The sequence below is a fragment of the Actinokineospora diospyrosa genome (genome assembly GCF_024171925.1).
GTDB lineage: Bacteria > Actinomycetota > Actinomycetes > Mycobacteriales > Pseudonocardiaceae > Actinokineospora > Actinokineospora diospyrosa.
The window spans coordinates 2,539-60,209 of the sequence record NZ_JAMTCO010000023.1; the positions used below are offsets into that span (position 1 = coordinate 2,539).

At 71.6% G+C, this 57,671-nt stretch carries 45 protein-coding genes and 1 pseudogene (1 of these 46 running past the window's edge); 13 read left to right on the forward strand and 33 right to left on the reverse strand.

The features are described from left to right. Positions 1–126: 126 nt before the first annotated feature. Positions 127–2,151: a phenylacetic acid degradation bifunctional protein PaaZ gene (gene paaZ, locus LV75_RS33820; protein ID WP_253891618.1), complete on the reverse strand. Its 2,025-nt coding sequence runs from the start codon at positions 2,149–2,151 to the stop codon at positions 127–129. A 453-nt stretch (positions 2,152–2,604) separates the two neighbouring features. Here paaZ and LV75_RS33825 point away from each other — a divergent pair, with 453 nt between their 5' ends. Continuing rightward, positions 2,605–3,330 carry a S1 family peptidase gene (locus tag LV75_RS33825; protein WP_253891619.1) on the forward strand — a complete coding sequence of 242 codons (726 nt, stop codon included), beginning with the start codon at positions 2,605–2,607 and terminating at the stop codon, positions 3,328–3,330. A gap of 67 nt (positions 3,331–3,397) precedes the next feature. Here the strand turns inward: LV75_RS33825 and LV75_RS33830 are convergent, their stop codons facing one another. The 9 genes from LV75_RS33830 to LV75_RS33870 all read right to left on the reverse strand — a co-directional run bounded on the left by LV75_RS33830 (position 3,398) and on the right by LV75_RS33870 (position 13,386). Beyond that, positions 3,398–4,057 (reverse strand): HNH endonuclease family protein, encoded by a 660-nt coding sequence (locus LV75_RS33830; RefSeq protein WP_253891620.1) that lies wholly within the window; start codon positions 4,055–4,057, stop codon positions 3,398–3,400. Positions 4,058–4,220: 163 nt separating this feature from the next. Next, positions 4,221–5,846, reverse strand: coding sequence for a monocarboxylic acid transporter (locus tag LV75_RS33835; RefSeq protein WP_253891621.1), 1,626 nt, complete (start codon positions 5,844–5,846; stop codon positions 4,221–4,223). Beyond that, positions 5,843–6,196 (reverse strand): DUF485 domain-containing protein, encoded by a 354-nt coding sequence (locus tag LV75_RS33840; RefSeq protein ID WP_253891622.1) that lies wholly within the window; start codon positions 6,194–6,196, stop codon positions 5,843–5,845. Before LV75_RS33840 ends, LV75_RS33835 begins: the two co-directional genes overlap by 4 nt. 63 nt (positions 6,197–6,259) lie before the next feature. Continuing rightward, the gene (locus LV75_RS33845; RefSeq protein WP_253891623.1) at positions 6,260–8,023 is read right to left on the reverse strand and encodes a sodium/solute symporter; all 1,764 of its coding nucleotides are present in this window, start codon (positions 8,021–8,023) and stop codon (positions 6,260–6,262) included. Continuing rightward, complete coding sequence (locus LV75_RS33850; protein ID WP_253891624.1) at positions 8,020–8,370, reverse strand: hypothetical protein; 351 nt, start codon at positions 8,368–8,370, stop codon at positions 8,020–8,022. Before LV75_RS33850 ends, LV75_RS33845 begins: the two co-directional genes overlap by 4 nt. Positions 8,371–8,389: 19 nt before the next feature. Next, a complete protein-coding gene (locus LV75_RS33855; RefSeq protein ID WP_253891625.1) occupies positions 8,390–9,169 on the reverse strand; it encodes a LytR/AlgR family response regulator transcription factor in 780 nt (259 codons plus the stop codon). Continuing rightward, entirely contained in the window at positions 9,166–10,230 is a 1,065-nt protein-coding gene (locus LV75_RS33860) for a sensor histidine kinase (RefSeq protein ID WP_253891626.1), read from the reverse strand. Before LV75_RS33860 ends, LV75_RS33855 begins: the two co-directional genes overlap by 4 nt. Before the next feature lie 67 nt (positions 10,231–10,297). After that, a complete protein-coding gene (locus LV75_RS33865) occupies positions 10,298–10,537 on the reverse strand; it encodes a hypothetical protein (protein ID WP_253891627.1) in 240 nt (79 codons plus the stop codon). 983 nt (positions 10,538–11,520) lie between these two features. After that, entirely contained in the window at positions 11,521–13,386 is a 1,866-nt protein-coding gene (locus LV75_RS33870; protein ID WP_372504301.1) for an ABC transporter ATP-binding protein, read from the reverse strand. 89 nt (positions 13,387–13,475) lie between these two features. Between LV75_RS33870 and LV75_RS33875 the strand changes: the two genes are divergently transcribed. Continuing rightward, positions 13,476–14,231, forward strand: a complete 756-nt coding sequence (locus tag LV75_RS33875) for an EI24 domain-containing protein (RefSeq protein WP_253891628.1) — start codon at positions 13,476–13,478, stop codon at positions 14,229–14,231. A 36-nt stretch (positions 14,232–14,267) separates the two neighbouring features. Here LV75_RS33875 and LV75_RS33880 read toward each other — a convergent pair whose 3' ends face one another. From LV75_RS33880 to LV75_RS33895, 4 genes are all read right to left on the reverse strand, one after another. Then, the gene (locus LV75_RS33880; protein ID WP_253891629.1) at positions 14,268–15,110 is read right to left on the reverse strand and encodes an SAM-dependent methyltransferase; all 843 of its coding nucleotides are present in this window, start codon (positions 15,108–15,110) and stop codon (positions 14,268–14,270) included. A 188-nt stretch (positions 15,111–15,298) separates the two neighbouring features. Further along, positions 15,299–16,303 (reverse strand): carbohydrate kinase family protein, encoded by a 1,005-nt coding sequence (locus LV75_RS33885; RefSeq protein WP_253891630.1) that lies wholly within the window; start codon positions 16,301–16,303, stop codon positions 15,299–15,301. Continuing rightward, entirely contained in the window at positions 16,300–16,623 is a 324-nt protein-coding gene (locus tag LV75_RS33890) for a hypothetical protein (protein WP_253891631.1), read from the reverse strand. The genes LV75_RS33885 and LV75_RS33890 overlap by 4 nt, the downstream gene beginning before the upstream one ends. A 97-nt stretch (positions 16,624–16,720) precedes the next feature. Continuing rightward, entirely contained in the window at positions 16,721–17,626 is a 906-nt protein-coding gene (locus tag LV75_RS33895; RefSeq protein ID WP_253891632.1) for an XRE family transcriptional regulator, read from the reverse strand. A gap of 552 nt (positions 17,627–18,178) precedes the next feature. Between LV75_RS33895 and LV75_RS33900 the strand changes: the two genes are divergently transcribed. From LV75_RS33900 to LV75_RS35980, 3 genes and pseudogenes are all read left to right on the forward strand, one after another. Then, positions 18,179–19,840: a M14 family metallopeptidase gene (locus LV75_RS33900; RefSeq protein ID WP_253891633.1), complete on the forward strand. Its 1,662-nt coding sequence runs from the start codon at positions 18,179–18,181 to the stop codon at positions 19,838–19,840. A gap of 68 nt (positions 19,841–19,908) precedes the next feature. Then, positions 19,909–20,709, forward strand: a pseudogene (locus LV75_RS33905) (S1 family peptidase); the annotation flags it as partial. Between the two features lie 129 nt (positions 20,710–20,838). After that, the gene (locus tag LV75_RS35980) at positions 20,839–21,114 is read left to right on the forward strand and encodes a proprotein convertase P-domain-containing protein (protein WP_372504302.1); all 276 of its coding nucleotides are present in this window, start codon (positions 20,839–20,841) and stop codon (positions 21,112–21,114) included. Positions 21,115–21,172: 58 nt separating this feature from the next. Here the strand turns inward: LV75_RS35980 and LV75_RS33910 are convergent, their stop codons facing one another. After that, positions 21,173–22,438, reverse strand: coding sequence for a PucR family transcriptional regulator (locus LV75_RS33910; RefSeq protein ID WP_253891635.1), 1,266 nt, complete (start codon positions 22,436–22,438; stop codon positions 21,173–21,175). A 92-nt stretch (positions 22,439–22,530) separates the two neighbouring features. Further along, positions 22,531–23,187, reverse strand: a complete 657-nt coding sequence (locus LV75_RS33915) for a class I SAM-dependent DNA methyltransferase (protein WP_253891636.1) — start codon at positions 23,185–23,187, stop codon at positions 22,531–22,533. Positions 23,188–23,311: 124 nt separating this feature from the next. Here LV75_RS33915 and LV75_RS33920 point away from each other — a divergent pair, with 124 nt between their 5' ends. Beyond that, entirely contained in the window at positions 23,312–24,448 is a 1,137-nt protein-coding gene (locus tag LV75_RS33920; RefSeq protein WP_253891637.1) for a hypothetical protein, read from the forward strand. Here the strand turns inward: LV75_RS33920 and LV75_RS33925 are convergent. Beyond that, a complete protein-coding gene (locus tag LV75_RS33925; protein WP_253891638.1) occupies positions 24,378–25,661 on the reverse strand; it encodes a PucR family transcriptional regulator in 1,284 nt (427 codons plus the stop codon). The two genes, LV75_RS33920 and LV75_RS33925, sit on opposite strands and share 71 nt — an antisense overlap. A gap of 82 nt (positions 25,662–25,743) precedes the next feature. After that, a complete protein-coding gene (locus tag LV75_RS33930) occupies positions 25,744–27,090 on the reverse strand; it encodes a helix-turn-helix domain-containing protein (RefSeq protein ID WP_253891639.1) in 1,347 nt (448 codons plus the stop codon). A gap of 444 nt (positions 27,091–27,534) precedes the next feature. Here LV75_RS33930 and LV75_RS33935 point away from each other — a divergent pair, with 444 nt between their 5' ends. Beyond that, positions 27,535–27,972: a hypothetical protein gene (locus LV75_RS33935; protein ID WP_253891640.1), complete on the forward strand. Its 438-nt coding sequence runs from the start codon at positions 27,535–27,537 to the stop codon at positions 27,970–27,972. 822 nt (positions 27,973–28,794) lie between these two features. Here LV75_RS33935 and LV75_RS33940 read toward each other — a convergent pair. The 10 genes from LV75_RS33940 to LV75_RS33985 form a co-directional block, all read right to left on the reverse strand. Further along, positions 28,795–29,982 carry an MCE family protein gene (locus LV75_RS33940; RefSeq protein WP_253891641.1) on the reverse strand — a complete coding sequence of 396 codons (1,188 nt, stop codon included), beginning with the start codon at positions 29,980–29,982 and terminating at the stop codon, positions 28,795–28,797. Then, positions 29,982–30,947 (reverse strand): MCE family protein, encoded by a 966-nt coding sequence (locus tag LV75_RS33945; RefSeq protein ID WP_253891642.1) that lies wholly within the window; start codon positions 30,945–30,947, stop codon positions 29,982–29,984. Before LV75_RS33945 ends, LV75_RS33940 begins: the two co-directional genes overlap by 1 nt. Next, the gene (locus LV75_RS33950) at positions 30,947–31,918 is read right to left on the reverse strand and encodes an MCE family protein (RefSeq protein ID WP_253891643.1); all 972 of its coding nucleotides are present in this window, start codon (positions 31,916–31,918) and stop codon (positions 30,947–30,949) included. The genes LV75_RS33945 and LV75_RS33950 overlap by 1 nt, the downstream gene beginning before the upstream one ends. Then, positions 31,918–32,910 (reverse strand): MCE family protein, encoded by a 993-nt coding sequence (locus LV75_RS33955; protein WP_253891644.1) that lies wholly within the window; start codon positions 32,908–32,910, stop codon positions 31,918–31,920. The genes LV75_RS33950 and LV75_RS33955 overlap by 1 nt, the downstream gene beginning before the upstream one ends. Beyond that, on the reverse strand, positions 32,907–33,929 hold the full coding sequence (locus LV75_RS33960) for an MCE family protein (protein ID WP_253891645.1): 1,023 nt from the start codon (positions 33,927–33,929) through the stop codon (positions 32,907–32,909). The genes LV75_RS33955 and LV75_RS33960 overlap by 4 nt, the downstream gene beginning before the upstream one ends. Beyond that, positions 33,926–35,128 carry an MCE family protein gene (locus tag LV75_RS33965; RefSeq protein WP_253891646.1) on the reverse strand — a complete coding sequence of 401 codons (1,203 nt, stop codon included), beginning with the start codon at positions 35,126–35,128 and terminating at the stop codon, positions 33,926–33,928. Before LV75_RS33965 ends, LV75_RS33960 begins: the two co-directional genes overlap by 4 nt. Next, entirely contained in the window at positions 35,125–35,934 is an 810-nt protein-coding gene (locus tag LV75_RS33970; protein WP_253891647.1) for an MlaE family ABC transporter permease, read from the reverse strand. The genes LV75_RS33965 and LV75_RS33970 overlap by 4 nt, the downstream gene beginning before the upstream one ends. After that, positions 35,934–36,656, reverse strand: coding sequence for an MlaE family ABC transporter permease (locus tag LV75_RS33975; RefSeq protein WP_253891671.1), 723 nt, complete (start codon positions 36,654–36,656; stop codon positions 35,934–35,936). Before LV75_RS33975 ends, LV75_RS33970 begins: the two co-directional genes overlap by 1 nt. Positions 36,657–36,801: 145 nt before the next feature. Continuing rightward, positions 36,802–37,914 carry an ABC transporter ATP-binding protein gene (locus LV75_RS33980; protein WP_301320302.1) on the reverse strand — a complete coding sequence of 371 codons (1,113 nt, stop codon included), beginning with the start codon at positions 37,912–37,914 and terminating at the stop codon, positions 36,802–36,804. A 15-nt stretch (positions 37,915–37,929) separates the two neighbouring features. Then, positions 37,930–38,748 (reverse strand): hypothetical protein, encoded by an 819-nt coding sequence (locus tag LV75_RS33985; protein ID WP_253891648.1) that lies wholly within the window; start codon positions 38,746–38,748, stop codon positions 37,930–37,932. 233 nt (positions 38,749–38,981) lie between these two features. Between LV75_RS33985 and LV75_RS33990 the strand changes: the two genes are divergently transcribed. The 3 genes from LV75_RS33990 to LV75_RS34000 all read left to right on the forward strand — a co-directional run bounded on the left by LV75_RS33990 (position 38,982) and on the right by LV75_RS34000 (position 42,554). Beyond that, positions 38,982–40,112 (forward strand): PucR family transcriptional regulator, encoded by a 1,131-nt coding sequence (locus LV75_RS33990; protein ID WP_253891649.1) that lies wholly within the window; start codon positions 38,982–38,984, stop codon positions 40,110–40,112. Between the two features lie 226 nt (positions 40,113–40,338). Next, positions 40,339–41,307: a helix-turn-helix transcriptional regulator gene (locus LV75_RS33995; RefSeq protein ID WP_253891650.1), complete on the forward strand. Its 969-nt coding sequence runs from the start codon at positions 40,339–40,341 to the stop codon at positions 41,305–41,307. Positions 41,308–42,155: 848 nt separating this feature from the next. Continuing rightward, positions 42,156–42,554 (forward strand): STAS domain-containing protein, encoded by a 399-nt coding sequence (locus LV75_RS34000; protein WP_253891651.1) that lies wholly within the window; start codon positions 42,156–42,158, stop codon positions 42,552–42,554. A 3-nt stretch (positions 42,555–42,557) separates the two neighbouring features. On the opposite strand, the gene surE is transcribed toward LV75_RS34000, so the two are convergent. Then, positions 42,558–43,319, reverse strand: a complete 762-nt coding sequence (surE, locus tag LV75_RS34005; RefSeq protein ID WP_253891652.1) for a 5'/3'-nucleotidase SurE — start codon at positions 43,317–43,319, stop codon at positions 42,558–42,560. 424 nt (positions 43,320–43,743) lie between these two features. Here surE and LV75_RS34010 point away from each other — a divergent pair, with 424 nt between their 5' ends. Both LV75_RS34010 and LV75_RS34015 read left to right on the forward strand, forming a co-directional pair. Then, positions 43,744–44,733: a GDP-L-fucose synthase family protein gene (locus LV75_RS34010; protein WP_253891653.1), complete on the forward strand. Its 990-nt coding sequence runs from the start codon at positions 43,744–43,746 to the stop codon at positions 44,731–44,733. Positions 44,734–44,871: 138 nt separating this feature from the next. Beyond that, a complete protein-coding gene (locus LV75_RS34015; protein ID WP_372504299.1) occupies positions 44,872–45,675 on the forward strand; it encodes a GntR family transcriptional regulator in 804 nt (267 codons plus the stop codon). Positions 45,676–46,010: 335 nt separating this feature from the next. Here the strand turns inward: LV75_RS34015 and LV75_RS34020 are convergent, their stop codons facing one another. Continuing rightward, positions 46,011–46,682 (reverse strand): dioxygenase family protein, encoded by a 672-nt coding sequence (locus LV75_RS34020; protein WP_253891655.1) that lies wholly within the window; start codon positions 46,680–46,682, stop codon positions 46,011–46,013. A 222-nt stretch (positions 46,683–46,904) separates the two neighbouring features. On the opposite strand from LV75_RS34020, the gene LV75_RS35750 reads away from it, so the two are divergent. Next, positions 46,905–49,649, forward strand: a complete 2,745-nt coding sequence (locus tag LV75_RS35750; protein ID WP_308211087.1) for a LuxR C-terminal-related transcriptional regulator — start codon at positions 46,905–46,907, stop codon at positions 49,647–49,649. 148 nt (positions 49,650–49,797) lie between these two features. On the opposite strand, the gene LV75_RS34030 is transcribed toward LV75_RS35750, so the two are convergent. From LV75_RS34030 to LV75_RS34040, 3 genes are all read right to left on the reverse strand, one after another. Beyond that, positions 49,798–50,934: a S1 family peptidase gene (locus LV75_RS34030; RefSeq protein WP_253891656.1), complete on the reverse strand. Its 1,137-nt coding sequence runs from the start codon at positions 50,932–50,934 to the stop codon at positions 49,798–49,800. Positions 50,935–51,516: 582 nt separating this feature from the next. Further along, entirely contained in the window at positions 51,517–54,279 is a 2,763-nt protein-coding gene (locus LV75_RS35755; protein ID WP_253891657.1) for a helix-turn-helix transcriptional regulator, read from the reverse strand. A 435-nt stretch (positions 54,280–54,714) separates the two neighbouring features. Beyond that, positions 54,715–57,671: the 3' portion of a DNA topoisomerase (ATP-hydrolyzing) gene (locus tag LV75_RS34040; protein ID WP_253891658.1), read on the reverse strand. 448 nt of this gene lie beyond the right edge of the window; the window shows 2,957 of its 3,405 coding nt (coding positions 449–3,405); the start codon falls outside the window, past its right edge; it ends in the stop codon at positions 54,715–54,717.

The window sequence follows — 57,671 nt, forward strand, 5'->3', positions numbered from 1 at the left end:
GGTCAGGTAGCAGTCCAGGGTCAGGTAGCAGTCCAGGGTCAGGTAGCAGTCCAGGGTCAGGTAGCAGTCCAGGGTCAGGTAGCAGTGGCGGTGGGGGCGGCCGAGGGGGCCGCCCCCACTTGCGCGTCAGACCTTGGACACCAGGGTGAGCACGTCGTAGCGGGCCGCCGAGGTGCCGTCCTGCTTGGTCACGTCGGCGTCCCAGCGGACCTCGCCGTACTCGGCGTTCTCGCGCGGGGTGATCTGCTTGGCGGTGAGGGTCACGGTGAGCTCGTCGCCCGGGAAGACCGGTGTGGTGAACCGCAGGTTCTCCAGACCGTAGTTGGCCAGCACCGGGCCGGGCTCCGGCGAGACGAACAGGCCCGCGGCGAACGAGACGACCAGGTAGCCGTGCGCCACGATCCCGCCGAAGAACTCGTTGGCCGCGGCGGCCTCCGGGTTGGTGTGGGCGTAGAAGGTGTCGCCGGTGAACTCGGAGAAGTGGTCGATGTCGGCCTGGGTGACCGTGCGCGGGCCCGCCGTGACGCTGTCGCCCACCCGCAGGTCGGCCAGCGACTTGCGGAACGGGTGCACCTCCTCGACCCGGCGCGGGGCACCGGGCACCCACTCGCCGGTGATCGCGGCCAGGACCCGGGGGCTGGCCTGGATCGCGGTGCGCTGCAGGTGGTGCAGGACGCCGCGGATGCCGCCCATCTCCTCGCCGCCGCCCGCGCGGCCGGGGCCACCGTGCACGAGGGCGGGCAGCGGTGAGCCGTGGCCGGTGGACTCCTTGGCGTTCTCGGTGTCGAGGACCAGGAGCCTGCCGTGCCAGGGGGCCACGCCCAGGGCCAGTTCAGTCGCGAAGTCGGCGTCGCCGGTGACCACGGAGCCGACGAGGCTGCCGAGGCCGCGGGCGGCCAACTCGATCGCGTGGTCGACGCCGTCGTAGGGCAGCAGGGTGCTGACCGGGCCGAACGCCTCGACCTCGTGCGGCTGGGCGCGGTCGGGGTCGTCGGCGCGCAGCAGGACCGGGGAGAGGAAGGCGCCGCGCTCGGGGTCGGCGTCGAGGGTGTCGACGTGGTCGAGGTCGCCGTAGACGACGCGGCCCACCTCGGCGATCGAGCGCACCGAGCGGCGGACCTCCTCGCGCTGGTCGAGGCTGGCGAGGGCGCCCATCCGCACGTCCGGGTTGGCCGGGTTGCCGACGGTGATCTTGGCGAGGCGGGCGCTGACGGCGTCGGCGACCGCGTCGAGCTGTCCGGAGGGGACGAACGCGCGGCGGATGGCGGTGCACTTCTGGCCCGCCTTGACCGTCATCTCCGCGACCAGCTGCTTGACGAACAGGTCGAACTCGGGTGTGCCGACGGTGGCGTCGGGGCCCAGGATCGAGCAGTTGAGCGAGTCGGCCTCGGCGGTGAAGCGGACCGAGTTCGCGACCACGGCCGGGTGGGTGCGCAGCGTGCGGGCGGTGGCGGCCGAGCCGGTGAAGCCGACGAGGTCCTGCGGGGTGAGGTGGTCGAGCAGGTCGCCCGCGCTCCCGCTGACCAGCTGCAGGCTGCCCTCGGGCAGCGTCCCCGAGTCGAGCATCAACTCGACCAGCCGGGCGGTGACGTAGGCGGTCTGGCTGGCGGGCTTGATGAGCGTGGGCACCCCGGCCAGGAACGCGGGGGCGAACTTCTCCAGCGGGCCCCACACCGGGAAGTTGAACGCGTTGATCTGCACGGCGACCCCGCGCAGCGGCACGGCGATGTGCCTGCCGACGAAGGTGCCCTCGCGGCTGAGCCGCTCGACCGGGCCCTCGGCGAGGACCTTGGCGTTGGGCAGTTCGCGGCGGCCCTTGCCGCTGTAGGTGAACAGCACGCCGATGCCGCCGTCGACGTCGAACACGGAGTCGCGCTGGGTGGCGCCGGTGCGCGCGGACAGGGCGTAGAGCTCGGCCTTGTGCTCGGTGAGGTGGGTGGCGAGCACCTTCAGCAGCGCGGCGCGCTGGTGGAAGGTCAGCTCGCGCAGCGCGGACCCGCCGACGCGGCGGCCGTGCTCGAGCGCGGCGCCCATGTCGACCCCGGCGGAGGAGATCCGGGCGACCTCCTCGCCGGTGACCGCGTCGAGCAGCGGGGCCCCGTCGTCCGGGGTGTGCCAGCGGCCGGATACGTAGCTGCGCAGCAGCGCCATCTGGTCGACCTCCTGAGTCGATCGCGGGCCCGGCCTCGTCGCCGCGCCCACCGCGCCCGATGCTAGTGCCGCGCCCCGGGACGTCGCCCTCGTCGCGACCCGCCCACGCCCTGGGTCGAGCCACCGGCGGCGCGCTCGCCCGTGGCCCCGCGCGCACGAGCACGGACCGTGAAAACAATTCATTGCAATCCGTGGTGCGTCGTTACCAATTACCATTCCGAAACATGGGAACGCGATGGGAACATCCCACCCTTGCCGTTCGCCTATTTTGGGTGAAAAGGTGGCTTCTTGACAGCGTGACCGCCTGGTCGCGGTCGGTTTCCAGGACTAGCTGACCTGGGCTGAAGCCGCCCGATCCAGGCCGCAGCGCTTGTCGTCTCCGCACGGGGCCGACTGTGCGGAACATTCCCGATTCACCCCTGCCGCGGCTGAGTCCGCAGAATCGAGAAAAGCATGAAGAAGACCAAGCTCGCCGTGGCGCTCGCGGGCGCCGCGCTCGCCGTGCTGGCGGCGGCACCCACCTCGAACGCCGCCCCGAGCGCCCCCGCGGGCGACCCGGTGCTGACCCCGGCGATCATCGGTGGCGGCACCGCCAGCAACGCCCCGTGGGCGGCGCGGCTGTTCTCCAACGGCCAGCAGTCCTGCTCGGCGACCATCATCGCCCCGCAGTACATCCTGACCGCCAAGCACTGCGTGGCCAGCGGCACGATCAGCTTCCGGATCGGCAGCCTCGACCAGACCACCGGCGGCACCACCGCGAACGCCTCGCAGATCTACCGGCACTCCGCCTCGGACCTGGCCATCGCGCGCCTGGACCGCAGCGTGTCGGCCAGCTACGCGCCGCTGGGCACCACGGCCGACGCCCGCGTCGGCCAGCAGGTCCAGGTCTACGGCTGGGGCGCCACCTGCACCGGCCAGCCCGAGATCAACTGCCAGTCGCGCTACCTCAAGGTCGCGACCGTGCAGGTGACCTCGACCAACGCGCGCGACGCCTACAACGGTGTCGCCGTGCAGGCCCGCCGGGTCAACGGCATCACCGCCGGTGGCGACTCCGGTGGCCCGATGTTCGGCAACGGCCGCCAGATCGGCGTCGCCTCCACCAGCGACCGGCAGAGCATCACCAACTACACCTCGGTGGGCTCCTACCGCAGCTGGATCCAGAGCATCGCGGGCGTCTGATCCAGACCCCGCAGGGAGGGCCGCGACCACTGGTCGCGGCCCTTTCCGCTTTCTCGGGGACCCCGCGTCAGGGGCAGGTGTTGAGCATCCGGGTCAGCTCGGCGAGCTCCACGTCGTCGACGGTGAGCTGGTACTTGGTCTTCACCGCGACGTAGCCGGTGGCGTAGTCGCACCAGTACTCGCGCATCGGGCGCCACTTGCCCGGGTCGCCGTCGCTCTTCTGCTGGTTGGAGCGGGCGGACACGGCGACGAGGTTGACCGGGTCGTTGTAGTAGGCCTTGCGCTGCTCGGCGGTCCAGTTCCTGGCGCCGGAGCGGGCGGCCTCGGCCAGCGGCACGATGTGGTCGATCTGCAGGTCGGCCGGGTCCTTGGTGGTGACCCCGTCGTAGCGGCTGGTCCAGCAGGTGGCCTTCGGGCAGGACGGCTTGCACTGCCCGTCCACGGTCTCGCCGTCGCCGTCGCGCACCAGCACCTGCTCGCGGGTGCTGCACTTGCTGGCCCGGTCGTTGGCCCACTCCCCCCACTCGTCGCGGTCGTAGTGGGCGCCGGTGTCCTCGGGCCGGGGTTGGCCCAGCGCGGCGAGTTGGGCCTGGTGGTTGGCCGCCGCGCCAGGGGCGGGCGCGGGCAGCGAGGTGCCGCCGGTGCCGAGCGCGTCGGGGTCGCAGGCGGTGAGCAGGGAGAGCCCGAGGGCCGCCAGGACGGTCAGGACGGGGACTACGGAACGCATGATCACTCCCGAGATGCAGGATTGAGTGCATACATTCCATTGATCATCACCCGATCCGGGGAGGCGCGCCGAACGGTCGCGCATGTTCGGGCCCGCACGCGCGAAGGCCCGCCGGCCGCAGGGGAGCCGACGGACCTTCGCGTCCTTGCCGCGGAGTGGCTACCTAGTGCGGGGTCGCCTTCTCCGCGCCCGCGCCGGTGAGGGCTCGGACCTCCATCTCGGCGTACTTGTCGGCGCGGCGCTCCTTGGACAGCACCGTGCCGAGCCAGCCGAGGAAGAACGCCAGCGGGATGGAGACGATCCCGGGGTTCTCCAGCGGGAACCAGTGGAAGTCGACGCCCTGGATCATCGACGGCGTCGACGCGGTGGCCGGTTTGCCCGACACCGCCGGGGAGAACACGATCAGCACGATGCTCGCCACCAGGCCGCCGTAGGTGCTCCACAGCGCGCCGGAGGTGTTGAACCGCTTCCAGAACAGCGAGTACAGGATGGTCGGCAGGTTCGCCGAGGCGGCCACCGCGAACGCCAGCGCCACCAGGAAGGCCACGTTCTGCCCGTTGGCGACGATCCCGCCGACGATGGCGACGATCCCGATGACCACCGCGGTGATCCGGGCGACGCGCACCTCGGCGTTCTTGTCGGCGAGCTTGTCCTTCTTGATGATGTTGGCGTAGATGTCGTGGGCGAACGAGGCGGACGCGGTGATGGTCAACCCGGCGACCACGGCCAGGATGGTGGCGAAGGCGACCGCGGCGATCAGTCCCAAGAGGACAGGTCCGCCCAGTGCCTGGGCCAGCAGCGGCGCGGCGGAGTTCGCCTTGCCCGGTGCCGCCCGGATGGCCTCGGGGCCGACGATGGCACCGGCGCCGTAGCCCAGCACGAGGGTGAACAGGTAGAAGATGCCGATCAGCCAGATCGCCCAGACCACCGAGCGGCGCGCCTCCTTGGCGGTGGGCACGGTGTAGAAGCGCATCAGGATGTGCGGCAGGCCCGCGGTGCCCAGCACCAGCGCCAACCCCAGGGACAGGAAGTCGAGCTTGCTGGTGCCGGTGGCGCCGTACTGCTTGCCCGGGCTCAGCAGCGCCTCACCGGTCTTGCCGCCCGCGTCGACGGCGCCGCCGAGCAGGCTGGAGAGGTTGAAGCCGAACTTGGCCAGCACCCAGATGGTCATCGCCAGCGCGCCGGTGATCAGCAGCGCGGCCTTGATGATCTGCACCCAGGTGGTGCCCTTCATGCCGCCGACCAGCACGTAGACGATCATGATGAGGCCGACGGCGGCGATCACCACGGCCTGGCCGGTCTTGTTGGTGATGCCCAGCAGCAGCGCGACGAGGCCACCGGCACCGGCCATCTGGGCCAGCAGGTAGAAGAAGGACACCACCAGGGTCGAGGTCGCCGCGGCGGCGCGGACCGGGCGCTGGCGCATCCGGAACGCCAGCACGTCGCCCATCGTGTACTTGCCGGTGTTGCGCAGCAGTTCGGCCACCAGCAGCAGCGCGACCAGCCAGGCGACCAGGAAGCCGATGGAGTAGAGGAAACCGTCGTAGCCGTTGAGCGCGATGGCGCCCGCGATACCCAGGAAGGAGGCGGCGGAGAGGTAGTCGCCGGAGATCGCGATGCCGTTCTGCGGCCCGGTGAAGGCGCGGCCCGCGGCGTAGTAGTCGGCGGCGGTCTTGGTGTTGCGGCTGGCCCGGAACACGACCACCAGGGTGATCGCGACGAACACGGCGAAGATGCCGATGTTGAGGGCGGGGTTGTTGCCGGTGACCCCGGCGGCGATGGCGCTCACTTGGCCGCACCCCCCTCGACGCGCTCGCGGATGCTGGTGGCCAGCGGGTCGAGTTTGCGGTCGGCGTAGCGCACGTAGAGGCTGGTGATCACGAAGGTGGAGACGAACTGCAGCAGGCCGAGCACGAGACCGACGTTGATGTCACCGACCAGCTTGGTGGCCATGAAGCCGTGCGCGTAATCGGCGAGCAGCACGTAGACGAGGTACCAGACGAGGAACACGGCGGTCATCGGGAACACGAAGCGGCGTAAGCGCCTGCGCAGTTCGACGAACTCGGCGCTGCCGTGCACCTCCGCCCAGTCCGGCTCGTCGGGATCCGGTCGGGTGCCTGGGTCGTGGGACGTACTCATCGGGCGCCTCCCTCGATGGTGTTCCGCGTCACGGTAGGGACGGCGCGCGGCGCGCAGCAGAGGTCAGCGGCCCAATCGACGGAGGATGCGACGAGCGGCTGACGAACGGCGGGCCGAGAAGGACGAGTGGCCGGGATCGGCGCCGCGGCCCGCTCCGAGGTCGTGCCGTTCGCGCAGGTGCAGCCGCAACATGGCGGCCTGCGACCAGGCGGGCGGGCGGCCGAACAGCGACACCACGACCATCGTGGCGAAGGCCAGCGGCACCGACCAGGGCGCGGGCTGGGCGATGAGGATCGCGGGCCACCCGGACACGGGCGGGCCGAGCAGGGTCGCCACGATGGCGCCCGCGGTCGCGGCCAGGCCGGCGGCCACCCCGGCGATGGCGCCCGCGGCGGTCAGCCGCGGCCACCAGATGCCCAGCACCAGCAGCGGGCAGAAGGTCGACGCCGCGACGGTGAACCCCCAGGTGACCAGCACGCCCGCGTCGAGGCGGGCCGAGGGCAGGGCGAGCAGCACCACCACGGCGGCCGCGGCGACGACGGTGAAGCGCAGCCGGGCGAGGCCGCCGGGGACCAGGTCGTGCGAGATGGCGCCCGCGACGACGAGCAGCAGGCCGAGCGAGGTGGCCAGGAACGCGGCGAAGGCGCCCGCGGTGAGCAGCGCGGTGAAGACCGTCCCGGTCGGCCCGGCGTCCACTTGGGACGGTAGGGCGACCACCGCGGTGTCGGTGGCGCCGGACAGGTACAGCTGCGGCACCAGGACTTTCGCGAGCGTGCCGTAGATCCCGGGGAACAGGTAGAACACGCTGAGCAGGCCGACGGTGATCGCCGCGGTGCGGCGGGCGGCGCGGCCGTCGGGGCTGGTGTGGAAGCGCATGAGCACGTGCGGCAGACCCATGGTGCCGAGCATGGTCGCGATCAGCACGGCCCAGGTGCCGAGCAGGGGGTGGCCCGCGTGCGACGGGTCGAGCAGGGGGCGCTGCCAGTCGGGGCCGCCCGGCGCCGCGCCGCCGCGGATGCCGGGCACGGGGGCGCCCGCAGGGAAGACCACGGTGGACCCCTCGGCGACCCGGTACTCCCCCGCCGGGATGTCCAGCGGCGCGCCGTCGCCGGTGCGCGCGGTCAGCGGCTCGTCGAGCAGGAGGGTGACCTCGAGGCCGAAGTCGACCGGGGTCTCGCGGGTGAAGTGGGTGAACTCGACCGGGTGCACCGCCTCGTGCCGGACCTGCGGGCCGACCTGCAGCAGCAGCCAGATCGCGGGCACGATGAACAGCACCAGCTTGAAGCAGAACTGGAACGCCTGCACGTAGGTCGCCGCGCGCATCCCGCCCACGGCGAGGGTCACGCTGACCACGACGGCGGCGATCACCACGCCCACCCAGTACGGGCCGTCGCTGACCACGCTGAGCACCAGCCCGGCGGTGCGGAACTGGGGCACGAGGTAGAGCCCGGCGATCACCAGGACGGTGACGGCGGCGAGCTTGCGCAGCGGGGTCGAGGCCAGCCGCGCCTCGGCGAAGTCCGGGACGGTCACCGCGCCGGAGCGGCGCATCGGGGCCGCGACGAGCACGAGCATCGCGACGTAGCCCGCGGTGAAGCCGACCGGGTACCACAGCGCGCCCATGCCGTCCTTGACCACCAGGCCCGCGACCCCGAGGAACGAGGCGGCGGAGAGGTACTCCCCCGACACCGCGGCCGAGTTGAGCAGCGGGGAGACCCGGCGGGAGGCGACCAGGAAGTCGGAGGTGGTGCGGATCGCCGCGACCCCGCGCAGCCCCACCAGCAGGGTCAGCAGGACGACGGGGGCGACGGCGAAGACCGCGATCACTCGGTGTCCTCGGCGCGCTCGGCGCGGCGCAACTGCCAGTGCGAGAGGACGACCATGGCCGGGAACGGGATGGCGACGATGGCGATCCAGGACAGCGGGATGCCCAGCACCCGCACCTCGTCCCAGCCGGGGGTCAGCCAGAGCAGGACCGGGAGGCCGAGCAGCAGCCCGAACAGGGTGCCCAAAGCGGCGACCGCCCTGGCGCGCTGGGCCCGGTAGACGCGCAGGGCCTGGCGGACCTCGGCGGGGTCCATCGTGGGCGGGCGCCACGCGGTGCGGTGGCGGCGGCGGGCGTGCGCCAGCCGCGTCTGGGGACTGGTGACGGCCACCCTGCGGTGCGGGCTCACCGGTGGTCCTGCCGGGGTCTCACCGCTTGCCCAGCTCCCCTCGTTGGGCCGCCCGCAGCAGGCGCTCGCGCAGTTCGCGGGCGTGGCGGCGGCTCACCGGGACGTCGCCCAGGTCGGTGTGCGCCAGCATGCCGCCCACCGAGTCGCTGCGCAGCTCGCGGACCGCGTCGAGGGCGACCAGGAAACCGCGGTGCACCCGGGCGAAGCCGGAGCCCTCCCAGTACTCCTGCAGCCGGGAGATGGGCATCCGGACCAGGTGCACGCCCGTGGAGGTGTGCAGCCGGACGTAGTCGCCGTGCGCCTCGGCGAACTTCACCTCGGCGCGGCGCACGTAGCGGGTCCGGCCGTCGGTCTCCACCGGCAGCGCGGGCATGGCGTCCGGGCGCGGCGCGGTCTCGGCGACGGTGGCGCGGCGGGCGGCGGTGGCCCGCACGACCCGGGTCAGCGCGTCGGCCAGCCGCTCGGCGCGCACCGGTTTGAGCAGGTAGTCGACCGCGCCGATGCCGTAGGCGGACACGGCGTGCCCGTCGTAGGCGGTGACGAACACGATCACCGGCGGGTCGCTGAGCTTGGCCAGCAGCGAGGCCAGCTCCAGGCCGTTGAGCCCGGGCATGGAGATGTCGAGGAACACCGCGTCGAACGGCTCGGCCTGGATGACCTTCAACGCGCTGACCGCGTCCGGCGCGGCGCGGACCTGGGCCACGTCCGGGGAGGCGCGCAGCAACCGGCACAGCTCGTCGAGCGCGGCCCGCACGTCGTCGACGGCCAGCACCCGGACACCGGTGCTCCCGGCGGTCACGGCACGACTCCGGGGGCGAACATCGGCATCCGCACGACCACCCTGGTGCCCGCCTCCCGCTCGGTCTCCACCACCAGCCCGTACCAGGGGCCGTAGACGTTGCGCAGCCTGCGGTCGACGTTGGCCAGCCCGACGCTGTCGGCCGGACCGCGCCCGGCCAGGATCGCCTCGGCGTGCGCAGGCGCCATCCCGACCCCGTCGTCGTCGACGGTGATGACGCAGTCGCTGCCCTCGGCCTCACCGCGCACCTGCACGACCCCGCCGGTCGGCCGGGGCTCGACGCCGTGGCGCACCGCGTTCTCCACCAGCGGCTGCAGCACCAGGTACGGGATCGCCACGGCCAGCACCTCGGGCGCGACCCGCACCTGCACGCGCAGCCGCTCGCCCAGCACCGCCCGCTGCAGCGCCAGGTACGTCTCGATGGCGTGGAACTCCTCGGCCACGGTGGTGTACTCGCCGTGGCGGGCCAGGCTGTAGCGGTTGTAGTCGGCGAAGTCGAGCATCAGCTCGTGCGAGCGCTCGGGGTCGGAGTGCACGAGCGAGGCGATGACGGTCAGCGCGTTGTAGACGAAGTGCGGGGAGATCTCCGCGCGCAGGGCCCGCAGCTCGGCCTGGGCGGCCTGCTCGGCGGAGGCCTCCAACCTGGCCCGCTCCAGCGCGGCGACCACCAGCTCGGTGGCCTCCCTGGTCGCCCGCGGCGACACCTGCCCCGCGACGACGAGGACCCCGGCCAGCTCGTCGTGCACGTGCAGGGGGAAGGCGACCAGCGGGGGCCGCCCCGCGCGCGTCTCGCTGTGCAGCACCTCGTCGACCTGGGCCAACCACCGCGTGCCCTCGGGCACCCGGCCCGCCCAGGTGGGCCGCCCGGAGAGGTCGGCGACCCCCACCGCCTCGGCCCCGACGAGCCCCCGGATCCCCCGCGCCGCCGAAGCGACCCCACCGCCGGTGAGCCCGTCGGCGAGGTCCTCCCCGATCCGCCGGGCCAGCGCGAGCACCGCCCCGGGATCGGCCGGGTGCCGCCGGGCGAACGACAGCCACGAGCGCTGTTCGTCCTGCGGCATCGGCGTTCCCCTCCGGCGGTTTCGTAGATGTTAAGCGCCCGCTACACGAAGGGGTGAGTCACGCAGGTCAGTCCGACCGGATCGGGGTGAAGACGCCCGCCATCGCCGCCACCCGGGCCCGCGCCCGCCGGTTCAACAACCGCCGGAACTCCCACGGCTCCCGAGCCCGCCCCACCAACTCCCCCGCCGCCTGCACCACGACGACCGGCACCACGCCCTTGAGCCCCGGGTACGCCTCGACGAGCTCGGCACAAATCTCATCGGCGATCGCACGCAGATCGGCAGCGGTGTCGGCGGGAGTAGGCATTGGTCCAGCATGGCCTGCCTGTGAAGTCCCCCGGTTGCCGTAATGTTACCAACCACAAGCCGTTGAGCTGCAACGCTTCGACCGACCAGGCACTGTCCTATCGAGACAGGTTCCCGCAGGTGGGACAGACTTCACCCGTTCGTAGGAACGGGGTTGCGCAGCCCCGCACCCCTTCGGCAGCCACTGGAGTCGGGTGTCGCCAGCAGCCAGGACAGAAGCGGAAGCCGCCGGTGCCAATCCAGCCCGCCCTCGTCGACTCTGCCAACTCAGCGCCTGGACAGTCGGACCCGGCGGTGCCAGCTTGCCCCCCGTCAGGTCCGCCCCAACCCACCTGCTCAGCGCCTGGACAGTCGGAGTCGCTGGTGCCAGGCCGGCTCGATGGGGCGGACTTGTTTTGCGTGGGGGGACAACACCCGTAGCGTTTCCACGCGGCAGGGCCTGCTTTTGGGCCCCTGCTTTGCGGTCCTGCCACGGGTGTTGTAGGGGCCCCGCGCAAAACAAGTTCGCCCCATCGAGCTCGTCGCATTGTCGCGTTTCCCGCCGATGTTGCCGCCAGGCGACGAGGCGTCCACCGGAGCCGAAGGCGGAGGCCCGAATCCCTTGCCCCGCACCCCCAGCAACGGCTGACGTCAAGATCAACCTGATCGAAAGCCCCCAAATACAGCCTACCGCGCAGCACCGACAAACCGGGAGCAGCAAGCAAGGCCCTGTGGACAACCGCAGGCGTTGTGGACAACCAACCACCACAACCACCCCCACAAGATCAACTGAATCAAGAGCCCCCGATATACAGCCTACCGAGCAACACCGACAGAAGAGGAGCACCAAGCACCACCCTGTGGACAACCACAACCGTTGTGGACAACCAAAGCCACGCCCAGCGAACGCCCCAAGGCCACAGCCAGCCACCCCAAGCAACCAGTGCTACACCCCCGCGAACCACCAGCCCCGAACCACCAGCAGCCCGCACTCACCCACCAGCCTCAAGCAACAACAGCCTCCGCAGCAAACTGCGTCCTATAGAGCTCCGCATACCTCCCCCCACCCGCCAACAACACAGCATGTGTGCCCCTCTCCACAATCCTCCCACCCTCAACCACCAGAATCTCATCCGCCGCCCGCACCGTAGACAACCGGTGCGCAATCACAATTGCCGTCCGACCCACTAGCGCCTCCCCCAACGCAGCCTGCACAGCCGCCTCCGAAGTAGCATCCAAATGCGCCGTCGCCTCATCCAGGATGACCACTCGCGGGCGTGCGAGAAGAAGCCGCGCAATTGTCAGGCGTTGGCGCTCACCACCAGAAAGGTGGTAGCCGCGTTCGCCGACGAGGGTGTCTAGGCCGTCGGGGAGGGCGGTGATCAGGTCAGCCAGGCGGGCTCGGTGGAGGGCGTCCCAGAGGTCTGGGTCGGTGGCGGTGGGGTTGGCCAGCAGGAGGTTGGCGCGGATGGACTCGTGGAAGAGGTGTCCGTCCTGGGTTACAAGGCCGATGGTGGCGCGCAGGGAGTCGGCGGTCAGGTCGCGGATGTCGGTGCCGGAGAGGCGGATGGTTCCCGCGTCGGCGTCGTAGAGGCGGGTGGCGAGTTGGGCGATGGTCGACTTCCCGGCGCCGGAGGAGCCGACGATGGCGATGAGGTGGCCGGGGTGGGCTTGGAAGGACACGTCGTGCAGGACTTGGGTGCCGCCGCGGGTGTCGAGGGTGGCGACCTCCTCCAGTGAGGCCAGCGAGACCTTGTCCGCAGCCGGATAGGCGAAGTCCACGTGGTCGAACTCGAGGGAGGCGGGGCCGTCGGGGACCGGGCGGGCCGCGGGGGCCTCGACGATCAGGGGCTTTAGGTCGAGGACCTCGAAGACGCGTTCGAAGCTGACCAGGGCGCTCATCACCTCCACACGGGCGCCTGCCAGGGCGGTCAGGGGCGCGTAGAGCCGGGTCAGCAGCAGCGCCAGGGCGACGACCGCGCCGGGCTCCAGCGCGCCGGTGAGGGCCAGGTAGCCGCCGAGGCCGTAGACGAGGGCCAGGGCCAGCGCGGAGACCAGGGTGAGCGCGGTGACGAACACCCACTGGACCATCGCCGAGCGGATGCCGATGTCGCGGACCCGGGCCGCGCGGGCGGCGAACTCGGCCGACTCGCGGGCGGGGCTGCCGAACAGCTTCACCAGGGTCGCGCCGGGCGCGGAGAACCGCTCGGTCATCCGGGTGCTCATGGCCGCGTTGTGCTCGGCGGCCTCGCGGCGCAGGCCCGCGACCCGGCGGCCCATGCGGCGCGCGGGGATCACGAAGACCGGCAGCAGCACCAGCGCGAGCACGGTCACCTGCCAGGAGATGCCGATCATCACGACCAGCGTCAGGGTGAGCGTGACGAGGTTGCCGAGCACCCCGGACAGGGTGTCGCTGAAAGCGCGCTGGGCGCCGATGACGTCGTTGTTGAGCCTGCTGACCAGGGCGCCGGTGCGGGTCCTGGTGAAGAACGCGACCGGCATCCGCTGCACGTGGTCGAACACCCGGGTGCGCAGGTCCAGGATCAGCCCCTCGCCGATGCCCGCCGACAGGTTCCGGCCCACCACCCCGATCCCGGCCTCCACCACCGCGGCGAGCGCGATCACCGCGGCCAGCCACAGCACGACCCGCGGCTCGGCGTGGTTGACGATCGCGTCGACCACCCGCCCGGCCAGCACCGGGGTCGCCACCGCCAGCGCCGAGAGCAGCACGCTGACCAGCAGGAACCAGCCGATCCGGCGGCGGTGCGGGCGGGCGAACCCGGCCACCCTGCGCAACGTCGCCCAGCCGCTCGGGCGCCCGTCGCGGGCGTTCATGGCCCGGTAGAGCGAGTCCCACGCCATCATCTGCATGTCCACTGCCAATCCCCTCGTCGCCTGTCCCGACCGACGGTAAAATCTCCAGTAATGTCGAGGTCAAGGGACGCCGTAGGATGCCGCCCGTGATCACCGCACTGCGCGACCTCGGCTCCGGAGCCCGCCTCCTCGGCCGCGGTCTCACCCTCGTCCTGGGCAACCGTTCGCTGCTGCTGCGCGGCGCGCTGCCGGTCCTGTTGACCAGCGTGCTGCTGTTCGCCGGGCTGATCACCCTCGCGGTCAACGCCGACGACCTGGTTGCTTGGGTGACCCCGTTCGCCGACGACTGGGCGGCGACCTGGCGCACGGCGCTGCGGATCGGGGTGGGCATCTCGCTGGTGGTCGGGCTGGGCGCGGTGTCGCTACTGCTGTTCACCGCGCTGACGCTGATCATCGGCGGGCCGTTCTACGAGAGCATCGCCGAGGAGGTCGAGGACCGGGAGCTGGGCGGGGTCCCCGGGGCGCAGGAGATCGGCTGGGCGCGGGCCGCGTGGATCGGGCTGCGCGACGCGCTGCTGCTGGTGCTGCGCGGGCTGGTGTGGGCGATCGCGCTGTTCGCGCTCGGCTTCATCCCGGTGCTCGGGCAGACCGTGGTACCGGTGCTGGCGGTGTGCGTCGGGGCGTGGCTGCTGTCGATCGAGCTGACCGCGATCCCGTTCGTGCGGCGCGGGGTCAGCCTGCGCGAGCGCCGCCGGGCGCTGCGCGGGCGGCGGGCGCTGACCCTGGGCTTCGGCATCCCGGTGTACCTGCTGTGCCTGATCCCGTTCGCCGCGCTGCTGGTGTTCCCGGCGGCGATGGCGGGCGGCACGCTGCTGGCGCACCGGGTGGGCACCGGCCGCTGAGACCCGGGCGCGGTGGGGTCACCGCGCCCGGAGCGCTCACACCTTGCGGCCCATACCGCCGAGCATCATGAAGTTCATGTCGGTCAGCGGGCTCATCCGCGGCCCGTCCGGCCACCACTCGTGCAGGAACGTCAGGCCGGGCTCGATGAGCTCCAGGCCCTTGAACCAGCACTCGATCTCGGTGCGGTCGCGGAACGCGGTGGCGATCCTGGTGTTGCGGAACCCGTCGCGCAGCGCGGCGGCGAGGGTGGCGTAGTGGCTGCCGTCGGCGTGGTCGAACTGCTGGCTGAGCACGACGTAGGAGCCCGGGGCGAGCGCGTCGACCCAGCCGTGCACGGTGGTGCGGGCCACGACGTCGTCGAGCAGGTGACCGGTGACCGCGCACAGCATGAGGCCGATGGGGCGGTCGAAGTCGATCCGGCGGCGCAGGTCCGGGTCGGAGGTCACGTACTCGGGCTCGGTGATGTCGTAGTCGAGCATGTGCGTGTTGTCGTTCTCCTCGAGCAGCGCCCGGCCGTGCGCGAGCACGACCGGGTCGTTGTCGATGTAGACGACCTTGGCGTCGGGGTTGTGCCGCTGGACGATCTGGTGGGTGTTGTCCACGGTGGGCAGACCGGACCCCAGATCGATGAACTGGTCCACACCACGCTGGGTCACCAGCAGCCGCAGCGCCCGGCAGAACCACTCGCGGTGGTCTCGGGCCATCTGCCGCACGCCGGGGGCCAGCGCGGCGAGCCGCTCGACGGCGTCGCGGTCGGCGGCGTAGTTGTCCCGACCACCGAGAAGGGCGTCGAAGAGCCGAGCCTGGTTGGGCGCGTCGAAGTCGATCGCCATGCCCCTGGGGAGGTCTCCCCAGGGTTCGGACTCGGCAGCAGGCATGTGACTGACTCCACAGGACGCGGCAACGGACGGTGAACAGACTAGGACACCGGGCGACCGCTGCGAACGGCCCCCACCGTACGTCGTACTCGGTGCGGCGCCGGGGAGAGACCCTCTGGCGCAACCGTCACCCGGAAGAAGGAACGCCGTACGGGTGATATTGCGCCGGATGGCCGGGTCATCGGACCTCAGACCCCCGGGATCGATTCACCCGGCCCGGTGACGGACGGGGTCCCGTCGAGGACGTGGGCCCACGCACCGAGGTCGGCGCGGCGCGGCGGGTCGGCCCCCGGCCGGGCACAGGTGAGCGCGCCGACGGCGTTGGCGAGGTCCAGCGCGCCCGCGACGGTCGGCTCGTCGAGCGCGCCGATCGGGCCGCCCGCGGCGACGAGCGCGCACAGCAGGCCCGCGGTGAAGGCGTCGCCCGCGCCGACGGTGTCGACCACGGTGGTCGGCGGGGCGGGCCGCTCGACGGCCAGCGAGGTGGTGACCGCGAGCGCGCCGCGCGGCCCCCGGGTCAGCACGACCAGCCGGGGGCCGAGGATGAGCAGCGCCTCGGCGCGGCGCTCGGGGTCGGTGCCCGGGTAGAGCCAGTCCAGGTCCTCCTCGCTGACCTTGACCACGTCCGCGAGGCCGACCTGGCGCTCGAACCGGGAGCGGGCCACCTCGGGCCGCCCGGCGAGGGTGGGCCGGATGTTCGGGTCGAAGCTCACCGGGACCCCGGCGGCGCGGGCGGCGCGCATGGCGGACTCGACGACGCCGGGCGCGAGCGCCGCAGCGAGGGAGCCGGTGTGCAGGAACCGGGCGCCGGGCACCGGGGGGACGGCCTCGACGTCCCAGGCGACGCGGAAGTCGTAGGTCGCCACACCGTGCTCGTCGGTCGCAGCGAAGGCGACGCTGGTGGCTGCGCCTGCTCTGCTGGGCAGCACCACGGTCGAGACGCCGGACTCGTCGAGGTGCGCGCGGACCACGGCACCGAACAGGTCGTCGCCGAGGTGGGTGCTGAGCACGGCCCGCCCCCCGAGCCGCGCGACGGCGATCGCGGCATTGGCAGGCCCACCACCCGGGTGCGCCGTGAACGTCCGCCGATCCGGCTCGGCGACCAGGTCCACCAGCGCCTCACCGACCACACTGATCACCGCTTTGCTGATCACCGTGTCGCCGAGCACGTCACTGCTGATCACCGCGCTCACGACGGGAACGGCAACGTCGGCTGCGACGACAACCCCCCGGTGACCGCGGCCGCCCTGGCCTCGGCCGAGGCCAGGCAATGCCCGCAGTTGACCGGCTCGGCCGCCGGGTGCAACTCCCCCGCCCCGGCCCCGGACCAGCCCTGACCACAAGCGGGCCCCGGCATCGCCAACCCCGCCACCCACGGCGTCATCCGCACCGCGTGCACGACGGGCGAGCGGCGCACCCGCAGATTGCGCTCAGCGAAACGGGTCGCCTCCTGCCGGGCCAGCGCGGACAGCCCCGCGTAGAGCGGATCCTCGATCAGCGGCTCGGTGCTCACCACCCCAGCATGCCCCACCACCCCGACAACCCACCGCCGAACACCCGGCCGCCAGGCCAGACGCCAGACACCGAGGCGTCCCGCCTCAATGATGAGTTCACGTCTCCGGCGCCCCCCAAGCCCACCGAATCCCGTGCCGCCCGGGTTCCAGGTCCAGCGCCATCGAGTGCGCCGTGTACGCCGAGTCCAGCGTCAGCGCGCGCACCTGTTCGCGCCCACCCGCCTCGGTGAACTGGACGCAGTAGCGCGGTAACGCGCGCGGGTCGAAGCGGACCTCCAGCAGGTACTCGCGCACCGGCATCCGGCTGACCCGCTGGTGGCCGTAGGCGGTGGGGCGCGGGGTTGGCAGGTGGTACTCGTGCTCCACGATGATCGTCTCGCGGCGGCCGAGGGGGCGGTCGAAGAGGAGTTCGGCGGCGACCTGGCCGCCGCGCAGGTCGACGTTGACGCGGCCGAGGGTGCAGTTGCGGGTGCCGGTGAGCGTGGGCGGGGCGCCGCCCTCGCGCTCGGCCCAGCCGGTGACCACGATGCGGTCGACGCCGTCGCGCTCGGCGCGCAGGACCTGGCGGGTGCGCTGGACGGTCTTGGCTCGGTCGGCGCCGATGGTGATGCGGTCGTGGGCGGAGAGGCGGGTGAGGGCGCTGTCCTGGCTGAGGTCGAGCTCGGCGACCAAGCGGCGGAACTCGGCGGTGTCGGCCCACGGGGCGGACGCGGCGAGCGGGCGGGGGGTGCGCTTGGCGGAGCGGCCGCGCGGGCGGGGTGCTTCGAGCAGCGCACGCAGCGCACCCGAGCCGAGGCCGAGCATGTCCTCCAAGTGGCCGAGGGCGGCGATCGAGCGGGGGCGCTCCGGTCTGCTGCGACCGGTCTGCCAGTAGCTCAGCGTGGCGAGGCTGACAGGGGTTCCCCGCGCGCGCAGCTGCTCGGCGACGCGTTCGAGGGTGATCTCACTGTCGGCGATGGCCGAGCGCAGGGCGTCGGCGAAGCAGTGCGGGGCCGGGTCCACCTACCGGAACGTAGCCAAGCGCCGCCGGGAGCGGAAGGGGTGGATCGTTGCACGATCGGCAGCACCGCGTTCGATTTGGGGGGCAGCGGTCGCGGAAATCGCCGCGCTATTAGTGCTGGACGCCCTCCACCGAATGGAGATACCCGATCCGGTAATGCCGGTGACATACCGAAACCGGAGTCGGACAAGGTGGGCGCCCGGTATCGGCCGACCGGGTAGGCAAGGGTTTTCACTGTTGACAAACAGCCGTGATCGCGGTCTGTCACCGTTCTGACCAGCGGTTGGTCCGGACCACTACGACGAACGTGCGCTGCCGTGCGGGTGATAGGGGGGCACACTGGAGTGGCCACCCGCGATTTCCCACGGGGGAAGAGTGACCGATCAACAGATGGGAAGAAACGGCAACATCCCATCTCCTGCCCGCTCTTGCCGCGACCCTGACAGAGGGGCCAGTATTCGCCGGTAACGCTATCGGTGCCGCGACCGTGCGGGTGCGGCCCGGTCGCGGCAAACCCTCCAGCGCCGTTCGCGGCGCCCCCTGCGGGAGGTACGTTGAAACGCACTCGATTCACCTTGTTCGCCGCGATGGCAGTCGCGGCGGCGGTGGTGGTGTCCACCGGCGGTGTCGCCAGCGGTGGCCAGCCAGCAGCGTCCGAGGCGCGCGCCAGCGCGGAGTACTCCGTGTCCGGTGTGCGCACCGCCCAGCAACGCAGCGCGATCGCCGCCACCGGTGCGGCGGTCAACGGCAAGGAAGACAGCAGGCTGCTGATCACCGCGACCGCCACCGAGGTCGCCAAGATCCGCGCCCTCGGCTACACCGTCGTCGCCGACGCCGCACCGCCGAGCGACCGCGGCGGGCTGGGGGCCAACGACTTCCCGAGCGCCGACGCCGGCTACCACAACTACGCGGAGATGGTCGCCGAGCTGAACAAGGCGATCACCGACCACCCGGGCCTGATCAGCAAGCAGGTGATCGGCAAGTCCTACCAGAACCGGGACCTGTACGCGATCAAGATCTCCGACAACGTCGCCACCGACGAGAACGAGCCGGAGGTGCTGTTCACCCACCACCAGCACGCCCGCGAGCACATCACCGTCGAGATGGCGATCTACCTGCTGAACCTGTTCACCGACGGCTACGCCACCGACAGCCGGGTCAAGGGCCTGGTCGACTCGCGCGAGATCTGGATCCTGCCCGACCTCAACCCCGACGGCGGCGAGTACGACATCGCGACCGGCTCCTACCGCTCGTGGCGCAAGAACCGGCAGCCCAACTCCGGCTCGACCGCGGTGGGCACCGACCTCAACCGCAACTGGGACTTCAAGTGGGGCTGCTGCAACGGCTCCTCGACCAGCCCCAGCTCCGACACCTACCGCGGCCCGGCGCCCGGGTCGGCGCCCGAGGTGTCGGTCGTGCAGAACTTCGTCAAGAGCCGCAACGTCGGCGGCAAGCAGCAGATCAGCACCGCGATCGACTTCCACTCCTACAGCGAGCTGGTCATGTGGCCGTTCGGCTGGACCTACGACCAGGTCGTGCCCGGCATGACCCGCGACGAGTACAACACCTTCCAGACCCTGGGCAAGTCGATGGCGCAGACCAACGGCTACACCCCGGAGCAGGACTCGACGCTCTACATCACCGACGGGGCGATCGACGACTACCTGTGGGGCGCGCACAAGATCTGGGCGTTCACCTTCGAGATGTACCCGACCGGTTCCGCGGGCGGCGGCTTCTACCCGCCCGACGAGGTGATCAGCCGGGAGACCGCGCGCAACAAGGCGGCCGTGCTGCACCTGCTCGACTACTCCGACTGCCCGCCGCGGGCGATCGGCAAGACCTGCGGCACCACCCCGCCGGACCCGGGCGGCAAGGTCTTCGAGAACACCGCCGACGTGGCGATCCCGGACGCGGGCGCCGCGATCACCAGCGACATCACCGTCACCGGGGTCAGCGGCAACGCCCCTGCCGCGCTCAAGGTCGACGTGGACGTCAAGCACACCTACCGCGGTGACGTGGTGCTGGACCTGGTCGCCCCGGACGGGTCGACCTACCGGCTGAAGAACTCCAGCACCAGCGACTCGGCGGACAACATCATCGCGACCTACACGGTGAACGCCTCGACCGAGGTCGCGAACGGGACGTGGAAGCTGCGCGCCCAGGACACCTACCGGTCCGACACCGGCTACATCGACAGCTGGAAGCTCAGCTTCTAGCCGTCCCCTGGATTCCACACCCTGCTACAGCACGGCACCGTGCTGTGTGGACACGAGAGGAAAGACCGTTGAAGAGGATCACCAAGCTCCAAAAGGCGCTGGTGTTGGCGGTGGGGACGGTAGCGGCAGCTGCCGCCGTGGCGGGTCAGGCACTCGCCGCGTCCCCGGACGCCCAGCCGCCCACGGACATGAGCCCGCAGGTCGTCGGTGGCACCCGCGCCGCCCAGGGGGAGTTCCCCTGGATGGTGCGGCTGTCGATGGGCTGCGGTGGCGCCATGTACTCGGAGAGCCTGGTGCTGACCGCGGCGCACTGCGTCAACAGCACCGGCAACAACACCGGGATCACCGCCACCTACGGCGTGGTCGACCTGCAGGACTCGAGCCGGGTCACGCGGACGTCGAAGTACGTCTACCGCAACCCGGGCTACTCGACCTCGGCGGGCGGTGACTGGGCGCTGATCCAGCTGTCCAGCCCGATCACCGGTGCCGCGCTGCTGCCCATCGCGACCAGCACCGCTTACGACTCCGGCACGTTCAGCATCGCGGGCTGGGGCGCGGCGTCCGAGGGCGGCGCGCAGCAGCGGTACCTGCTCAAGGCCCAGGTCCCGTTCGTGTCGGACTCCTCCTGCAAGTCGGCGTACCCGAGCCTGAAGTCCGCGGTGGAGATCTGCGCGGGCTACACCCAGGGCGGCACCGACACCTGCCAGGGCGACTCCGGTGGCCCGATGTTCCGGCGGGACAACGCGAACAACTGGGTGCAGGTCGGCATCGTGTCCTACGGGCAGGGTTGCGCCCGGCCGAACTACCCCGGCGTGTACGCCGAGGTGAGCGCGCTGTCCTCGGCGATCGCGGCGAAGGCCAGTGAGCTCGGCGGCACCCCGCCGACCACCACGACCCCGCCGACGACCACCACGAACCCGCCGTCGGGCCGCACGTTCGAGAACACCAACGACGTGCAGATCCCGGACGCGGGCGCGGCGATCACCAGCGACATCGCGGTGTCGGGCATCTCGGGCAACGCCCCGGCGACGCTCAAGGTCGACGTCAACATCGTGCACACCTACCGCGGCGACCTGCTGATCGACCTGGTCGCCCCGGACGGCTCGACCTACCGGCTGAAGAACTCCTCCACGAGCGACTCGGCCGACAACGTGGTCGCGACCTACACGGTGAACGCCTCGACCGAGGTGGCCAACGGGACCTGGAAGCTCAAGGTCCAGGACACCTACCGGCAGGACACCGGCTACATCAACAGCTGGAAGCTCACCTTCTAGTCCCGTTCGGTCCGATTCGGTCTGATTCGGCCTGAACACGATGCCCCCGCCTGAACCGTCAGGCGGGGGCATCGCCCGTTCCGGACCAGACGTGCGCGGTGAGCTCCATGAGGAACCGCTGCTCCGGGTCGGCCAGCCGGTCGCCGAGCAGGGCCTCGACGTGGTTCATCCGGTACCGCACGGTCTGCGGGTGCACGGCGAGCAGGGCGGCGGTCTCGCCGATGTCGCCCCGCGTGTGCAGCCAGGTCCGCAGGGTCTCGGCGATCCGGCCGCGCTGCTTGTCGGTGAGCCCGGCCAACGCGGCGACGACGGGACGGGCGACCTGGTGCACCAAGGACTCGTCGGTGAACAGCAGCAGCGTGGCGAGGTGCTCATCGCACCAGGTCACGGGGCCGTCGGGCAGGACACCGCGGTGGACGAGGGTCTGCGCCCGACGAGCCGATCGCAGCGAGCGGTGCACGTCGTGGACGGCGACGGCGGGCCCGATGACCACACGAGCCGCCCAGTCAGCAGGACCGCGGACCGAACCGAGGTCGATCTGGGTGGGCCGGTGATCAGCTCCGGTATCGACACCAGCCCGGGAGGCGATGGCGCTCGCCGGAACATCAGCCACCGGGGCGGCGATGATCAGGCAGGGGTCTGGGCGGTCCAGGTCGACGAGCGCGCCCGCGGGGAGGCGGTCGGTCGGCTCGTCGAGCAGGACGACGCACAGGGTCGGGGGGAGGGGCCAGTCGGCGGCCGCGGCGAGGTCGGTGATCGCGTGGGGGTTGGCGGGCTGGTCGGTGAGCAGGGCGTGCAGCAACCGCTTCCGGCACTGGTCGTGCGCTCCCCCGGCGGCCGCCCGCGCCTCGGTGTAGCCCGCGGCCGCGACCACGCACAGGTCATCGACGTAGGCGAAGATCGCCTCCGCGACCGCGAGCAGGGTGTCCGCCTCGATGCCCAGGTCCTGCCCGGCCGCGCTGATGTGGCGCCAGACCGACCGCGCCCCCACGCGGACCGCGGTCTGCAGGGCGTCGAGGGTGCGTCCCTCGTGGAACTCGACCCGGCCCGCGTGCCGCAGCACCGCGAGCCACTGCGCGCGGCTGGCGGCCGGGTCCTCGATGAACTCGAAGCACTGCAGCACAGCGGCCCGCACGGCACCGACCAGGACCTCCCGGAACTTGCCCGACAGCGGCCGCCGGTACTGCGGCACCGCCTCCTGGATGGCGACCACGGCGTCGCGGATCAGCGTCCCCGCCAACGGCCGCACCCGCCGCGCCAGGTCCGGTACGACCGCCCCCCACAGCGGCACGGCGGTCTCCCCTGCCTGGTGCGCCAGCGTCATCGTCCCTCCCCGGAGGTGTTCTCCGACGCTAAGAACGGGTCGCGGGGGTGTCAACGAAGTCCAGTCGATGTTGTCTGCGCGCACAAAACCGGTCAGGACAGCTTGCGCACCAGCAGGTGGGCCTGCTGGAACCGCTCGCCGTCGTAGGGCTCCCGCAGCAGGCGGGCGACCTCCGCGAATCCGGCCTGGCGCAGCAGGTCCTTGAGGCTGTCGGGTGACCAGCGGTAGGCGGGGGTGACCTTGTGGTCGAACTCGAGCGGCACCGCGTCGTCGCAGGCGAAGAACCCGAGCAGCAGGTGGCCGCCGGGCGCCAGCACGCGGTGGAGCTCGGCGAAGACGACCGGCAGTTCAAGAGGCGGCGTGTGGATGACCGAGTACAGCGCGAGGATGCCGCCGAGGGCTCCGTCGGGGAAGTCCAGGGCGGCCATTGATCCTTCGTCGAACCGCAGGTGCGGGTGTGCTCGGCGGGCCAGGGTGACCATCTCGGGCGACAGGTCGACGCCGAAGGTGCGCGGCCCCAGCGCGTGCAGGTGCGCCGTCACGTGGCCGGGTCCGCACCCGAGGTCGGCGACCGGTCCGGAGTCGGCGGTCAGCACGAGTTCAGCGAAGGCGGCCAGCAACGCGCGTTCGAGCGGCCTGGTGCGGAGCGCGTCGCTGAACAGCTCGGCGTAGAGGGGGGCGACGGCGTCGTAGGCGGCTCTGGTGTTGTGCTCGGTGATGTTGTGCTCGGTGATGTTGTGCTCGGTCACGGCGGAACCATACGCCGTCCGGTCGAGATCCTTTGTGGGGCAAGAGGTTCGAGGTTCGAGATGGCGAAATTTGGGCTGTTCAGGTGCTGTCTGGAGTAGAGGGCGCGCAGGTAGGTTGGCCGATATGAGGCGTCTCTGGGTTGGTGCTGTGGTCGTGGCTCTCGTCCCGCTGCTGGGGGCGCCCGCGGAGGCGGCGTTGCGCAGTCCGTTGCTGTCCGAAGGCGTCTTGCCGTTGCCCCAAGGTATCACCAGTGTGGAGTTGCAGGACATCAACGACAGCGGCCAGATCGTGGGCACCGGCTACGCCGACTCGGCGCGGGCGTTGTTGTGGCAAGGGGACACGGTGACCCAACTGGGGTTGGGGTCGCCAAGCGGCATCAACAACCTGGGGCAGGTCGTGGGGACCATGTACGTCTCCGGCAGTAGCGGGACCTACGAGCGCACGCCCAAGGTCTGGCAGGGCGGGACCGAGTCGGTGTTGGCGGGACCGTCGAGGTCGTACGTGTCGACCGGGGACATCACCGACAGCGGAATCGTGGCGGTGACCTACCCGAGTTCGGTCCAGGGCTACCACATGGAGAACATCGGCCTCTGGCAGAACGGCGGCTTCAAACGCCTGGCCGCGCCGACGTCCGGGCCGCACGTCTCATTGGGAATCGTGACGGAGAACGGCACCGCGGCGGGCACCTTCCTGCCGATGTTCGGTGGCGAGTCCTACGCCTTCCGCTGTGGCGCCCAGGGATGCGCGCGGTTGGCCGCCAACCCGGGTGGCACCGGTCAGCCGATCCCGTCGGCGGCCAACGACAACGGTGTCGTCGTCGGCAACCAGAGCGGCGTGGGACTGCGGTGGGAGGGCACGCAGGTGACCGCCCTGCCCGCGTTGGCCGGGGCGGGTGACGCGACCGTGTCGGGCAACCGGCAGGCCCTCAACAAGCGCGGCGACGTCGTGGGGGTCTCCGGCGGCCGGGCGACGCTGTGGCGGGACGGGGTGGCGATCGAGTTGGGTTCGCCCGCCGGTGGCCAAAGCGCCGCGGTGGCGGTCAACGACCTCGGTGACGTCGTGGGCTGGTCCAAGACGCCGGATGGGGCGCAGACCAGGGTGTTCCTGTGGCGGGCCGGGCGGTCTTACGACCTGGGGTCCGCGAGTGCGACGAACGTGACGCCGGTCGCGTTGAACAACACCGGCACGATCATCGGGTCGGGGAGCACGCCGGGCTCCCCGCAGGTCCTGCTGCGCTGGACGGTCCGGCCGCCCCGGTAGCCCCGATGGTCCCGATGGCGCGCACCCGCAGCGCCACTTCCAGGTCGAACCGCTGGTCGGGGTCGCGCAGCCGGTCGCCGAAGAGGCGGTCGAGTTGGCGGAGCCGGTAGCGGACGGTCTGCGGGTGCACGTCGAGGACCTGCGCGATCTCCGCGGCGCCGCGGCGGGTCCGCAGCCAGGCGAGCAGGGTCTCGTCGAGCGCGGTCCGCTTGCGGCCCTCGACCCGAGCCAGCGGCGCCAACGCGCGGTCGGCGATGTCGCGCGCCAGCACCGGGTCCTGGGTCAACCACAGCACTGACAGGTGCTGGTCGAAGCAGGTGATCGGCGCGGCGGGCAGCACACCGGCCAGCACCAGCGCGAGAGTCCTCCTGGCCCACCGCAAGGAGTCGGCCGCGGCGCCGATCGGGACCGCGGGACCGACGGCGGCGCGGCGGCCGGGGGTGAGCCGGTCGAGCAGGTGCCGGTCGTCGGCGGCGAGCACCAGGCAGGGGCGGGGGCCGTCGAGGTCGGCGAGCACCTGGATGTCCACAGTGGACAACTCGGCCGGGTCGTCGAGCGGATCCAGCGCGACCGCGACCACCCACGCCGGGAGGGGCCAGCGCGCGGCGGCCGCCAACCGGGCGAGTGCCTTGGCCGAGGTGGCGGGGCCGAGCACGGCGGCGAGCAGGTGGCCGCGGCCGCGTTCGACGGCGCCGATCTCGGCCGCCCGCGCGGATGCGTGGCCCTCAGCGGAGAGCGCGGAGAGCTCGTCGATGTAGGCGAAGATCGCCTCGGCGAGCACGCACAGCGTTTCCGTTGGTACACCGGCGTCTTCACCGACTTTCGCGAGTCGGCGCCAGGCGACCCGGGCACCGACTCGGTAGGCGGTCTGCAGGACGTCGAGGATCGGGCCGTCGCGCAAGTCGTGCAGGGCCAACTCGCGGAACAGCTCGGCGCGGTCGTCGTGCGCGGCGGCCGGGTCGGCGAGGCGGTCGAGGAACCGCAGGACGGCCTGTTGGATCCCCCCGGTGACCGCCTTCCCGACACCGCCGCGCGCGGCGAGGGCCGGGATGGCGCGGTTGATCTCGGTGCGGATCTCCTCGATCAGATCGGGGACACCGGGGCGGAACACCTCGGCGAGACCGGCGGGCAGTTGCGACCACAGGTCGGAGTTGGGTGAGAGCAAGGGATCGAACGGGATCCGCAGCGGCGACCCGCTCCCGTTGTCCGCCACCGCGCGCCTCCCCGTGGATTCTCGCCCGTGGACGAATCTAGCGGGGTAGTCAGGCGGTTTCCGAGGCGCCGCTGGACAATTGTCAGCTGTGGACAGCGTTGGGGCGCCGCCGTGTTGGGCTGGGAAGTGTTTTGTTGCTGCGCGGTTTGTCACCACGCGGATTCTCACCGCGTGATTTCTCGCTACGAGCTCGCTCATCGAGTGCGTGCTCGCCCGCGCGCAGCAGCCGGTCGGCGCGCAGCGCGATCTCCAACTCGAGCCGGGCGTCGGGGTCGGTGAGGTGGCCACCGAAAAGCTTCTCCACCTGGCGCATGCGGTAGCGCACGGTCTGCGGGTGGATGTCGAGGCGGTGCGCGATCTCGGGAGCGCTGCCCCTGGTCTCCAACCAGGCGAGCAGGGTCTCGGCCGTGCGGGCGCGCTGCTTGGCGGTCAGGCCCGCCAGTGGGGCGAGGGCGCGGCGGAGCAGTTCGCGGACGAGGAACTCATCGGCCAGCAGCCACAGCGTCGACAGGTGGTCGTGGCACCAGATGAGCGGGGCGTCACCGCCGATGATCCCCCTGCGCGCCAACGCCATCGCGCGCCGGGCCCAGTTCAGCGAGGTCGCGGCCTCGCGCAACGGGACAACCGGACCGACGCAGGCCCGGCGGCCGCGCAAGTGCGGGTGCAAGGCGCGGAGTTGGCGCGCGGGATCGGGCAGGACGAGGCACGGGAGGTCCAGGTCGATGAGCACCTCCGCGTCGTGCGGGCCGGTGAGCACATCGGGTTCCCCGTCGGCGGCCTGCTCGACGACAACAACGGCGACGGTGTCGGGAACGCGCCAGCGGGCGGTGGCGGCGAGTTTGGTGATGGCGGCCATGGACGCGGGCGGGTCGCTGAGCACGAGCTCGACCAGCCTGCGCCTGCCGCGCTCGATGACGCCGACCGACTGGGCCTGGGCGGCGGTGTAGCCCTCGATGGACAGGGTGGAGATCTCGTCGACGTAGGCGAAGATCGCCTCGGCCGCGACGGTGAGCATCGCGGTGGGCAGCTGCTGCTGCTGGCCCCACGCGGCGAGGTGGCGCCAGGCGACCCTGCCGCCGACCCGGTAGGCGGTCTGCAGGCAGTCGAGGCTGCGCCCCTCCCCGAACTCGACCCGGCCGAGCTGGCGGAACACCTCGGCCCAGTTCTCATCCGACGGCCCGCCAATGCCCACGGTGTCGAGGATGCGCAACACGGACTGCTCGACCCCCGCGGTCATGATCGCCCCGAAGTGCCCCTCCAACGGCTGCGCGTAGGTGGGCACCGCGCGCTGGATCTCCCGGATCATGTCCTGGGTGAGTCGCCCGACCACCGGCCGGAACCGCGCCACCAACTCCCTGGGCAGACTCGCCCACAACGCCGTGGCCCGCTCGTCGAGCGCACCCCCGCCGCGATACCGGACCTCTGGCATGTCGTCCCCTTTTCGGACTTCGGGTCAGGCACAAAACCTGCGACCCACCGCGGCCGTTCGGGCACCGATTTGTGTCAGCGACCATAAGTTCGCCCGCGCGGACGTGTCAAACAAAACCGCCACGCGGGGGCGAAAGCACTCGTCTGGCGCAGAAGTCGGCGCACCGGGGGTGCGGTCCCGGTGGAAACCGGACCTCCGTTTTGTGCGCTGGTGACAAGAGCGCGGATTGTGCGATCGCGCAAAGTTACCGGTGGTTTCTGTACGCGGGTGACAAAAGCGCGCGCGAGGCTTCTGGCGGGCGCGGTGGTTTCAGTACGGTTCGGGCAACCCAGCCCCTTGGAGGACACCATGCGCACCGCCATCTGTGTCGTCACAGGCCTCATCTTGGCGGCGGGGTGTTCCGCTCCACCTGCCGCTGCTCCTCAGGCCCCTGCGGTGGGGTGGGTGGAGCGGGTGTGCCGGGCGATGGTGGTGAACGGTGCGCGGTTGTCGCAGCTCCCCGCAGTGGATCTGGCCGATCCGGTCGCGGCCAAGGAGGGACTGCTGGCGTTCTTGAAGACGCTGAGCGAGTCGTTGACGGCCGTAGAGGACGGGATCAGCGCTGCGGGCGCTCCGCCGGTGGTTGATGGGGAAGCGGCGGTGAGCAAGGCGTTAGCGGGGATTGATGGGGCGCGGACTTCGGTGGAGTCGGCTCGGACTCGGTTGGCGGAGGCGTCGGCGGTGGATGCGGAGGCGTTTCGGGGGGTGGTGGTGGGATTGGGGAGTGAGTTGGAGGGGTTGGCGGGGAGTGGGGGGCCGTTGCGGGATCTGCGGGAGAACGGGGAGATTGATGATGCTTATCGGGAGGCGGGCGGGTGCCGGGAGTTGGATGGGGTGATCTAGTGGTTGGCTGGTTGTGAGTATGCGCGGCGGGTCTTGCGCACGGCGGGTGTTCTGTGCAGGGGCTTGTGCGGAGGCTTGTCCACAACGGTTCTGGTTGTCCACAGGGCGCTGCTTGCGGCTCCTCTTCTGTCGGTGCTGCTCGGTAGGCTGTATATCGGGGGCTCTCGATCCAGTTGATCTTGCGGGAGCGGGTTGTGGCGGGTGGTTGTCCACAACGTCTTCTGCTGTCCACAGGCTGCGTTCGCCGCTCCTGGTTTGTCGGTGCTGCGCGGTAGGCTGTGTATTTGGGGGCTTTCGATCAGGTTGATCTTGACGTATGCGGTGGTTGGGAGTGCGGGGCAAGGGATTCGGGGCCTCCGCCTTCGGCTCCGGTGGACGCCTCGTCGCCTGGCGGCAACATCGGCGGGAAACGCGACAATGCGGAAAGCTCGATGGGGCGAACTTGTTTTGCGCGGGGCCCCTACAACACCCGACGCAGAACCGCAAAGCAGGGGCCCAAAAGCAGGCCCTGCCGCTGACGACGCTACGGGTGTTGTCCCCCCACGCAAAACAAGTCCGCCCCATCGAGCAGTTGGCACCAGCGACTCCGAGGAGCGCGGACTGGGCTGGCAGGGCAGACGAGGGTGGGCTGGGATGGCACCGCCAAGTCCGAGTGTCCAGGGCTGAGCAAGTGGGTTGGGGCGGACCTGACGGCAGCTGAGTGGCACCGCAGGGTCCGAGTGTCCAGGGGCTGCCTAGCAAACTTCGGCTCGAGCCCACCCAGGTGATTGCTGGGCGCTGGAGGTCGTCGGTGTCAGTTCTGTGCCGTTCTGCCACCTCTGGTCAGGGGGTGAGCGAGAGCAGCTCGGCAAGGGAGCTGCGCATTCGGGGAACGTCCGCGGTCGGGGTGAACACACCTGGGCGGGTGGCTGGGGGGATTCCTGGCGATGGGGCGTTCTGCGAGCCTCGGACGTTGCCCATGGATGGCGGCAAGGTGCAGTGGGCGTTGGTGTTCCATGGCGCGGGGGCTGTATCTAGGCCGTTGCGGTAGTGGGTTGCTTCGTAGCCTTTTGTGCAGGGCATGGGGGTGAAGAACGTCGTGATGAGGCTGAAGTGGGCGCCGTCAGGGCGGATTACGTCGGTGGCGGCCGCCAAAGCCTGGGGAGTGGCGACGAGGAGTTGTTCTAGGGCGGGGTGGCGGGGGGCTAGGACGTTGGCTGTGGTGAGGAGGTTGGCGAAGAGGGTGCTGAGGGTGGGGCCGGTGTCGCGGAGGAGGGTGCTGATTTCGGTGGCTGCGGCGGGAGCGGTGGTGAGGATGGTGCGGAGGTCGCCGTCGGAGCGGGAGAGTTGGGTGGCGATGAGTTTGGTGTTGGCGGCGAAGTCTTTGATGGCTGTGGACTGGGCGGCTTGGGTGGTGAGGACGGTGCCCGCGTCGGTGATCAGGGAGACCGTTTGGGGGAGGTGGGCGGTGGCGGCTTGGGTGAAGCTGGTGGCGGCGTCCAGGAGGGCTTGGAGGCTGGGGCCGGTGCCCTGGGTGGCCAGGTAGAGCTCGTCGACCACCGAGCGGAGTTCGTCGCCGGGGATGGATTCGACCAGGCGGTCCAGGTTGAGGAGGACGGTTTCGCTGGGGAGGGGGAGGCGGCTGTGGTCGCGGGCTATGACCGAGCCTTCGCGCAGGTAGGGCTCGCCGTCGCGGCGGGGGCGCAGGTCCAGGTACTGCTCGCCCACGGCGGAGCGGTTGGCGACGACGACGTCGACTTCGGCGGGGACGGGGGGTGCGTCGTCGCGGAGGTGGAGGTCGACCTCGATGCCGTCGGGGACCAGGTGGAGCTCGCCGACTCGGCCGATGCCGACGCCGCGGTAGGTGACCTCGGCGTTGGTGAAGATGCCGCCGGAGTCGGTCAAGCGGGCCTTCACGACGTAGCCGCTGACGCCGAAGAGGCCCGCGTAGCGGGCGCCGACGTAGCTCACGCCGACCAACGCGATGAGCGCGAACGCGGCCACCTGGACCCGAACCCGGCGGGTGAGCATCAGCGGCCCCCGCGGGAGTCGAAGGACAGGTGGGTGTTGAGGTAGTCGCCCTTGATCGCGTCGAGGGCGGCGTCGGTGAAGGGGAAGGTGAACAGCAGGTCCATGGCCTGCGGCAACTGCTGCCCGGCCTTCTCCAGCTGCCGCAGGGTCGGCTCCAGCGCCCGCAGCGAGGCCACCAGGTCGGCCCGCACCCGGGTGACCGTGTCGGTCGCGACCCCGGAGAGCGAGTCCAGCGCGGTGAGCATCGTGACGAACTGGCCGCGTTGGTCGGCCAAGACCTGGATGCCCGGCCCGAGGCCGTCGAGCAGGCCCGCGATCCGCGGCGCCCGCTCCCCCAGCGACGCCGACAGCCGGTCGAGGCCGTCCAGCGCGCGGACGATCTCGGTGCGGTGGGTGTCCAGCCCGGCGGCGAATGTGTCCAAATTGGACAAGAGGGACCGGATGTCGTCGGTGTTCCCACCGAGCGCGGCGTTGAGTTCACGGGTGATGTCGCGCAACTGTGCGACACCGCCGCCGTTGAGCAGCATCGCGAGCGCGCCGAAGACCTCCTCGATCTCCGGGTTGCGGTTGGTGCGCTCCAACGGGATGACCGCGCCATCGGCCAGGGCGCCTTCGCGGGCCTGCTCGACCGGGTCGTCCAGCTCGACGAACTTCTCCCCCAGCACGCTCGACTGCCGCAACCGGGCCAGCGCGGTGCCCGAGAGCCGCACGGAACCGTTGACCACCATCGTCACCAGCGCCGAACGACCGTCCGGCGCCAGTTCGATCCGCTCGACCTCGCCGACCGCGACGTCCTCGACCTTGACCCCCGACTGCGGCACGAGGTCGAGCACGTCGCGGAACACGGCCGTCACGCGGAACGGGTGGTCGCCCACGTCGGCGCCGCCGGGCAGGTCGACCCCGTAGAGGCCGGAACCGCAGCCGGAGGCCAACACCGTCACGACCACCAGGATCAGCGCTCGCATCAACGACCTCCGGGGGTGGAGTACTCGTTCAGGTTCGCCCGGCCGTCGATCGTGCGCGTCGCGGGGTCGTAGGCGCGCAACAGGTTCGACAGGGCGAGCGGGGTGGCGTCGAGCGCCTCGGCGAGTGCGGCCCGTTGATCCACCAACACCTTCGTCGTGGTGAGCAAGTTGTCCACATTGGACTTCACCAGACCGCGGTTGTCGCGCACGAACCCCTGGACCACGCTCAACGCGCCCGCCAGCTCGTGCAGGGCGGCGTCGAAGTTGGCGCGCTCGTCGGCGAGGAAACCGGTGACCGTGGACAGCCTTTCGTTGACCTGGCGCAGTTGCCGGTCGTTGGCGGCCAGCACGGCGGTGAACCTCGCCAGGCCGTCGACGGTGCCGAACAGGTCGTCTTGGGAGCCGTTGAGGGTGCGGGCGAGATCGCCGAGGTCACGGATTGTCTGCCCCAGGTCGGCGCCGTTGCCGTCCAACTGGGCCTGACCGGTGTGGATCAGGTCGCTGAGCGCGCCGTCGGCGTTGGCGCCCTGCGGGCCGAGGGCGGTGGTGAGCCCGTCCAGGCTCGCGAACAGCTCGTCGAGCTCCACCGGCACGACCGTGCGGGTCTGCGGGATGACGGCCCCGTCGGCGATGCGCCGGTCGTCGGTGGACACCGGCGCGAGTTGCAGGTAGCGGTCGCTGACCAGGCTCGGCGTGATGATCAGGGCGGTCGCGTCGGGTGGGACCGGCGCGGCGGCGTCGATGGTCATGGTGACCCGCACGTTCGGCCCGAGCGGCTCCACGGTGTCGACCGTGCCGATGGCGACCCCGAGGACCCGCACGTCGGATCCCGGGTAGAGGCCGACGGCGGCGGCGAAGTAGGCGGTCAGCGTGCGCGACCGGCCGGTGTCGAAGAGGGCGGCCGTGCCGACGACCACGAGCAGCACCGACACCGCCCCCAGCGCGAGGAACTTGAGCAGGCGGCGGGTCATCAGCGTCCCCCCGGCTTGGGCGGGACGCAGCCCGCGGACCCGTCGGCGACCGGGATGAGGCCGCAGATGTAGCTGTCGATCCAGTGCCCGTTGCCCACGGCGTTGCCGACGAGCCGGTAGAACGGCCCGGCCAGGCGCAGGCTCCGGTCGAGGTTGTCCTGGTTGCGGCGCAGCACCTCGGTGACCCGCTCCAACTGCCGCAGGGCGGGGGCGAGCTGCTGCTGATTGTCGGCGACCAGGCCGGACAGCTGCTTGGCCAAGTCCCTGGTGCCGGTGAGCAGCCCGCTGATCGCGTCGCGGCGGCGGGCGAACTCGGCGAGCAGGGTGTCGCCGTCGGTGATGAGCGCCTGGAACTGGTCGCCGCGCTCGGCCAGGGTCTGGCTGATCCCCTTGGTGCTGGCCAACAACCGCTTGAGTTCCTGGTCGCGGCCCGCGATGGTGTGCGAGAGCCGGGACAGGCCGTCGAGCGCGGTCCGGACGCTGCCGGGGGTGGTGGCGGAGAAAGTCTGCGACAGCGTCCGGAAGCTCTCGGCGAGTTGCCCGGTGTCGATCTCGCCGGTCGTCTTGGCCAGGTCGGCGAAGGCGTCGTTGACGTCGTAGGCGGTGAGGGTGCGGTCGAGCGGGATCGGGGTCTCGGGGTCGAGTTCCTCGGTGCCCAACGGGTCCAGCGCGAGGTTCTTCTGCCCGAGCAGTGTCTTGATCTTGACAGCGGCCACGGTCTGGTCGCCGAGCCAGACGTCCTTGGCGCGGAAGGTGACGGTGACGTGGGTGCCGGTCAGCTCGACCTTGGTGACCACGCCGACCTTGACGCCCGCGACCCGGACCTCGTCATCCGGCTTGAGCCCAGCGGCTTCGCGGAAATGCGCCGTGTAGGTGGTCCCGCCGAGCGCGGGCAGGTGGTCCCAACTGAAGACCAGCAGGGCGATGAGGGCCATGAGCAGCGCGCCGACCAGGCCCATCCGGACGGGGTCGCGTTCCTGGAAGGGCTTCACGGGCGGCACCTCGCGTCGGTGATCGGGATACCGATGTCGCCTGGGCCCTGGCCGGGAGCGGGGGCGACGTCGGTGGTGGCCGAGCAGAGGTAGAAGTTGAGCCAAGAGCCGTAGGAGGCGGTCCGGCCGATGGCCTCGTACTTGACCGGGAGCGCGGTGAGGAACTTCTCGAACTCAGGGGTGTTGTCCGCCAACGACTTCGACAACGATCCCAGTGCGTCGATGTCACGGCGCAGTGGTTCCCGGCCCTGCTCAAGCAGTCCCGCGGTGGCGTTGGTGAGCGCGGCGATGCCGTCGATGGCGTCACCGATCGGCTCGGCGTCCTTGGCCAGTCCACTGACCAGCTGCTGCGTCGTGAGCACCAAAGTGGACAGTTGGTCGTCCTTCGCATCCACTTGGGACAAGACGGTGTTGAGGTTGCCGATCACCCGCCCGATGACGTCGTCCTTCTCGGCGAGCGTGGTGGTCAGGGAGCCGATGTGGCGCACGAGGTCACCGACCGTGCCACCTTCGCCTTGCAGGACTTGGACGATCTCCATCGACAGCTTGTTGACGTCGTCGGGCGAAAGGGCTCGCAGCAGCGGCTTGAACCCGTTGAACATGGCGGTGAGGTCGACGGCGGGCCTGGTGCGCTCCAACGGGATGGTGGCGCCCTCGGCCAGCTTTCCAGAGCCGATGCCCTGGTCGAGAGCGATGTAGCGCTGGCCGATGAGGTTGCGGAAGCGGACCGTCGCGGTCACCGAGGGGGCCAGTGCGTAGCGGCGGTCCACGTCGAACTCGACCTCGCTGAACCGGCGGTCCACCACCGAGATGCCGCGCACCTGCCCGACCCGGACCCCCGCCATGCGGATGTCGTCGCCCGGGTTGAGCGAGGTGACGTCGGTGAAGCGGGCCTGGTAGGTGGCCGTGTCGCCGGTGCCCTTGTTGGCGATGGTGACACCGAGAACGAGGGTCGCCAGAACAGTGACCACGGTGAACAGGGCACCTTTGAGCAGCGGTCCGCGCAGGTCGCCGGTCATGAGAGCTCCACCTCCGCGCCGCGCAGCAGCGGTCCCACCAGCAATCCGCCCCAGTCGCCCACCTCTGCCGGGGTGACGCCCGCGACCGGCGCCAGAAGTTCGGCGATGAACCGGCCCTCCTGCGGGGAGTTCGCGACAGCGGGGACCACGCCACCCGCGCCGAGTCCGGCGGGATAGCAGCGGGGGCCGCCGGTCGCGGTGTAGGCGGGGGCGTCGCGGCCGGGCTGGTACGGGCCGCGGCCGGGTTTGACCGTGAGCTTGACGTGCAGGCCGGGTTCGTTGGTGCCCTTGCCGAGCGCGGTGTCGATGCGCGGCTTGAGGGCGACGGCGGCCTGGGTGAGGCAGGGGAACTCGGGCGAGTACCGGGCCAGCAGTTCGAGGGTGGGGCGGCTGGCGGCGGACAGGCCGATGAGGTTGGCGCGGTTCGCCTTCAGGAAGCCCTCGAGGTCGGCGGCCGTGTCGGTCATGGTGTCGAACAGGGCGGCGACGCTGTCCTTCTGCTCGGCGAAGGTCTTGGTGGTGACGGTGAGGTCCGCCAAGGCGTCGACGATGTCGGGTCCGGCGGTTTCGTAGACGGCGAAGGTGTCGGCGAGCGCGGTGATGTCGGCCTGGATCCGCGGCAGCGTCGGGTTGAGCTGGTCGAGGTAGTCGTTGAGGCCGACCAGGGTCTCCCCCAGCGGCTTGCCCCTGCCCTGGAGCGCCTGCGAGAGGGCACCGAGGGTGCTGGAGAGCTTGTGCGGCTGGACGGCCTGCAAGACGGGCATGAGGTCGCGCAGCGCCTTCTCGACCTCGATGGCGCGCGTGGTGGTGTCCTGGCGGATGACGTCGCCGTCGGCGAGTGGGCGGGCGGGGTCGTCGGGCAGGACCAGACTCACGTAGCGCTGGCCGAAGAGGGTCTTGGGCAGCAGGCGGGCGGTGGAGTTGCTGGGGAGGTCGCCGAGCCGGTCGGGGTCGATGGCGAGTTCGACGGAGACACCGTCCCCGGTGGTGCGGACGGCGCGGACACTGCCGACGACCACACCGCGCACCTTGACGTCGGCGTTGGTCTTGAGCTGGTTGCCGACCCGGTCCGCGCGCAGGGTCACCACAGCGGCGGAGGTGAAGTCCTTGGCGTAGATGGCGACGGCGAGCCACCCGAGCGCGCCGAGGACCAGGAGGAAGACCAGGCCAAGCGCCTGGTCGCGCAGGCGGCGGCTCATCCGGCCACCCGCACCGTCGTCGAGGCGCCCCAGATCGCGAGGCTGAGGAAGAAGTCCAGAATGGACACCACGACGATCGCGGTCCGCACCGAGCGGCCAACGGCGACACCGACCCCGGCCGGGCCCCCGGCGGCGCGGTAGCCGTAGAAGCAGTGGGTCAGGATGATCGCGACGCTGAACACGAGCACCTTCACGAACGACCAGATGACGTCCTCCGGCGGCAGGAACAGCGAGAAGTAGTGGTCGTAGGTGCCCGCCGACTGGCCGTAGACGCCGACGGTGGTGACGCGGGCGGCGAGGTAGGAGGTGAGCAGGCCGATGACGTAAAGCGGGATGATCGCGACGAATCCCGCGACGATCCGGGTCGTGACCAGGTACGGCATGGACCGCACCGCCATCACCTCCAGCGCGTCGATCTCCTCGGAGATGCGCATCGCGCCGAGCTGCGCGGTGAACCCGGACCCGACGGTCGAGGAGAGGGCGAGCCCGGCGACCAAGGGGGCGATCTCGCGGGTGTTGAAGTAGGCGGAGAGGAACCCGGCGAAGGCGGAGGTGCCGATCTGGTTGAGCGCGGCGAACCCCTGCAGGCCGACGACGGTGCCGGTGAAGACGCTGAGGCCGACCATCACGCCGATCGTGCCGCCGATGACCGCGAGCGCGCCGCTGCCGAAGCTGACCTCGGCGAGCAGGCGGACGACCTCGCGGGAGTAGCGGGTGAGGGTGAACGGGATCCAGGCGAGGGCGCGCAGGGAGAACCGGAGCTGGTCGCCGAGGCGTTCGAGCGCGCCCGCCGCGCGGGTGATCATCAGGCCCCCTTCGCCGGGACGATTCGCAGGTACACCACGCTGATCACGAAGTTCACGAAGAACAGCAGCAGGAAGGTGATGACCACGGACTGGTTGACCACGTCGCCGACGCCCTTGGGGCCGCCGCGCGGGTTGAGCCCGCGGTAGGCGGCGACCAGGCCCGCGAGGAAACCGAACAGCAGCGCCTTGATCTCGGCCACCCAGAGGTCGGGCAACTGCGCCAGGGCGGAGAAACTCGACAGGAACGCACCCGGCGTGCCGTCCTGGACGACGACGTTGAAGAAGTAGCCCCCGCACACGCCGACGACGCTGACCATCCCGTTGAGCAGCGCCGCCACCGCCGTGGCCGCGATCACCCGCGGCACCACCAACCGGTGGATCGGCGACACCCCGAGCACCCGCATGGCGTCGATCTCCTCGCGGATGGTCCTGGAGCCGAGGTCGGCGCAGATGGCCGAGCCGCCCGCGCCCGCCACGACGAGGGTGGTGACGATGGGACTGGCCTGTTGGATGACGACGAGGACGCTCGCGGCGCCGTTGAAGGAATCGGCACCGATCTGCGCGGTGAGCGACCCGAGCTGCAACGTGATCACCGCGCCGAACGGGATGGCCACCAGGGCCGCGGGCAGGATCGACACGCTCGCGATGAACCAGAACTGCCGCACGATCTCCCGCCCCTGCACGGGACGGCGGAACATCCCGGCAACGACGTCGAGCGCCATGGCGAAGAGCCCGCCGAACTCCCGCAGGACACCGGTGACGGCGCGAGCCGGGGCGCTCACCGCGCACCGCTTCGGGGTCTGGCCGATGGGCTTGGCGCTGGGGCCGGAACTGCCTTGGAGGTGGGGCGGCGCGGGGTGGACGGGGTCATCTGGGACCGCCTCGGGGGTGGTGGGTGGCGATGGGGATGGCCGAGGTCCGGCGGCGCCAGGTGTCGTAGTGGTCGAGGTCTTCGCGGGTCATGGTGGCCAGGACGCCTTCGCGGGCGGGGGTGGGGAGGGTGTCCAGGGACTGGAGCAGGCGGAGCTTGCGTCGGCGGACGGCGTCTCGGGGTGGGAGGCCGGGGGTGGGTTGCAGTTGGGGGACCAGGGTTTCCGGGATGGCACCGGGTGGGCGGGCGGGGGAATCGGCACCGGGTGGGCGGGCGGGGGAATCGGCACCGAGTGGGCGGGCGGAGGGATCGGCACCGGGTGGGCGGGCGGAGAAATCAGCGCTGTCCTTCTCTTCGGACATGCCGATGGGGCCTTCCTTGTGGCCGTTGAGGAACTGGGCGACGACGGGGATGTCGCTGGTGAGCAGGAGTTCGCGGGGGCCGAACAGGACCAGTTCGCGGCGGAAGAGCATGCCGAGGTTGTCCGGCACGCTGCGGGCCACGGTGATGTTGTGGGTGACGATCAGGATCGTCGCGTCGAGCTGGGCGTTGAGGTCGATGAGCAGTTGGCTGAGCAGGGCGGTGCGGACCGGGTCCAGGCCGGAGTCCGGCTCGTCGCACAGGATGATGCGCGGGTCGAGGACCAGCGCGCGGGCGAGACCGGCGCGTTTGCGCATACCCCCGGAGATCTCCCCGGGGAGCTTGCGCTCGGCGCCGCGCATGCCGACCATGTCCATTTTGGACATGACGATGGCGTGGATCTCCTTCTCGCTCTTGCGGGTGTGCTCGCGCAGCGGGAAGGCGACGTTGTCGTAGACCGACATCGAGCCGAACAGCGCGCCGTCCTGGAACAGCACGCCGAAGAGCTTGCGGATCTCGTAGGTGTCGCGTTCGGCGCACGAGCACAGGTCGACGCCGTTGATCACCACCCGGCCGCGCTCCGGGCGCAGCAGGCCGACCAGGCACTTGAGGAACACCGACTTCCCGGTGCCCGACGGTCCCAACAGGACGCTGACCTCCCCGGCGGGCAGGGTCAGCGTCACGTCCCGCCAGATGGCCTGCGCGCCGAACGACTTGCCCAGTCCCTGAACGACGACCTCGACGCCCATGACACCTCCACGTGGTCAGACTGGCGGCCGGGTGACGAGCCGGTTGGTGAGCTGGTTGCCCGGCCCGGACACCAGTCCGGTGATCAGCGGGTCGAGGTCCTCGGTGGTGCCGCAGCCGGTGAACGGCGGGATGGTGATCGTGCTGGTGAGGGTGCTGACCGAGCCGGGCACCACCAGCACCTTGCCCTTGAGCCGGATGTCGATCGGGGTGGCTGTGCGGCAACTCCCGCCCACGTGCAGCGCAACCCCGTCCTGGAGCACCTCCGACAGCTTCAGGTCCACCCGCAGGACGACGTCGATGTCGGCGTTGGCGTTGGGTGTGCCGTCGATGGTGAGCACCGCGCTGCCGGTGGCCTGGCCGACCGGGGCGAGGGTGAGGGTGCTGGTGACCGGCATGAACCGGAACACCACCAGGTACGCCTGCGCGGGCGGCAGCGAGAGGTCGCCGGTGAGCGGCAACCGGCCGTCGGGGCCGGGCAGGAACCCGATGACCGACTTGAACGAGCCGGGGCCGATCACCACGTCGGAGTTGAGCTTCGCCAGGCGCGTGGTGACGGTCAGGTCGAAGTTGTAGGGCAACCCGGGCGGCGGGTCCGCGATGGCGGGCGTGATGTCGACCGCCCCCGGCGTCCCCTCCCCCGCGTTGGCGGTGCAGGAGATCGTGGCCTGACCGGCGCGGAGCACGTCGAGGTGTTCCCCGCCCGGCAGCGCGCACCCGAGGCCGCCCGGCGCCGCGGTGCGCCCCCGCGCGGGCACCGCGACCACGCCGACCCCGGCGGCCAGCACGACGGCCAGGGCGGCGAGCGCCATTCGGGAAATACCGGAGAAACCCATCGGGCCCCATTCGAGGAATGCCGGAAACTGTTGCACCACAACGCTTTCAGCGCCGCACGCCGCGACGTTACCAGCGGGTCACCACGACGACAACGACGCGGTTCGACGGCAGCGGGAATTGTCACCGGCCGCGCAAGAACGGCGTTCGGGTTTGTCCCGCGGAGATCGTTGACACCCGGGACACCGGATATTTATCGTCGGCCGGGCAACACCCACCTGGTGTCGGGAGGGCCATGACCAGCGAGCGGCCGGTTGGCCTGTGGGCCGCGGTGCCCGCCGAGCTGACCGCGCGGCTGCGGCACACCGACCTGGTGGCCGACGTCGTTGCGGAGATCAGGGCCACGGTGCCGGAATACGCGGACAGCCGGGTGCTTGTTGCGGCGGTCGCGGCGGCGGTGCGACCGGACGGGGACGCGACAGCAGCATTGCGATACGCGGGCCGGGTCGAGTACGCGCAGGGACGCGATCTAGACGCGTTGCAAACCGCGGTGCGAATTGGCGCCCGGGTCCTCTGGCGGCGGCTCAGCGAGGTCGGCCGGAGCACCGGTGTGCCCACCGGCGTGCTGTTCACCCTGGCCGACCTGGTGTTCGCCCACGTCGATGACCTGTGCGCGACCGCGCTGGCCGGGTACACCGCCGCCCGGGACCAGGCCGACGACGTGCTGCGCGAGCGCAGGCGCCGGTTGCTGCACCTGCTGCTGGCCTGCGAGCGGAGCGCGGCCGAGATCGCCGAACTCGCGGCCGCCGCCGACTGGCCGCTGCCCGAGCGCGTCTGCGTGGTCCTGCTCGAGCACGCCCAGGACGTCGACACCGACGGGCTCGTCGACCCGGACAACCCGTGCCTGCTCGTGCCCGCCGACCGCGTCCCACCGGGGCTGACCGGGCTGGTCGTCGTCGGGCCGCCGGTGCCGCCCGAGCACGCCCGCGAGTCGCTGCTGTGCGCCCGACGCGCGGTGGCACTGGTCCGCCGGGGTGCGCTGCCCGGCACCGGGGTGCTGCGCTGCGCCGACCACCTGGCCGCGCTGCTGCTGATGTCCGACGAGTTCCTGCTGGCCAGGCTGACCGAGCGGACCCTCGCGCCGCTGGCGGGGCTCACCCCCAGGCAGCGGGACCGGCTCACCGCGACCCTGCGGGCGTGGCTGAGCACCCGGGGCGGCGTCGGCGAGATCGCGACCCACCTGGACGTGCACCCGCAGACCGTGCGCTACCGGGTGCGCCACCTCACCCGCCTGCTCGGCCCCGACCTGGCCGACCCGCCGCGGCGGCTGGCGCTGGAGATGGCGCTGCGCGGCCAGGCGCTGCTGGTGGGTCCCCGCTGGACTGGGCTGCCCGGGCGTGGGCAGCCCAGCGGCGGATCACGCTGACGCGAAAGCCCGGGCAGGGCGGCGGGTGCGTCGGTTCGCGTGGGACATGGCAGGGCCTTTCAGCAGGAACTTCGAGGAGGTTGATCGCGCTGCTCCAGCCTGCCCGGGTCGCGGCGGGGGAACGAGGGCGCAACAGGACAACGGCGTGATCAGGACACCGGTGGATTTTCACAGCACCCGCCCCGAGGGGCTGTGATGGCGCGGCGCGCGCGACTAGGGTCTCGCTATGGCGCACCTGTTAGGGCCGGTCGGCCTCAGCGAGACGGACAACGCGGTGTACCTCGCCCTGGCCACGACCCCGCGCGGCACCGCCCAGGACATCGCCGACTCCGCCGAGCTCCCGCTGCCCGCCGTCCGCCGGGCGCTGCGCACCCTCACCGCGGCCGGACTCGTGTCCACCCTGCTCGCCCGGCCCATGCGGTACGTGGTGGCGCCGCCGGAGGTCTCGATCGAGGCCCTGGTGTCGCGCAGGCAGCAGGAGTTGGAGGGCCTGCGCGCCGCCGCCAGGGAGTTGGCGCTGCGGCTGCGCGAGACACCCGCCTCCGCCGAGTCGAGCCTGGTGGAGATCCTGGAGGGCAACGACGCCATCCAGCACCGGCTGGCGCAGCTGCAGCTGGGCGCGCGCGAGGACGTGCTGATCATCGACGCGCCGCCGTACCTGCACGGCACCCCGGTGCAGAACGACCAGGAGCTCATCGCGCTGGGCCGGGGTGTGCGCTACCGCTCGCTGTACCACGGCCCCGCGCTGGCGCTGCCCGGTCACTACGAGCAGATGATGGCCTGCATCGAGGCCGGTGAGCAGGCCAGGACCCTGGCCTCGGCCCCGATGAAGATGATGATCGTCGACCGCCAGATCGCCCTGATGCCGGTGTCGTTCGCCTCCGCCGAGACCAGGACCCGCCTGCTGGTGCACGCCGCCCCGCTGGTCGAGGGCCTGGTCATGTGCTTCGAGGCCCTCTGGGACCAAGCCGCCCCGGTCCTGGGCGGCACCGCGGAACGAACCCCCACCCTGTCCGAACGCGACCGGCAGGTGCTGTCGCTGATGGCCGCGGGCCTCAAGGACCAGGCAATCGCCAGAGCCCTCGGCGTAGCCCAACGCACCGTGGTCCGCCGAATCGGCGAGATGATGACGACGCTCGGCGCTGACACCCGCTTCCAGGCAGGCCTCCTCGCCGCGCGGCGCGGCTGGCTGTAGGACCCCGGTGCGGGCCCCGCTCTCGAGCCAAGGTGCCCTCCCGGCTGCCGTCAGGTCCGCCCCAACCCACCTGATCACCCCGCGCTCCTCGGAGTCGCTGGTGCCAAGCCGGCTCGATGGGGCGGACTTGTTTTGTGTGGGGGGACGGCAGCCGTAGCGTCGGTAGCGGACAGGGCCATGCTTTTCGGCCCCTGCTTTGCGGTCCTGCCACGGGTGTCGTAGGGGCCCCACGCAAAACAAGTTCGCCCCATCGAGCAAAGCTCGAAAATCGCGGATCTGCGCCGATGTTGCCGCCAGGCGACGAGGCGGCTACCGGAGCCGAAGGCGGAGGCCCGAATCCCTTGCCCCGCACTCCCAACCACGGCTGACGTCAAGATCAACCTGATCGAAAGCCCCCAAATACACAGCTTACCGACGCACACCGACAAACCGGGAGCAGCAACCAACGCCCTGTGGACAGCAGAAGACGTTGTGGACAACCACCCGCCACAAAGCCCCGACAAGATCATCCGCCGCAAGAGCCCCCGATATACAGCCTACCGAGCAGCACCGACAAAACTGGAGCAGCAATCAGCGTCTGTGGGCAGCGGACGACGTTGTGGACAACTCGCCCTCGAACGGTCGTCATGGCGCGGCGATATGTCTACGCCAAGACCAATACCGCCGCATTCGCGCAGGTCAGCAGCCCGTAGCCGGTGCAGGGGGTTGTGCGTGGGGTGGTGAGGCGTAGCGTGGGGGGTGACCCGACCGCAAGGTGATGCTGCGTCGGAGATGCGATTCGGGTGGTCAAGCGAAACTCGGACTTCATTTTCTTCGTGGCCGCCCCGACTCAGGGAGCGCCACACAGGATGAGGCATCCCCCGCCCATGATCTCGATCAGCCACGACCGGATGGCCGCGCGCGGTGACCAGGTTCCCGTCCTGCGGCTGCGCGGTGACATCGACCTGGCCACGCGGCCGGCGGTCGACGCGGCGTTGACCGTTCGGTTGGCGCGGCGGCCTCGGTTGTTGGTGGTGGATTTGACGCATGTCGGGTTTGTGGGGGCTTGTGGGTTGACGATGTTGGTCCAGGCTCGGCAGCGGGCCAGGGGGGCCGGGGGTGAGGTGGCCGTCGCCGGTTGTGGGGTGGCTGTGTTGCGGGCGATGGAGGTCACCTGCCTGCTCGGTGAGATCAGCCCGTACGCGACCGTCGCCGACGCCCTGGTGGCCGAGGCGCGCGGGGGGATCCCGCAGCAGCGCCAGCCCTGAGGGTCACGGGCTCCAGCGCGTGAGGTCGCCGTGGACGGCGTTGTCTTCAGCGACCGAGCTCAGGGCGGTCACCGTCACGTGACCGGCGGCCAGCAGTGCCGCGTCGGTGCCCTCCGCCGGTTCTTCGTCCACCTCGACCGTGGTGACCTCAACAGTTCCGTCATCGAGGCGTTGGACGGCGGCGCGGACCGAGCCGAACTCGGCCAGCCGCGCCCACCTGATCGGCTTGAGCCGCGCCGGGGCCACGTTGGGCACGTTGACGTTGAACACCGTCCCCGGTGGACACTCGCGCAGCGCCGCGAGCACCTGCGCGAACACCCCGGCCGCCGTCTCCCAGTGCGGTGGCTCGGAGCGGTCCAGCGGCACGTCGAGGGAGAACGCCAGGGCGCTGACGCCCAGGACGCTCGCGGTGAGGGCGGCGCCGACGGTGCCGGAGTGGATGACGGCGCGGCCGGTGTTGGCGCCGCGGTTGATGCCGGAGACGACCAGGGCCGGGGTGGTGCCGAAGGCGCCGTGGCAGCCGACCAGGGCAATCAGGCCCGGGTGCCCGGCGACGGCGTACGCGGGGGCCGCGACGCCGGGCAGGTCCCTCGGTTCGGTCGGCACACGGCGGTGGTCCTCGGCGGCGGTCAGCCCGGCGCCGGTGCCGCTGGCCTCGACCGCGGGGGCGGCGACGGTGACGGCCAGACCCGCCAGCAGGGCGGCGCGCGCCAAGGCGTGCAGCCCCGGTGAGTCGATGCCGTCGTCGTTGGTGACCAGGACCACCTCAGCTGTGCTTTCTCCTCCCACAGTGCTGTCCCCTCCCACCCAGGTGCTCACCGAAGGCCCGTGATCCAGGTTGGCACAGATCCCGGTCGCGGCGGCGACACGCCAGGTCACGCGCGCGCGGGAACCCACTCGAATACGACCTGTTCGAGCGGTAACACGCGCGCCGACCGGGGCTCGGCTCAACAGCACGTGACCATCGCGGCCGCGCGCCCCACGAGACGGGTGATGCCAGAGGACCCGAACCCGGCCAAATGCCACTCACGGTGGTCTACCGCGGGACGGCGGGCCCACCACCGGCCGCCCGCGCGGGCCCGGACAGCGGCGCGGCGGGCCCGCGGATGCCATCCTGGCCGGGACCGCCGGTGATCACCGGGACAGGCGGACCCCGGGGACCGGCAGGCCAAGGACGGAGGGACTGCCCATGCGTGCTCCGCAGCTCACCCCGGCGAGCCGGATCCTCGTCGCGGGCCACCGCGGCCTGGCCGGCTCGGCGCTGTGCAGGCGGTTGCGCGCGGCCGGTCACGAGAACCTGGTGCTGGCCACGTCGTCCGAAGTGGACCTGCGGGACCGGGCGGCGACCAGCGGGTGGCTGGCCGAGCACCGGCCGGACGTGGTCGTGCTCGCCGCGGCCCGCGGCGGCGGCATCTTCGGCACGGTCACCCAGCCCGCCGACATCCTGTCGGACAACCTGCGGATCCAGACCTCGGTGCTCGACGCGGCCCGCGCCGTCGGGGTGCCCCGGCTGCTGTTCCTGGCCTCGGCGTGCCTCTACCCGCGCGAGTCGCGGCAGCCGATCCGGGAGACCTCGCTGATGGGCGGCCCGCTGGAGCCCAGCACCGAGTTCTACGCCATCGCCAAGATCGCCGGGATCGCGCAGGTGCGGGCGGTGCGCGAGCAGGACGGGCTGGCCTGGATCAGCGCCATGCCGACCAACCTCTACGGGCCCGGCGACAACTTCCACCCCACCTCCTCGCACGTGCTCGCCGGGCTGATGCGCCGCATCCACGAAGCGACCCAGGCCGAGGAGCCGTCGGTGACGGTGTGGGGCAGCGGCACCCCGCGCCGGGAGTTCCTGCACGTCGACGACCTGGCCGAGGCGTGCGTGACGCTGCTGGAGCACTACGACGACCCGATGCCGGTCAACATCGGCACCGGCCGCGACATCAGCACCGCGGACCTGGCGAAGATGCTGGCCGAGACGATCGGCTACACCGGGGCCATCGAGTTCGACCCGGGCATGCCCGACGGGGTGCCGCGCCGGGTGCTCGACATCCGCACCCTGACCGGCCTGGGCTGGGAGCCGCGGATCCGGCTGCGGGCGGGCATCGCCGCCACCTACCAGTGGTACCTCGACAACACCGCGCTCCCCCGCCAGCGCGAGGCCGTGCGCGGCCACGAGATGGTCGGCTGAGCGCGACCAGTCCTGTGTGGACGTTCCAGCCCGTGGTACCGACCACGGGCCGATCCCCGGTTGTGCCCCCGCCCCCGCGTACCCACCTGCTAGGTTCGACGGCGACCGATCCGCCAGTCACGCGAGGGGGTGAGCGGGGTGATCCCGGCCGTCGAGCGCCCCGGCGCGACCCGCCTGGACCGCACGCGCTCCACCCCGCTGTGGGCGCAACTGCACGCCGACCTGCTGCGCCGGGTCGAGGGCGGCGAGTTCGAGCACGCCTTCCCCGGTGAGCTGGCGCTGGCCGCGGACTACGCGGTCAGCCGCAACACCGTGCGCGAGGCGCTGCGCAGGTTGCGCGCCGACGGCACCGTGGTCGCCGGGCGCGGGCACCCGCCGCGGCTGGGCAGGCAGACCGAGATCACCCAGCCGCTCGGGGCGCTCTACAGCCTGTTCGCCTCGGTGCGCGCCAGCGGCTTGAGCGCCTACAGCGCGGTGCGCAAGCTCGACGTGCGCGCCGACGGGGTGGTGGCCAGCAAGCTGGGGCTGGAGGAGTCGACACCGCTGCTGTACCTGGAGCGGGTGCGGTTCGCGGGCGAGGCGCCGCTGGCGGTGGACCGGGTGTGGCTGCCCTACGCGCTGACCGCGGGGCTGCGGGAGGCGGACTTCACCGAGACCTCGCTGTACGAGGAGCTCGACACCCGGTGCGGGATCCGGCTCACCGGCGGGCAGGAGCGCATCCGCGCCGTGGTGCCGACCCCCGGTGAGCAGCGGCTGCTCGCCGCCCCGGAGGGCACCGCGGCGCTGGCGGTCGACCGGCTGGGCCTGGCCGAGCGCAACCCGGTGGAGTGGCGGCACACGGTGGTGCGCGGCGACCGGTTCAGCGTGCTGGCGCGGTTCTCCGCCAAGGGCTACCAGCTCGATGTCCACAGTGGTCACAACGGGCCGGACTGGTCGCGCTGAGCCGGGTCCGCGCGCAGGTCAGCGAGCGTCTCCAGGTGTAGAACGCGGAGACGGGACGCCGGGCCCTGCTGTGCCCGGCGCCCCTACCCCCGTGGCCGTTCCCCGGCCGGTCCGGCTCGGGGGCGACCGCGAGCCCGACGTCAACACCACCGCTGCGGCGCCGCCGGGCCCGACGCGGGCGGTGGCGGGGCGCGAGGCGTAGGTGCACGGTCCGCCTTCGGTTTTCCGCCGCGTCGGGTGGCGTCGACCGGCGGCGGGTCACGCCGTCGGACGTCGTGCCGCGCGCACCGGGGACCGCCGGTTGACTGTCCACAGTGGAGCGCGGCGGTGGTTCATCAGGCCACGTTCAGCACGAAGTCGAAGGTGGCCTCCTTGGCCGACCCGACGGTGCGGACGTTCATCAGCAGCCGGGGGTCGTAGATGGTGTCGGTGTTGTTGCGCGGCTCACCGGGGAAGTACGTCTGCGTGGTGAGGATCCGACCGCCGGGGTTCTGCACCTTGACGTGGATGTGCCGGGTGCGGCCGGGGTAGAGGCCGGGCACGATCGTGGTCAGGGTGTACTTGCCGTTGGCGTCGGTGTACTGGTGGCCGCGGAAGGTGTAGCCGGAGTTGTCGTAGGCACCGCGGCTGTCGGCCTGCCAGAAGTCCAGCAGGGCGTTGGCCAGCGGCCTGCACGAGCGGCTGAACACGTAGCCGCTCACGGTGAGCCTGGTCCCGGTGGTGCCGGGCTGGATCAGGCTGGTGCGCTGCGGGGAGCCCGGCTTGAAGTACGGGCCCTCCGTCTGCGCGATGGTGGTCTGCTGGCCGGGGGTGCAGGCCAGGTTGAGCGCCTCGGCGCCCTCGGGGCGGACGTCGGCCGGGCTGGCCGCGGCGAAACCGCCCGCGGCGGTGGCACCGATGAGTCCGGCGGCGGGGACCACGAGGGCGCCGAGCTGCAGCAGGCGCTTGCGGGTGATGTTGCCCTCGCCCGCCTCGCCCGTTTCTTCCGTGGGTGGGAATTCAGTCACTTCGGGAGTACCTCCTACGACGAGACCACCGGGTTGGCGATCGTCACGGATTGGCACAACCGATGCTGTTGCAGTGACAGACCCGTTGCAATCCGTGGTGATACGGGCTTAACTCAGGCGCTACCGTGAGCGGATCCGTGGTGAACGCACGCCATCCGGCTCCGCGAGTCGTTCGCCCCTGGCAAAAGGTGCAGCATGGAAACGGGTCCTCTGGGAACCACTGTGGACAGATCACCACCGGTCGACCGCGCCCCACTGGTCGGCCGGGCCGGTGAGCTGGCTCGGCTGTCCTCGGTCAGCGCGCCCGCGCTTCTGCTGGTCGCGGGCGAGGCGGGGATCGGCAAGAGCCGCATGGTCGAGGAACTGCGCGGGCACCCGGACCTGCTCGGGCACCACTGGTTGGTCGGCGAGTGCCTGCCGCTGCGCGAGCCGTTCCCACTTGGCCCGGTGCTCGACGCGCTGAAAGGTCTGGACGTGTTCACACCCCCGGTGGGGCGGGTGGACCGGGTCGAGGTTTTTCCCAGAGTTCGCGCGGGATTGGCCGAGCTGGGGCCCGCGGTGCTGGTCGTGGAGGACCTGCATTGGTCCGACGAGGCGACCTACGAGTTCCTGCGGTTCCTGTGCCGGGGACTGCCGCCGCGGTTGAAGCTGCTGGTGACCTACCGCCCGGAGAACGTGCGCACCGAGCGGCCGGTCGTCGACCTGGCCGGGTACCTGCCGCGGTGGGCGCGCGCGGTGGAGACCACGGTGCGGCCGTTGCGGGTGGCCGAGGTCGGTGAGCTCGCCGCCGGGCTGCTGGGGTTGACCCGGGTGACCGACGAGTTCGCCACACGTCTACACGAGTTGACCGGTGGCGTCCCGTTCGTGGTCGAGGAAGTGTGCCGGGCGCTGCCAGCCGAACCCGCGCCGCGGCTGGCCGACGCGCCGCGGTCGGTGCTGGACCGGTTGACCGCGCCGGTGGCGCTACGCGGATCGATCGCCGAGCGGCTGGCGACGCTGCCGGTGGCGGTGCGCGAGGTGGTGGCCGCCGCCGCGGCGTTGGCCGCGCCGGTGGACGAACACCTGCTGAGCCGGGTCGCCTGCCTGGACAAACCGACCGCGGCCGAGGCGATCGACCGCGCGCTGGCGCACGGCCTGCTGCGGCAGTGCGCGCCGGGGTTGCTGGCCACCCGGCACGCGCTGGCCACCCGCGCGGTGATCGACCTGCTCGCCCCGGACGAGCTGCGCCGCGCGCACCGCAACGCCGCGACCGTGCTCGCCGAGGCCGACCCCGTGCCGCACGCCAGGCTGGCCAGGCACTACAAGCACGCCGGGCTGGTCGCCGAGTGGGTGCGCCACGCCGAGGCGGCCGCGACCAGGGCGGTCGCGTTGGGCGACGGGGACACCGCGGTGGACCTGCTCGCCGACGTGGTGTCCGGCTCCGGCATCGACATCGCCACCCGGGCCAGGGTCGCGGCGCTGCTGAGCAGGGCGGCGCAACCCGGTCTGCGCCACGGTGAGGCGGTCGCGGCGCTGCGGTCGGTGCTCGCGGTGGCGGAGTTGCCCGCGGGGCTGCGCGGGGAGATCCGGTTCGGGCTGGGCATGCTCCTGGTGTCGCAGACCGGCGAGGCGAGCGCGGGGCGCGAGCAGTTGCGCACGGCGGTCGGCGAGCTCGACGAGCGGCCGGACCTGGCGGCGCGGGCGATGGCCGCGCTGGCCATCCCGTCGTTCACCTCCGGCACGATCACCGAGCACCTGGCGTGGGCGAAGCGGGCGCTGGACATGCTCGGCTCTTTCGACGACCACGCGGTGCACACCGCGGTGCACGTCAACCACGCGTCGGTGCTGCTGTACTCCGGGGATCCCGACGGGTGGCCGGTGTGGCGGGCGGCGCTGGCGCGCGGGTCGACACCGGAGGCGCGGCTGCACCTGTTGCGTGGGGCCAGCAACGGCGCGGACGCGGCGACCTGGCTGGGCTACGACGCGCGGGCGCGGGAGTTGCTGGCGCTGATCCCGACGCTGATCGACGAGGACTCCAGCCTCTACACCAACCGCCTGGTCACCGGCACCCGGTTGCGGCTGGACCTGGCGGCGGGCCGGTGGGAGGGGCTGGCGGAGCGGGTCGGGCACGTGCGGGCGGGCGCGGGGGCGCACCGGTTGCCGATGCTCGACACCGAGGCGCGGCTGGTGGCCGCGGAACTGGCGCTGGCGACCGGGTCGCTGGCCGACGCCGAGGTGGACCTGCGGGAGATCACCGGGCACGACGCCCCGCTGACCATCCCGCTGCTGACCGCGGCCATGGCGGCGCGGGCGCGGATCGCGCTCTCCGGCGGGCGCGCGGACGAGGCGGTGACGCTGCTGGGGCCCGCGCTTAACCTGGTGCGCAGGCACGGGAACTGGGTGTGGGCGACGGCGATCGTGCCGCACGCGTGCGCGGCGATGGTGGCCCTGGGCGACCGGAGCGGGGCGGTGGCGCTGCACCGCGAGTTCGCCGACGCCGTGGTCGACCGGGACGCCCCCGCCGCCGGTGCCGCCGCGCTGCTGGCCGCCGGGCACGTGGCGACCCGGGCGAAGGCGGCCGACCTGTTCGCCGCGGCGGAGGGCGAGTACGAGGCGATGGGGCGCCCGTACGCGCTGCTGCAGGCGCGGGAGGCGTTCGCGCAGGTCCGGCTCGCCGGTGGGGACAAGCAGCCGATGCTGGACGTGGTCACCGGCTTCACCGACCTGGGCGCCCGCTGGGACGCCGCCCGCTGCGCCCAGGTCCTGCGCAAGCACGGCGTCACCCCCCGCCACCGCGGCGGCAGGCGCGGCTACGGCGACGCGCTGTCGCCCCGGGAGTCGGCGGTGGCGCGGATGGCGGCGCGGGGCAGCACGAACAAGGAGATCGCCGAGGCGCTGTTCATCTCGGTGCGCACGGTGGAGGACCACGTGGCCAACGCCCTGCGCAAATGCGGTGTCCGCACCAGGAGCGACCTCACCTGCGACTGAAGTCCGCGCGCGGGCCGCGTTTCCGCTGGTGCGCGAGGACGCTTGTCCAGCACACCAGCGGGATCGCGCGCGGGGCCGGGTACCGGACGGGGGCGAGCCCGGGCGCCGCTGGGACGGCGGCACCCGGGCTCGCGAGCGGTGCGGGCGACTAGCTGGTCACCAGGCGCAGGCCGTAGACCGAGAGGATCTCGGTCAGCGGCTGGAAGTAGGTCGTGCCGCCGGAGGAGCAGTTGCCGGAGCCGCCGGAGGTGACGCCCTGGGCCTGGGTGCCCGAGAGCCACGAGCCGCCGGAGTCGCCGGGCTCGGCGCAGGCGTTGGTGCGGATCAGGCCGCTGACGGTGCCCTGCGGGTAGTTCACGCTCTGGTTCTTGGCCTGCACCGTGCCGCAGCGCCAGCCGGTGGTGGAGCCGGAGCGGCAGATCGACGCGCCGACGGCGGCCTCGGTGCCGCCCTTGACCGCGACGGTGGTGGAGCCGCTGTAGCGGTTGACCACGCCGCGCGGGGTCCAGTTGGTGTTGGTGCGGACCCAGGCGTAGTCGTTGCCGGGGAAGGACGACCCGGCGAAGGTGCCCTGGGCGACCTGGTTGGAGCCCTTGGTCGTGGCGCCCGAGCGGCCGCAGTGCCCGGCGGTGACGAAGCCGCCCTGCACCGAGAAGCCGACCGAGCAGCGCGAACCGGAGCCGATGTAGTACGCGTCGCCGCCGCGCACGTCGTAGAGCGGGCGGGGCGACTCGGTGGACTCGACGACCGAGATGGCGGTGGCGTCGACGCCCGCGGTCGCGATGAACTGCTTGGCGGCGGCGCCGGTGCCCTGCGCGGTGGTCAGGGTGACGGTGTTGCGCTGGACGTCGACGTACCAGCCGGTGACGCCCGCGGGCGCGGTTTTGGTGTCGAGAGCGGCTGCGGTCGCGTCGAGGTGGCGGGCGCTGTGGCGCACCACGGTCGCCTCGGCGCCGCCCGCGCGGACCTGGGCGGCCTTGCCCGAGTCGGTGACGCCGACGACGAGCTTGCCGGAGCGGGCGTCGTAGTAGGCGCCGCCGAAGGAATCGCTGAGCCGCCCGCGCAGGTCGGCCTCGAGCGCGGTGGCCTTGGTCTCGCTGTCGAGCCGGGCGATGGCGGCGTCGCGGGACAGGCCGAGGTCGCGCTCCATCGCGCTGAGGACCTCGGGGGCGACACCGGCGGTGTCGGCGGCGGGAGCGGCCTGCTGGCCGGCGAACGCGGGGATCGCGGCCACCGCGCCCGCCGCGGCGGTCAGCACCACGGCGGCGATGAGTGTGCGTTTCACATGTGCTCCATCGGTTCGAGATGCAGGGGACACGGACCGGCACCGATATCGGCCCGATTTCACACCGAATGCGCTCAAGCCCTCACTCGCGACGTATCCGGTGGTGTTCCGAACTGTGCTCGCGGTGACGGCACAGGGCAAGGGGAACTTGTTACCGGATCTGCGCGCGGTGTGAAAACCAGCGATATCCAGCGCATTTCCCATTTAGCCCGAAGCGATTTCGCATTCAACGATCACCGGAATGGACCATGGTGACGCCGCGCGATCGAAACCGGGTGTTAACTGTGGAAGCCTGGACCGTCAAGAGGTCGGACGCCGGTCCGGCGCGGCGCGAACCCCGCCGACCTCGGGCGTGAGGGTGGATATTACCGGCGGGGTCCGCACGCACCCAGGTCGATTCGACCGCCGGCATCCGGCAGCCGAAATCCGCCATCGGAGAATCCGACCGCCACTGGCGCGGGCATTCACCGCCGCGCGCCACGCGTGTTCCGCGAGGCTATTCGAGGAGGTCCGACCTGTGCCACCACCGTAGGTGGCGCGGCGGTGGCGGGCATCAGGGGAAACCCTCGCCGCACCCGCCGCTCAGTCGTCGCGCAGGTGCGCGGCCAACTGCGTGCGGGAGCGGATGCCGAGCTTGCGGTACACCCGGGTGAGGGTCGCCTCGACGGTCTTCACGCTGATGAACAGGCGGTCGGCGATCTCCCGGTTCGAGGCGCCCTCGGCGACCAGGGCACCGATGCGGGCCTCGGTCGCGGTGAGCTCGCCGCGCGTGCGCCCGGCCTCGGCGCCAGCACTGGCACCGGCGAGCCTGGCCAGCATCCGCTCGGCGTGCTCGGTCCACGGGTGCGCCTCGGCGGCGGTGAACAGGGCGGCGGCGCGGCGGGCCGACTCGCGGGCGGCGGCGTAGCGGCGTTGGCCGCGCTCGACGCGGCCGCGCACCAGCAGGCAGTGCCCGGTCTCCAGCGGCTGCCCCAGCGCGGTGAACACCGCCTCGGCGCCGCGCAGCAGCTCCACGGCGGTGTCGCCGTCGCCGCGGGCGGCGAGCAGGGACGCCTCAGCGCGGTCGAGTTGCGCGGCGACCCCGGCGGGTTCGGGGACGGCGGCGAGGCGTTCGCGGGTGTCGGCGAGCAGCGCGGCGGCCTCGTCGAGGTCACCGACGGCCACTAAGGCGGCGGCCAGGTCGCTGTGCCAGCGCAGCATCGTCGGGTCGCGGATGCCGCGCGGCGCCTCGAGTTCGGGGATGCGGCGCAGTGCCGAGACCGCGTCGGCAGGTCTACCGACGCGCAGTAGAGCCTGCCCGAGCAGATGCAGATGCCGACGCAGGAACACCAGGTCTGACTCTTGCTCGGAGGCCCGCACCCCGCGCTCGGCGTAGGTCAACGCGCGGGTGACGCTGCCACCGACCAACTCGGCCATGGCGCTGGTGTGCCACCCGGGGGCGGGGCTGAGCCTGGCCTGGCCGCGGACGCGCTCGGCGCGGGCGGCGTAGTCCATCGCGTCGCGGCAGCGGCCCATCCGACCGGTCACCTCGGCGAGCCCGCGCAGCACGTTGATCAGCTCCTCGACCGCGCCGCGCTCGACCACGCCCAACATGCCCAGGTACAGCGCGCGGGCGTCGTCCAGCCGGTCGTCGAGCGCGGCGAAGCGGGCCACCACGTAGACCGGGGAGAAGTGCCGCCAACCGTCCATGTCCGGCGGTGGCAGGGCGAGCGCCAGCCGCAGCGGCTCGTCGAAGTCCGGCTCGCCCGCCAGCCGCTTCATCAGCGCGGTGGTGGCCAGCGCCATCGCCTCGGTGGAGGTGTCGCCGACCGAGCGGGCCAGGGTCGCGGCCCGGCTGGACAACGCGCTCGACTCGGCGGGCCAACCGTTGATCATCGCGGCCCAGGACCGCCACAGGTGCAGCAGCCCGCCCGAGCGCGGGCAGTCCCCCGCGTCGACCACGGCCAACGCGAACAGCTCCCGCTCGGCGGCGACCCCCTGGCCCGCGAGGTGGATCAGCGCCATCCGCGCCTTGACCCGCTGCAGCGGCGCGGCCTCGGCGGCCAAGACCGCGTGCGCGGCGCGGCGGACCAGTTCCGGCCGCGCGGCGACGGCCGCGGTCTCGGCCGCGGCGACCAACCACTGCACGCGCCGGGCCTGGTGTTCGGGCGGGGTGCGGTCGGCGGCCAAGAGGTACAGCTCGGCGGCCAGGTCGCGCGCCCCTTGGCGCTGCGCGCTCTCCGCGGCGAGGACCAGCGACCTGGCGACCGCGGCGCCCGGGTCGGCGGAGGCGAGCGCGCGGTGGCGTTCCCGGTCGGCGTCGAAGGTGACGGCCGCGGCGAGGTCGGTGTGCGCGGCGGCACGGTCCTCGGCGTTGGCTAGGTCGGCGATGAGGGTCGCTGCGGCGGGCGGGGTGAACCGGATGTTCTCCGCGTCGGTCACCACGAGGCCGACCTCGGCTGCGCGGGCGATGTCCCGGGCAGCGTCACCTCGGCCTGCGCGGTGTAAGAGCCGCACTGTGGGGCGGGATGCCAAGGCGCACCAGAGGAGCGTTTCGCGCTCAGTCGGGGTGAGCTGCGCTAACCGTTCCCGGACTAAGAGAGCCACGGAGGGTGGGAGTGGTTCACGGTCCGTCGCCGCGCCTGCCAAAGTGAGCGCTAGATACGGGTTACCTGCGGAGTCGGCGTGGATCGCGGCAGCGGTGCGTGCGGGAAGCCCGTAGGCGTCGAACAGGTCGGCGAGGTCGCCTGCGGTCAAGGGCGGGACCTGCAACCGCAGCACGGGACCAGGTGTCAACGCGGCGGGCGGGATCGCGCTGGGACCGTCCTCGTCGAGCGGCACAGTCTCCGGGAGCCGCCCGGCAACAACCGCCCGCACCGGCGCGGACCCGACCCGGCGCACCCCGTAGGCGATGACCTCCGCCGACACCACGTCGATCCACTGGGCGTCATCGAGCAGCACGAGCACCGGCGCCTTGGCGGCCATGGCGAGCAGCGACAGGTGCCACGCGTGCCGCAGCGGCATCCCACCGTCATCGCGGCGCCCGGTGAGCACTTCGGTCGCGGCGGCGCGGAAGTCGTCGGGCAGAGCGGCGACGATCTCGGGGGGTACCTGGGCCAGGAGCCCGGCGAGGACACCGCCGCTGATCCAGCGCTCGTCTTCGGCGGCGGTCGCGCGCAGGACGGTGCCTGTGGTGACGGTGCCTGTGGTGAAGTCCAGAGAGTTGAGGAGGGTGGTCTTGCCGATGCCACTGGGGCCGGAGAGCAGGACTCCGCCGCCGCGGGACAGGTGTTCCTGGATCTGGGCTAGTAGTGGTTCGCGGCCTACTACGCGCCTTGGACGGGGTGAGATCCCGGAACTGGCCACGAATGTAGCGATCGCGGACTCACCTCACTGGGTCACGGGGAGACGACACAGTACAGAGGGGGGTGGCGGGCGACAACGCTTGTGGGGGTGGGTGCGGGTACTTGGGTGGTCTCGGCATGCGGTGGCCCGGGGCCCGCGCGGTTGCGGGTGGGGGTGACTTTGGGCGGGCCGCTTCGGGCGCGGTGGCCCGGGGGGCGTGGGTGCGGGTGGGGGTGCTCGATGCGGTGAACTTGTTTTGCGCGGGGCCCCTACAACACCCGTGGCAGGTCCGCACAGCAGGGGCCGAAAAGACTGGCCCTGCCGCGAGGAAACGCTACGTGTGTTGTCCCCCCGCGCAAAACAAGTTCACCGCATCGAGCAGTTGGCACCGGGGCTTCCGAGTGGCCAAGAGCTGGCTAGGCGGCCGGGGTGGGGCGGACTGGTCTGGCGCCTGGGCTAGGCCCGTTCGATGAGGTGGCCGATGACGTCGGGGCCGGGGTGGGCGTGGCCGGAGCCGTCGCGGCGGGGGTCGGGTTCGGGGAGTTCGACGGCGGAGCCGGTGCGGGTGGAACCCGCGGGGCGGGAGCCGATCCAGGCCAGGAGCAGGTCTGTTTCGCCCTTGAGGAAGCGGTGGGCTCGGACGCCGCCGGTGGCTCGGCCCTTGGGGGGGTATTCGGCGAAGGGGGTGACCTTCACGGACTGGCCGGTGGAGGTGACCACGAGGGGTTCGCCGTGGTCGGGGTCGTCGATGCGGATGCCCGCGAAGAACACGACCTTGCCGCCCGCGGGGACGTTGATCCCGGCCATGCCGCCGCCCTTGAGGCCCTGGGGGCGGACGAGGGACGCGGCGTAGCGCAGGAGGGAGGCTTCGGCGGTGACGAAGGCGAGGGTCTCGGAGCCGTCGGTGAGCCAGGTGGCGCCGACGACCTCGTCGCCGTCCTTGAGGCTGATCACCTCGAACTCGTCGGAGCGGACCGGCCACTCCGGGGCGCACACCTTCACCACGCCCTGGCGGGTGCCCAGCGCGAGCCCCGGTGAGCCAGCCGCCTGCTCGCCGAGCGGGGCGATGCCGATGACCCGCTCGTCCTTCTCCAGCGACACCAGTTCGCTGGCGGCCATCCCGCCGCTGACCGACACCGTGCCGCTCTGCTCGGGCAGCACCGGCAGCGGGAGCACGTCGGTCTTGACGGCGCGGCCGCGGTTGGTGACCAGCAGGATCTGCCCGCGCGCGGTGGAGTGCACCAGCGCGGCGACGGCGTCGTGGCGGGCGCGGCCCTTGCGGGTGCGGCCCTCGGAGGCCTCCTCCGACTCCGCGGCGGTGCGCGCGACGAGGCCGGTGGCGCTGAGGATCACCTGGCACGGGTCGTCGGCGACCTCGAGCGGACCGGCGGGCTTGGAGGCGGCCAGCACCTCCTTGAGGTCGCCGTCGATCAGGGCGGTGCGGCGCTCGGCGGTGCGGTCCTTGGCGACCTTGCCCAGCTCGGTGGACACGACCCGGCGCAGGACCTTGTCGTCGTCGAGGATCTTGGACAGCTCCTCGACCTCGCCGCGCAGCTTCTCCTGCTCGTCCTCGAGTTCGAGCTTGTCGAACTTGGTGAGCCTGCGCAGTGGGGTGTCGAGGATGTACCCGGCCTGGATCTCGGAGAGCTTGAACCGGCTCATCAGGCCGGTCTTGGCCGCCGCGGCGTCGTCGCTGCCGCGGATCAGCCGGATGACCTTGTCGATGTCGATCAGCGCCAGCAGCAGGCCCTCGACCAGGTGCAGCCGCTCCTCGCGCTTGCGCTTGCGGTAGCTGGTGCGCCGGGTGACGACCTCGTAGCGGTGCCGCAGGAAGACCTCCAGCAGCGCCTTGAGGCCCAGCGTGCGCGGCTGCCCGTCGACGAGCACCAGGTTGTTGATGCCGAAGGACTGCTCCATCGGGGTCAGCCGGTACAGGTCCGACAGCAGCGCCTGCGGGTTGACGCCGACCTTGCACTCGATGACCAACCGGGTGCCGTTCTCCCGGTCGGTGAGGTCCTTGACGTCGGCGATGCCGGTGAGCCGCTTGCTCTTGTTCACCTCTTCGGTGATCTTCTCGATGATCTTCTCCGAGCCGACCTGGTAGGGCAGTTCGGTCACCGTGATCGCCTGGCGGCGGCTGCCCTCGAGCGGGCCGATCTCGACCTTGGCGCGCATCCGCACCACGCCCCGGCCGGTCTCGTAGGCCTTGCGGACCTCGTCGAGGCCCAGCAGCATCCCGCCGGTGGGCAGGTCGGGGCCGGGCACGAACTCCATCAGCTTGTCGAGGTCGGCGTCGGGGTGGGTGATCAGGTGCCGCGCGGCGGCGACGACCTCGCCCAGGTTGTGCGGGATCATGTTGGTCGCCATGCCGACCGCGATGCCGGAGGTCCCGTTGACCAGCAGGTTCGGGAACGCCGCGGGCAGCACGACCGGCTCGAGCAGCGAGCCGTCGTAGTTGGGCCGGAAGTCGACGGTGTCCTCGCCGAGCTCGCCGACCAGCAGCATCGCCTCGTTCGACATCCGCGCCTCGGTGTAGCGGCTGGCGGCGGGGCCGTCGTCGGGCGAGCCGAAGTTGCCGTGCCCGTCGACCAGCGGCGCGTTGAGCGAGAAGTCCTGCGCGAGGCGGACCATCGCGTCGTAGATCGCGGTGTCGCCGTGCGGGTGGTACTTGCCCATGCAGTTGTGCACGACGTGGCCCTCGACGACGAAGGCGTGCTCGTCTGAGCCGACCTGGATGTCGTAGGTGGTGTCGACGCCCGCGGGCTCCACCGAGGCGACGGTGACCGCGGGGTCCGCGGTGCCCGCGATCCGCAGCAGGCCACCGTGCTTGTGCGCGTCGCGCACCCAGGGCAGCAGCAGCGAGGCCAACCGCGCGGCGGCCGAACCGGAGACGGTCATCCCCCGCTCGGATACCTCGGCGGCGATGCCCAGGTCGGCGAGCAGGCACCAGACCTGGCGCAGCAACGCCGGGTCGGCCGCGCCCGCGATCTGGCCCGCGCCGCGCCGGACGTGCCCGGCCCCGTCGAGCAGGCCCGCGAGGTAGGGCAGCCAGGAGGCCCGGTCGGCCAGGATCACCGCGGGCACGGCGTCGCGCGGGGGACGCGGACCGCACGCGATGGTCAGGATGTGCCGATCGCGCTGGGTCGGGGTCCTGGCCTCGCGCTTGTCCCGCCGCGCGTCCAGCCCGGCACCGATCGCCCAGCCGTGTACGTGGTCCACCGGCGCGGACTCCAGCGACTCGACCCGCACACCACCGTCGACGAGCGTGCCCGCCGCGGCGAGCAGGCCGAGGACGTAGGCGGACCCGTTGTCGCTCGAGGTCACCTCGCGCGCGCCGTTGCCGGTCAGCGTGCGGTGGCCGAGCAGGTCGCGGGCGGCGACCCAGTCACCGGTGCCGACCCGGAACCGCTGGC

Coding starts and splice junctions, on each gene's coding strand:
- paaZ (WP_253891618.1), bottom strand. CDS start 2,151: ATGGCGCTGCTGCGCAGCTACGTATCCGGCCGCTGGCACACCCCGGAC.
- LV75_RS33825 (WP_253891619.1), top strand. CDS start 2,605: ATGAAGAAGACCAAGCTCGCCGTGGCGCTCGCGGGCGCCGCGCTCGCC.
- LV75_RS33830 (WP_253891620.1), bottom strand. CDS start 4,057: ATGCGTTCCGTAGTCCCCGTCCTGACCGTCCTGGCGGCCCTCGGGCTC.
- LV75_RS33840 (WP_253891622.1), bottom strand. CDS start 6,196: ATGAGTACGTCCCACGACCCAGGCACCCGACCGGATCCCGACGAGCCG.
- LV75_RS33860 (WP_253891626.1), bottom strand. CDS start 10,230: ATGCCGCAGGACGAACAGCGCTCGTGGCTGTCGTTCGCCCGGCGGCAC.
- LV75_RS33865 (WP_253891627.1), bottom strand. CDS start 10,537: ATGCCTACTCCCGCCGACACCGCTGCCGATCTGCGTGCGATCGCCGAT.
- LV75_RS33870 (WP_372504301.1), bottom strand. CDS start 13,386: ATGCAGATGATGGCGTGGGACTCGCTCTACCGGGCCATGAACGCCCGC.
- LV75_RS33880 (WP_253891629.1), bottom strand. CDS start 15,110: ATGCCTGCTGCCGAGTCCGAACCCTGGGGAGACCTCCCCAGGGGCATG.
- LV75_RS33910 (WP_253891635.1), bottom strand. CDS start 22,438: ATGACGCTGGCGCACCAGGCAGGGGAGACCGCCGTGCCGCTGTGGGGG.
- LV75_RS33920 (WP_253891637.1), top strand. CDS start 23,312: ATGAGGCGTCTCTGGGTTGGTGCTGTGGTCGTGGCTCTCGTCCCGCTG.
- LV75_RS33930 (WP_253891639.1), bottom strand. CDS start 27,090: ATGCCAGAGGTCCGGTATCGCGGCGGGGGTGCGCTCGACGAGCGGGCC.
- LV75_RS33940 (WP_253891641.1), bottom strand. CDS start 29,982: ATGCTCACCCGCCGGGTTCGGGTCCAGGTGGCCGCGTTCGCGCTCATC.
- LV75_RS33945 (WP_253891642.1), bottom strand. CDS start 30,947: ATGCGAGCGCTGATCCTGGTGGTCGTGACGGTGTTGGCCTCCGGCTGC.
- LV75_RS33950 (WP_253891643.1), bottom strand. CDS start 31,918: ATGACCCGCCGCCTGCTCAAGTTCCTCGCGCTGGGGGCGGTGTCGGTG.
- LV75_RS33960 (WP_253891645.1), bottom strand. CDS start 33,929: ATGACCGGCGACCTGCGCGGACCGCTGCTCAAAGGTGCCCTGTTCACC.
- LV75_RS33965 (WP_253891646.1), bottom strand. CDS start 35,128: ATGAGCCGCCGCCTGCGCGACCAGGCGCTTGGCCTGGTCTTCCTCCTG.
- LV75_RS33970 (WP_253891647.1), bottom strand. CDS start 35,934: ATGATCACCCGCGCGGCGGGCGCGCTCGAACGCCTCGGCGACCAGCTC.
- LV75_RS33975 (WP_253891671.1), bottom strand. CDS start 36,656: ATGGCGCTCGACGTCGTTGCCGGGATGTTCCGCCGTCCCGTGCAGGGG.
- LV75_RS33980 (WP_301320302.1), bottom strand. CDS start 37,914: ATGGGCGTCGAGGTCGTCGTTCAGGGACTGGGCAAGTCGTTCGGCGCG.
- LV75_RS33985 (WP_253891648.1), bottom strand. CDS start 38,748: ATGGGTTTCTCCGGTATTTCCCGAATGGCGCTCGCCGCCCTGGCCGTC.
- LV75_RS33990 (WP_253891649.1), top strand. CDS start 38,982: ATGACCAGCGAGCGGCCGGTTGGCCTGTGGGCCGCGGTGCCCGCCGAG.
- LV75_RS33995 (WP_253891650.1), top strand. CDS start 40,339: ATGGCGCACCTGTTAGGGCCGGTCGGCCTCAGCGAGACGGACAACGCG.
- LV75_RS34000 (WP_253891651.1), top strand. CDS start 42,156: ATGAGGCATCCCCCGCCCATGATCTCGATCAGCCACGACCGGATGGCC.
- LV75_RS34010 (WP_253891653.1), top strand. CDS start 43,744: ATGCGTGCTCCGCAGCTCACCCCGGCGAGCCGGATCCTCGTCGCGGGC.